The following is a 57,671-nucleotide window of genomic DNA, read 5'->3' as shown; positions in this document are numbered from 1 at the left end:
TACACCTACGAGGGCAACTGGCTGCACGCGGCGAGCGACACCGAGCGCGAGCATCTGGAGGCGGCCTCGATCGGGCTGCTGGCCCGGCTGCACGACCAAGTCCCGCCGAAGGCCGCCGAGTTCCTCGCGCTCCCGGGCGAGGGTGACGCCCTGCGCCGCCATGTCACCGCCCAACGCGCCTACTACGACTGGGTGGTCGACGGACGCGCCCGCTCACCGCTCATCGAGGCCGCGTTCGACCGCCTGGAGGAGCTCTGGCCGGGCGATCCGGGCACACCGGTGCTCAACTGGGGCGACGCACGCATCGGGAACGTCGTCTACGACGGCTTCGAGCCCGCCGCCGTCCTCGACTGGGAGATGGCCGCCCTGGCCCCGCGCGAGGTCGACCTCGGCTGGACGGTCTATCTGCACCGCTTCTTCCAGGACCTCACGGTCGCCTTCGGCCAGCGCGGTCTGCCGGACTTCCTGCGCCGCGACCGCATCGAGGCCCGCTACGCCGAACTCACCGGCCACACACCGCGCGACATGGACTTCCACACGCTGTACGCCGCGCTGCGGCACGCGATCGTGATGCTGCGGGTCGCCTACCGGCAGGTGCACTTCGGGGAGGCAGCCGTTCCGGCGGATCCGGACACACTGATCCTGCACCACGGCAGCCTGCGGGCCATGGTGCAGGGCAGCTACTGGAGTTGAGCGAGACGGTTCAGGCGGCCTGACGGCGCATCGCCGGCACCCGCATCGGGCGCGAGCCCGGGCCGCCGACGTGCGAGAACGGCTGCGTCCGCCAGTCGAGGCCCTGAGGGAGCGTCAACAGGAGGGCGGTGTCCTGCTCCTGGGGCTCGGCCGACTCGTCCGCCGAGCGGGCCTCGGCGGCCCTGCGGCCGGTGCCGGCGCAGACCGTCAGGCCGAACGGGTTCCACGGCGAGGCGCACAGCGCGTGCTCCGGCAGGACCTGCTCGTCCGCCAGCAGGGCGATGGGCTGCGCGCAGTCCGGGCAGATCACCCGGTACATCTCGAAGGTGTCGTACGCGTCGAGTTCGTCCTCGAACGCGTCGGGTTCGACGCCCTCCGGCTCGGGCTCGACGACGGCCTGGAGCCGCTTGGGTGCGGTACGACCAGGGCGCTTAAGACTCTGCATGGGTTCTCCCCCTCGGGCTGGGCCGTTCGGGCACTGCGGCCTCGACCACAGCAAGCACTTCCCGCCCCGTCTCGGCGGTAATCACGAGAGCATCACGGAGACGTCTCGGCGGCTGTGTCCTTCGTCACATGCCGCCCGCAGGTGCCCGCGGCGGACGATTTGTCCCCCGGACGGCTCACAGGCAGCTCTCGGGCACATCACAAAGCGGGTATGACCTGGACTGCTCAGGTATCCGAGGAGATCAGGCGCACTGTAGGTTCTTGCGTCATGGAGGAGCTGGACCGTCAGATCGTGCAGCTGCTCGTCAAGGACGGGCGGATGAGCTACACAGACCTGGGCAAGGCCACAGGCCTGTCCACGTCGGCCGTGCACCAGCGGGTGCGGCGGCTCGAACAGCGTGGCGTCATCCGCGGCTATGCCGCGGTGGTCGACCCCGAGGCCGTCGGGCTGCCCATGACCGCGTTCATCTCGGTCAAACCCTTCGACCCCAGCGCCCCCGACGACATCTCGGACCGTCTGGCCGGGGTGCCCGAGATCGAGGCCTGCCACAGCGTCGCGGGCGACGAGAACTACATCCTCAAGGTGCGCGTGGCCACACCGCACGAGCTGGAGGAGCTGCTGGCGCGGCTGCGCACGCTGGCGGGCGTCTCGACACGTACGACGGTGGTGCTCTCCACGCCGTACGAGGCCCGGCCGCCCCGGATCTGACCGGCCCGTGGGCAGGACGGCCGGGCGAAGGCCGACCTGCGTACCGGGCGGCCCCGGTGACGCGCGAGACTGTTCCCCATGAGTGAGCGCAGCCCCGAGCCGAAGACCGTCCTGCTCCGCCGCGGAGAAGTCCACAGCCCCGCCGACCCCTTCGCGACCGCGATGGTCGTGGAACGCGGGCAGGTCGCCTGGGTCGGTTCCGAGGCCGCCGCGGACGCCTTCGCGGACGGTGTCGACGAGGTGGTCGACCTGGACGGCGCCCTCGTCACCCCGGCCTTCACCGACGCCCATGTGCACACCACCTCCACCGGCCTCGCGCTCACCGGCCTCGACCTGTCCGACGCGCCCTCCCTGGAGGCCGCCCTCAATTCGGTACGGGACTTCGCGGCGGCCCGCCCGCAGGACAAGGTGCTGCTCGGGCACGGCTGGGACGCCGCCCGCTGGCCCGGCGGCCGGCCCCCGACGCGCGCGGAACTCGACGCGGCCACGGGCGGTCGTCCCCTCTATCTGTCCCGTATCGACGTCCACTCGGCGGTGGTCACCACGGCCCTGCTCGACCTGACCCGCGGTGTCACGGCAGCGGACGGCCCGCTGACCGCCGACGCCCACCACGCCGTACGTGCCGCCGCGTTCGCAGCCGTGACGCCGGCCCAGCGCACCGAGGCCCAGCGCACCGCGCTCGCGCACGCCGCTTCCCTGGGGATCGGCTCGGTTCACGAGTGCGCGGGACCGGAGATCTCCTCCGAGGAGGACTTCACCGGTCTGCTCCGGCTCGCGGCCGAGGAGCCGGGACCGCGAGTGATCGGCTACTGGGCGGAACGCGCCGAAGAAGGGGTGGAGAAGGCGCGTGAGCTTGGCGCGCTGGGCGCCGCCGGTGACCTCTTCGTCGACGGCGCCCTCGGCTCGCACACCGCCTGTCTGCACACGCCGTACACCGACGCCGACCACACGGGCACCGCCTACCTGGATGCCACCGCGGTGGCCGCCCACGTCGTGGCCTGCACCGAGGCGGGCCTGCAGGCGGGCTTCCACGCGATCGGCGACGCGGCCGTGACCACGGTCGTGGACGGTGTGCGCGCCGCCGCCGAGAAGGTCGGCCTGGCCCGCGTCCGCGCCGCCCGGCACCGCGTTGAACACGCCGAGATGCTCACCCCCGAGACGATCGCGGCCTTCGCCGAGCTGGGCCTGACCGCCTCCGTGCAGCCCGCCTTCGACGCCCTGTGGGGCGGCGAGGACGGCATGTACGCCCAGCGCCTGGGCGCCGACCGGACCCGCACCCTGAACCCGTTCGCGGCCCTGCTCAGGGCGGGCGTCCCGCTCGCGTTCGGCTCCGACAGCCCCGTCACCCCGCTCGACCCGTGGGGCACCGTGCGAGCCGCCGCCTTTCACCGCACGCCCGAGCACCGCGTCTCCGTGCGGGCCGCGTTCACGGCCCACACCCGCGGCGGCTGGCGGGCGATCGGCCGCGACGACGCGGGCGTCCTGGTGCCCGGCGCACCCGCGGACTACGCCGTGTGGCGCACCGACGAGCTGGTGGTCCAGGCCCCCGACGACCGGGTCGCCCGCTGGTCCACCGACCCCCGCTCCGGCACCCCGGGCCTGCCCGACCTGAGCCCCGGCCGCGACCTGCCGGTCTGTCTGCGCACCGTGGTCGGCGGGCGGACGGTGTTCGTAGGGCCGGGCGAGTGATCTCCCGGGGTGGCGCGGCGCCGATCGACGCCCCCGGCGGCGTCGCACGACCTGCGTATCCTCCGCCCTGACCAGGGCATTGATGCAGAATGCGCAGGTCAAACGGCTGTTGACAGCCGATGGCAGGGGGCCGGTAGGTTCGGCCGAGTCCACCACCGGACGCCCGACCGGGGAAATTCCGCGCACTCGTCGCAGCGCCGCTGGGTCAGGGACGGTGTGCCGCACCGGGGCACCGCCACTGGGAGCCAGGCTCAGCGCCCGCGCCGCGACGGGAGGAGAGTTCCGGCCGGTCGGGGAGGTGTGACCCGGGTGGGGCCCGGGCTCAGTAGACAACGGCTTTCGGTCGACCCGCAGCCAGCGGGCCCCGGGTCGGCCCGAAGGGCGCCGGGCCCCCATCCGTAGCTCCGCGAACCTGCCCAAAAGCGCCCTCTTACCCCGCTCTTGTGGAATCGACACCACTATACGAACGCCCTGTCGCGTCATCGCAGGCCGTGACCACTATGGTGGACGTCTGCGTACGGACACGAAGGGGCAGCAGTGAACGACGGCGACGGGACCCTCGCGGCAAAGGCCCAGGGGAGGCAGTTCGGCCCGCTCGGCACGGCCTTGGTGATCATTCCGACCTACAACGAGGCCGAGAACATCAAGTCCATCGTCGGCCGGGTGCGGAAGGCGGTCCCCGAGGCTCATGTCCTCGTGGCCGACGACAACAGCCCCGACGGCACCGGCAAGCTCGCCGACGAACTGGCCGCCGAGGACGACCACGTCCAGGTGATGCACCGCAAGGGCAAGGAAGGCCTCGGCGCCGCCTACCTCGCGGGCTTCCGCTGGGGCCTGGACAACGGCTACGGGGTCCTGGTCGAGATGGACGCCGACGGCTCCCACCAGCCCGAGGAACTGCCCCGGCTGCTCACCGCGCTCAAGAGCGCCGACCTGGTCCTGGGCTCCCGCTGGGTGGCCGGCGGCCGAGTGGTGAACTGGCCCAAGAGCCGCGAGTTCATCTCCCGCGGCGGCAGCCTCTACTCCCGCCTCGCCCTCGCCCTGCCGCTGCGCGACATCACCGGCGGCTACCGCGCCTTCCGCCGCGAAACCCTCGAGGGCCTCGGCCTCGACGAGGTCGCCTCCCAGGGCTACTGCTTCCAGGTCGACCTGGCCCGCCGCGCGGTCAAGGCCGGCTACCACGTCGTCGAGGTGCCCATCACCTTCGTGGAGCGCGAACTGGGCGACTCCAAGATGAGCCGCGACATCCTCGTCGAGGCTCTGTGGCGGGTCACGGCGTGGGGCGTGGGTGAGCGGGTCGCCAAGGTCACGGGCCGCGGCAAGAAGGCCTGACCGGCGTCCGTGCGCACAGGGCCCGCGTACGGTCTCACAGGCACGGTTGATCATTCGCTTATGCCGCACTGAGGCGGGCCCAGGCACACTGGATGCATGACGACAGGTGCTCCGACCCCCACGTATCCCGTCCGGCCCCGGCGCTCCAGGCTGCGGACCTTTCTGCCGCTCGGCGTCGCGGCCTGGCTGGTGCTGGAGATCTGGCTGCTGACCGTGGTCGCGGGCGCCTCGAGCGGGTTCACCGTGTTCCTGCTGCTGCTCGCGGGCTTCGTCTTCGGAGCGGCAGTGATCAAGAAGGCGGGCCGGCGCGCCTTCCAGAATCTCAATGAGGCGCTGCAGCGCGGCGGCACCCCGCAGAGCGGCGGCGGCAACGGCCTGCTGATGCTCGGCGGTCTGCTTCTGATGATCCCCGGCCTGGTCTCGGACGCCGTGGGTCTGCTTCTGCTGATCCCCCCGGTACAGAAGGCCCTGAGCCGCTATACCGAGCGCACCCTCGACCGCAAGCTGCGCGAGGCCGGTCCCGGCAGCTTCGGTGACGCCTTCCAGCAGGCCCGCATCCACCGCCCCGACGGCAAGGTCGTCCAGGGCGAGGTCATCAGGGACGAGCCGGGTGGCGACGCCCCGCAGGGTCCGCGCCCGCCGCTGACCCGCTGAGAGCGCGGCAGGACACACGACTGCGGGCGTCCACGTGACACCACGTGGACGCCCGCAGTCGCTTGCGTGCGTAGTCGGTCCGCCCGACCCCGGCAGGAACTAGGCCGACTTGCGGCTGTCCCGCGGGTGAACCGCGATGTTCATCGCGCCCGAACGGAGAACGGCCAGACGCTCCTCGAGGACCTCTTCGAGTTCCTCGCGGGTGCGCCGCTCCATCAGCATGTCCCAATGCGTACGCGCGGGCTTGGCCTTCTTTTCCTCAGGGCCGTCGCCGTCAACGAGGAGTGCCTGGGCCCCGCAGACCTTGCACTCCCACTCCGGCGGGATCTCCGCCTCGACCGAGAAGGGCATCTCGAACCGGTGCCCCTTCTCACATGCGTACTCCACGGCCTGGCGCGGGGCCAGGTCGATGCCGCGGTCCGTCTCGTAGCTGGTCACCACGAGGCGCGTGCCGCGAAGAGCTCGCTCACTCATGAATCGTGCCTCCCGGGCTTGTCGCCCACAGGACAGGTGTCGCTGTCGTCGTCATCCGGTCAACGTCCGGTCGGCGGTAAAGATTCCCGTTCCGTGTCCCGTTCCGGGTCATGCGTCGCCGTCGTAGCCGCCCCTTGTTGTACCCACCAGCGCCCGGTTTGTCACATCTGCTAGCAGATGTCACCCAGCGTTTCGGCATCTTTGACGCGCAGTAACGGTACGCCTGGCAGGCCAAACGCGTACACTACAGCCCTTTCGCCGTGAGTGCTAAATCCTTTCGGGGACAGGATTGCCCGCATCCAGGATCGCCTGCCGCACCGGAACCCTTGCGAGCAGGGCAAATCCGAGGACGAAGAAGGCCACGAGCGAGATGATCGCGTCCCGATAACTTCCGGTGAGCTGGTAGGTGATCCCGAACAGAAGGGGGCCGAGCCAGCTCATGCCCCGGTCGCTCATCTCGTACGCCGAGAAGTACTCGGCCTCCTTGCCTGGCGGCACCAGATGCGAGAACAGGGAGCGGGACAGGGCCTGGCTGCCGCCCAGCACGAGCCCGATCCCGGCCGCCAGCACGAAGAACCACACCGGCGCCCCGGCCGGCAGGAAGTATCCCGCCGCCAAGGTCACCGTCCACGCCACCAGTGAGCCGAGGATGGTGCGCTTGGCCCCGTACGTCCGGGCGAGCCTGCCCATCCCCAGCGCGCCCGCCACCGCCAGCACCTGCACCATCAGCACGGCCGTGATGAGGGTGGACTGGCTCAGGCCCAGTTCCTGGGAGCCGTACACCGACGCCTGGGAGATCACCGTCTGGATGCCGTCGTTGTAGATGAGGTAGGCGAGCAGGAAGCCCAGGGTGAGCGGTTTGCCGCGCATGTCCCGCACGGTGGACGCCAACTGCCGCCAGCCGTGCGCCGCGGGCGCCGAGGACGTCGTACGGCGGTCGCGCAGCCGCTTCAGCGGTACGAGGGTGAAGGCACCCCACCACAGGCCCGCGGAGGCCAGGCAGATACGGACCGCCGTCGACTCGGAGACGCCGAAGGAGTGGTGCCCGGTGAACAGCACCAGGTTCACGATCAGCATCGAGGAGCCGGCCGCGTAGCCGAAGGCCCAGCCGCGAGAGGAGACCCGGTCGCGGTCCTCGGGCGGGGCGATCTGCGGCAGGTAGGAGTTGTAGACGACCATCGAGACGGCCACGGACGAGTTGGCGACGATCAGCAGCAGGCCGCCCAGCAGATAGCGGTCCCCGGACAGGAAGAAAAGGCCCGTGGTGGCCGTCGCCCCCACGTAGGCGCAGGCGGCGAGCAGCGGCTTCTTCCGTCCCGTGCGGTCGGCGGCCGAGCCCACCAGCGGCATCACGAGGATCGACACGATCACGGACGCGGAGACGCAGTACGCGAAGAACGACCCGGCGCGCACCGGGATGCCCAGCGGGTGCACGAACCCGTCCGCGTCGGCCGCCGACTTGGCGACCGCCGTCAGATAGGGGCCCAGGAACACCGTGAGGACGCTCGTCGAATAGACGGAGCAGGCCCAGTCGTAGAAGTACCAGCCGCGCTGCTCGCGCTGCCGGTCGATGACGTCCGTCCGCACGGTGTCGGCGCTCACCCGTGCCCTCGCTTCCCCGCTGAAGTGCCGTGCGAAGGAACGGGCGAGCGACCGCCGGGGCGCTCAGACCCAGGCGCCGCGTTCTTCCATGACCTTGCGCAACGTGTCGATGTGATCGGTCATGATGCCATCGACTCCCAGGTCCAGGAGCCGGTGCATGCGATCGGCCTCGTTGATGGTCCACACGTGCACCTGCAGCCCACGCGCGTGGGCGGCGCGGACGAAGCGGTGGTCGACGACCTGGATGCCGGACTGCGACTCGGGCACCTGCGCGGCGACCGCGGAGGCGCGCAGTGCGGCCGGGACGCCCCAGGAGCGCAGTCGCAGGTTGAGCACGCCACGCGTGCCGTACGACGTCGCCAGCCGCGGGCCGGCCAGCCGCTGGGCACGCACCACGCGCGCCTCGGAGAACGAGCCGACGCAGATCCGGTCCCAGGCGCGCGTGCGTTCGATCAGGTCAAGGAAGGGGTGCAGCGAGGACTCCGCCTTCAGGTCGACGTTCCAGCGCACCTCGGGGAAGGTCTCCAGCAGCTCCTCGAAGAGCGGCACCGGCTCCTTGCCCGCCACGCGCGCGTGGCGCACGTCCTTCCACGGCAGGTCGGCTATGCGCCCGGCGCCGTCCGTCATCCGGTCCAGGGTCGAGTCGTGGAAGGCGACCAGCTTGCCGTCCGCCGTGGTGTGGACATCGGTCTCGAGGTAGCGGTAGCCCGCCTCCACCGCCCGCCGGAACTGCAGCACGGTGTTCTCCAGGCCGTCCGCGGCCCCGCCCCGGTGGGCGAAGGGGATCGGGCCGGGATGGTCGAGATAGGGGTGGCGTATCCGCGTGGTCACCGTCGAAGTATGGCCCTGTGGGGTTGCCCTTCGGCAACGACCGTGCTGCCGCCGGATGCCGACGGGACGTCGAACACCCGCAGGAAGAGCTGGGCGAGCGGGCCGATCGACACCGCGTAGAGGACCGTGCCGATGCCGACGGTGCCGCCGAGGGCGAAGCCGGTGACGACGACCGCCACCTCGATCGCCGTCCGCATCAGGCGGATCGAACGGCCGGTACGCCGATGCAGGCCGGTCATCAGCCCGTCCCGCGGGCCCGGCCCGAAGCGGGCGGAGATGTAGAGGCCGGTGGCCATGCCGTTGAGCAGAATGCCGGCCGACAGAAGGGGGATCCGTACGGCCAGGGAGCGCACGTCGGGGACGAGCGCGAGGGTGCCGTCCATGGCGATGCCGACCACGAAGACATTGGAGACCGTGCCGAGGCCCGGGCGCTGGCGCAGCGGGATCCACAGCAGCAGCACCGCCGCGCCCACCACGATCGACACGACACCGATGGTCAGGCCGGTGAGCTCGGCCAGGCCTTGATGGAGCACGTTCCAGGGCTCGAGGCCCAGTCCCGCCTCCACGAGGAGTGCCGAACTCACGCCGTACAGCGCGAGACCGACGTAGAGCTGGATCAACCGTCGCCCGAGACGGTTCTTCGTGGACAAGAGGTGCCCCCCTGTGGTCGCAGTGGCCTGGTTCGTGACACCCTGTGGCTTGGGTGGAAACTGCATCCATGGCCAATCCGGGGAAGGTGGACTGATTTCCATGGCGACGTGGACTTCGGCGATGGGGGCGGCGCAGCTCGCCCGGCTGCTCAACTCCCAGCAGGACCGCCCGGCCGGGCCCGGCACCCGCCGCCCGCCCGCCTACCGGGCCCTGGCCGACGGCATCCGGCTGCTTGTCCTGGAGGGCCGCGTTCCGGTGGCCGCCCGGCTGCCCGCCGAGCGCGAGCTGGCCCTGGCCCTGTCCGTCAGCCGTACGACGGTCGCGGCGGCCTACGAGGCGCTGCGCACCGAGGGGTTCCTGGAGTCCCGGCGCGGCGCGGGCAGCTGGACCGCCGTACCGGCCGGGAACCCGCTCCCCGCTCGCGGTCTTGAGCCGCTGCCGCCCGAGGCGCTCGGCTCGATGATCGACCTGGGCACCGCGGCGCTCCCGGCGCCCGAGCCATGGCTCACCCGCGCTGTCCAGGGCGCCCTGGAGGAACTGCCGCCGTACGCCCACACGCACGGCGACTACCCGGCGGGCCTGCCCGCGCTGCGTTCGATGATCGCCGACCGGTACACCGCGCGCGGGATCCCGACGATGCCCGAGCAGATCATGGTGACGACGGGAGCCATGGGGGCGATCGACGCGATCTGTCACCTCTTCGCGGGCCGGGGCGAGCGCGTCGCCGTAGAGTCGCCGTCGTACGCCAACATCCTCCAGCTGATGCGGGAGGCCGGGGCCCGGCTGGTGCCCGTGGCGATGGCCGAGGGCCTGGCCGGCTGGGACCTGGACCGCTGGCGGCAGGTGCTGCGCGACGCCGCACCCCGGATCGCGTACATCGTCGCCGACTTCCACAATCCGACCGGCGCGCTCGCCGACGACGACCAGCGGCGTCAGCTCGTGGAGGCGGCCAGGTCGGCGGGGACGGTGCTGATCGCCGACGAGACGATGAGCGAGCTGTGGCTGGACGAAGGTGTGGAGATGCCGCGGCCCGTGTGTGGCTTCGACCCGGCCGGGTCCACGGTGATCACGGTCGGATCGGCCAGCAAGGCCTTCTGGGCGGGGATGCGCATCGGCTGGGTGCGCGCGGCGCCGGATGTGATCCGCAGCCTGGTCGCCGCGCGTGCGTACGCCGATCTGGGCACCCCCGTGCTGGAGCAGCTCGCCGTGAACTGGCTGTTCAGCACGGGAGGTTGGGAAGAGGCCGTGCAAGTGCGGCGCAGCCAGGCCCGGGAGAACAGGGACGCGCTGGTCACCGCGGTGCGGCGGGAGCTGCCCGACTGGGAGTTCGAGGTGCCGAGGGGCGGACTGACGCTGTGGGTGCGGACCGGGGGGCTGTCGGGCTCCCGGCTCGCCGAGGTGGGTGAGCGGGTCGGGGTGCGGGTGCCGTCCGGGCCGCGCTTCGGGGTCGACGGGGCCTTCGAGGGGTATGTGCGGCTGCCGTTCACCGTGGGCGGTGCGCTGGCCGACGAGGCGGCGATGCGGCTGGCGGCGGCGGCCCGGTTGGTGGCGAGCGGGGCGTCGGGGGGCGGGGAGTCGCCGCGGACGTTCGTGGCGTAGCCGCGGCCTGAGGTGCCGCTCCAGGACCGCGACACCGGGCGGCGCGACCTACTGCGCCTCCGCCGCCATGACTTCCGCGGGCACCGGCTTCGCCTCGACCGGCTCCTCGTCGATGGGGACCGCCTCGATCGGCACGGCCTCGAACGACTTGGCCTCCACCGGCACGGCCTCGAACGGCTCGGCCTCGGCGGACTCCTGGTCGGCCGGCGTGGTCCGCGGCGGCAGCAGCGCCAGCACCGCCTTGCGGTGCGCGTCGCTCGCCGTGTCGTCGTACGGGTCCGGAGTCGACGGCACCTGCAGCCGGTGCACCGGGCCCGTGCCGAGACGGGCGTAGCCGCGGCCGGGCGGGACCTCGGCGGCCGGAGTGGTGGACGGAAGGGCGCCGAGGACTCCTGACAGCTGCTCCGCCGTGGCGGGGCCCAGTACGACACGCGCGCGCGTGTGCTGCCGTACGTCATCGCTCAGGGCTTCGGCGTGGTCGAACTGCTCGCCCACCACGACCGTCACGTTCACCGCCCGGCCGTGCCGGAGGGGGACCTGGAGCAGGGACTGCGGGTCCTCGCGGCCGTCCGCGGCGGCGAGATGGGTGAAGGCGCTCGGGCGGTCCAGGATGAGCCACAGGGGACGCTTGGTGTCCTCCGGCGGCGGCTGCCCGGCCTGACGGGCGCGGTTCGCGGCGATCAGACGGCGCTCCGTCTCAAGAGCGGCCCACTCGAGGCTCGTCAGCGCCCCGGTCAGCCCGCACTCGACGGCCAGAACACCGTCCCGGCCGGTCAGGCACGCGTACTCGCCGGTGCCGCCCTCGACGATCACGACGTCGCCGTGCTGGAGCGCCTGGACGGCGATGGAGCGCAGCAGGGTCGAGGTGCCGCTGCCCGGCTGGCCCATGATCAGCAGGTGCGGTTCGGTGGAGCGGATGCCGGTGCGCCAGACGACCGGCGGAACGTCGCGCTGGTTCTCCCCGTAGGTGAGGGGAAGGGTGCGCTGGACCAGGGTGGGGTCCGTCAGGCCGAGGACCGTCTCGCCGGGCGCCGTGACGAATCGCTGGGCGGGGATGTCGGTGGGCAGCGGGGGCAGCACCGTGACCGTCAGCTCGTTGCCCTCTTCCTCCCATGCGAAGTGGTACTCGCGGCCGCGCCCCGACTTGGCGTGCAGCAGCTGTTCGATCCGGGCGCGGGACTCGGCCTCGCCGTCGGTGAAGTACGCCGGGTAGCGGATCACGAGCCGGGTGAGACGGCCCGACTCGTCGAACTCGTACGCGGGGAAGGCCTTCTCCCACTCGCCGCCGTAGGCGTACAGCGGGGAGGGGTCCTCGGCGATCGAGAAGTAGGGGATCAGGGCCTCGTACAGCGACTTGAGGCGCTGCACCTGGGACTCGTCCGGCCCTTCGGGCGCCGCCGGTGCGCGGTCCCGGCCGTGCAGGGCTGCCGCCGTCATCAGGGCGATGACGGCGAGCAGGGGGCCGTACGGCACGAGTGCCACGACCAGGATCACGGAGGCCGCCAGGAACAGCAGCGGCCCACGCCGGTCCTTGGGGGTGTCGGCCCACTTGTGCCGCCCTGCCGCCGCCAGCCGGCGCAGACCGCGGGTGATCGTGATCAGCGGGTGGAGAACGTCGGTGGCGCTGTCGGCCGCCGTCCGGGCCAGCTCCCGGCTCCGGGCGAGCTGCATCCGGGCGATCTGCGCGTTGTCCTTGCTCAGGATGCGGGGGAGGGGGCGCCGGGCCACTGCGTTCTCCTGGTGGTGCGTGCGGGCGGGAGGGGCGGCGTCAGAACTTGATGCCGCCGAGGAGACTCGCGAGGCTCTCGCCGCCGGCCTTGATGCTCGGGGCGATCGCGGTGCTCGCGAGGTAGAAGCCGAACAGGGCCGAGACCAGCGCGTGCGAGGCCTTCAGACCGTCCTTGCGGAAGAAGAGGAAGACGATGATGCCGAGCAGGACCACGCCGGAGATGGACAGGATCATTTTTTTCTCCTGGTTCACGGGGACAGTCACCATGAGTACTTCCAGGATCACAGCATGTATCCATAGTATTAAAGGTGCAAATGGATGAATCTCGGTAGATTTCCCTCGAGTGGTCGAGTCAGGTCGGGCGGACCGGGCCGAACCCCCCGTGGCCTGCCTGGTCTGTGGTGATCTTTACCTCCGGCGCTCCGGGTCATGTACTGCGGAAGCCAGTACCCTTGCGATTCACCTGAACGGTTGTATTGAGAGGCGGTCCGGCCGATGACTGAAGCCCCCGACCCCGAGGTCGTGGAGCTGGCGACCAAGATCTTCGATCTGGCCCGGCAGGGGCAGACCGAGGCGCTCGTGGCGTACGTCGACGCGGGCGTTCCGGCCAACCTCACCAACGACCGCGGTGACTCGCTCGTGATGCTCGCCGCCTACCACGGACACGCGGACGCGGTACGCGCCCTGCTTGCCCGGGGTGCGGAGGGTGACCGGATCAACGACCGGGGCCAGACCCCGCTCGCCGGAGCCGTCTTCAAGGGCGAGACGGATGTCATCAAGGCCCTCCTGGAGGGCGGCGCCGATCCGGCCGCGGGCACCCCGTCGGCCGTCGACACGGCGCGGATGTTCGGCAAGACGGAACTGCTCGAGTTGTTCGGCGCACACTGATCCGAATGTTCTGACCAGCGAAAACACAGAAAACGGGGGAGGCGGTACAGGGCCGCCGAAATTTCGGTCGCGGCAGGTCGAAGTGCCGAGTCATCATGACGTCGTGATTCACGGACGCGATGGCCGGGCAGGTGTTGCCGCACCGCGCGGGCCGTGATGCGGTCCGCGAGGGCCACTGACGAGAGGCAGAGGAAGATGGTCTACAGCAAGCAAGAGACGGCGGGCGCCCCGACGTTGTGTCACGCGGCCAGGTAATGCGTGTTCCCCGGTTGCGTCGACGCTTGATGTGAGGCTGTTTCCCATGTTCGATCCGGTCATAGCGCCCAGCGGTACGCTGCTCGGCCTGCTCCAGCGGGGCCGCGGCGACGGCACACTGCATGCGCTCACCGCCCCGCGCGCCGAGGCGCTCGCGGCGCTGAACCACTGTGTGCTGCGCGACCCCCGCCACGACTGGCAGGTGGAGAACCGCTCCCTCTACTACGCCCGTCTCTACCTCGACCTGAACGGCGAGCTGGACGAGATCGAGGCGCACCTCTTCGACGTCGAGGACGCCTTCGACACCGAGGAGTCCCGCACGGGACTGGCCCTGGCCGTCCTCGGCCACCTCGCCTCCTACGGCAGGCGGGACGCGCTCGAACTGCTGCGCAGGTACGCCGCCTCCGGCTCCAACTGGGCCTGGGCCCTGGACGAACTGGCGCTGCGCGACGACGACGCCGGTCTGCGGGCCCTCGCGGCCCCCGTGCTGGCCCGCTTCGCCACCGACGCCGAGGGTGAGGCCGAACTGGCCGCCGTCGTGCGTGACGCCTTCGAGCCCCGGCCGTGGCGGCTGTGGGCGGAGGATCCGCGCGAATCGATCGCCACGCGTGTGCGTGCCGCTCAGGAGACCGGCTGCTTCGACCGCTGGCAACGCCAGATGCGACCATCCGGGCCCCGTCCGGGGTGGAGCGTGCAGGCCGTGTTCGAGTGGGCACAGCAGGGCGTCGAACGGGGCGCCGCGCTGCACGTCCCGGCCGCCCGCTGTCTCACCGCCGTAGCCGGCCCCGAGGACCGGGCGGAGATCGTGCAGGCCGCCAAGGACGGCACCGACGGAGCCCGCTGCACCGCGCTGCGCTATCTCGCCGACAGCAATGATCCCGACGCCCTCGATCTGATCGAGGGGGCCGTGCTCACCGGCTCACCGGCCGTCGTGGACGCCGCCGCCGACGCGTTCGAGCGGATGCGCAGCGTCGCCGCCGTGGACCGGGCCCGCGGCTGGGCCCACCGGCCCGACCCCCTCGGCGCCGCCGCCGGCCGCATGCTCGCCTGCCGCGGGGGAGCCGGGGACAAGGACCTCGTCCTCGGGGCGTTGCGCGAAGCCGTACGGGGCGAGGGGCCGGACGCCCCCACGCTGTGGACCCTCGTGGACGGCACCGGCCGGCTCGGCATCGCCTGCGCCGCCCCCGTACTGCGCCATATCTATCGCGAAACCGCCTCCTCCCACCTCCGCGGCCGGGCCGCCCGCGCCCTGGCCGCCACCGACCCCTCCTTCCCGGCGGGCTTCGCCGTCGAGTGCCTCTGGGACTGCGAGGAGACCACCCGCGAGATCGCCGCCCGGCATGCCGAGACCGGCGACGCACGGGTCGTCGAACGGCTCCGCCGGCTCGCCGCCGACCCGGCCGAGGAAGCCGAAGTGCAGACCGCCGTACGAAGTCGGATCGCACCCGAAGGACCCGCTGTCTGAGCCGGCCACACACGGGCTCCCCGCGCCGCGGCAGGGCCACTGGATGAACGGCGGGTGACCCGCGGGTCAGGCGGTCATGGACACGGCCTGACCTGCTCGGGTGTGCACAGGAACGCTCACGGGACGTTCATCGTTCGCAAAGATCCACGTTGACGCGACCACGTCCAGCCCGGCGACAACACCCCTATGCGTGTCGTCATAGTGACCGAATCCTTTCCCCCCGACGTGAACGGCGTGGCCCACTGCGCGCTCCAGACCGCCCGGCACCTCGTAGATCGCGGTCACCTTCCGCTCGTCGTCGCCCCGGCCAGCACCGCTCTCGCCGTCCGGGCCGGGACCGGGCCCGACGCCCAGGCGCCGTGCCCCGTCGTCCGTGTCCCCTCCCTCCCGCTCCCGGGCTATCCCCAGGTCCGTGTCGCCCTGCCCAGCCGCCGCCTGGCAGCGGCCGTCATGGCACACCGGGCCGACATCGTCCACCTGGCCAGCCCCTTCGTCCTCGGTGTCCGCGGCATGGCGGTCGCCGCCCGGCTCGGCGTCCCGGCCGTGGCCGTGTACCAGACGGATCTGGCCGGATACGCCCGTACCTACATGGGCGCCGGCGAGGCCGCGGCCTGGCGGCGCATCCGCTCCGTCCACTCCGCCGCCGACCTCACCCTCGCCCCCTCCAGCGCCTCGATGCACGACCTGGAGACCCATGACGTGCCCCGGGTCAAGCTCTGGCAGCGCGGCGTGGACACCGTCCGTTTCCGCCCGCACCTGCGCGACGAGGCCCTGCGCCGGGAACTCGCCCCGAACGGCGAACTGATCGTCGGCTACGTCGGCCGGCTCGCCCCCGAGAAGCACATCGAGCTCCTGGCCGGCGTCTGCGGCCTCGACGGGGTGAAGGTCGTGGTCGTCGGCGACGGTCCGAGCCAGCCGAGCCTCGCCGAGGCGCTGCCGGGCGCGGTCTTCCTCGGCCGCCGCACCGGCGACGAACTCGCCCGGATCTACGCCTCGCTGGACGTCTTCGCGCACACCGGCCCCTTCGAGACCTTCTGCCAGACCGTGCAGGAGGCCATGGCGAGCGGCGTCCCCGTCGTCGCTCCCGCCGCCGGCGGCCCCCTCGACCTGGTCGCCCACGGGCGCACCGGGCTGCTGGTGCCGCCCCATGACGCGGACGCCGTACGGGACGCCGTGCAGTCCCTGGCCGCGGACCCGGAGCGGCGGATCACCTTCGGCGCCACGGCGCGCGCCACCGTCGAGGGACGCACCTGGGCGGCCGTGGGCGATCAGCTGATCGGGCACTACACCGACGTGCTCGCCGCACGGCAGAAGACGGCGGTGGCGGCATGACCTCACTGCGGATCGTGCGACTCGCCAACTTCGTCGCCCCCTCCTCCGGGGGCCTGCGCACCGCCCTGCGGGAACTCGGCAGGGGCTTCAAGGCCGCAGGACACGAGCCCGTGCTCATCGTCCCCGGCGAACGCCTCGACGACCGCGACACCGAGCAGGGACGCGTCATCACCCTGCCCGGGCCGCTGCTGCCCGGCACGGGCGGATACCGCGTGCTCACCGACAAGCGGCGGGTGGCCCGCCTCCTGGAGGAGCTGGCCCCCGACCGGCTGGAGGTCTCCGACCGTACGACCCTGCGCTGGACCGGCAAGTGGGCGCGGCGGGCCCGCATACCCGCCGTGATGGTCTCCCACGAGACCGCCGACGGCGTCCTGCGTACCTGGGGGCTGCCGGAGGGCGCCGCCCGCCGCGCCGCCGACGCCCTCAACGTGCGTACGGCGCACACGTACGCGCGCGTGGTGTGCACCACCGAGTTCGCCGAGCGGGAGTTCGTGCGGATCGGCGCCCGCAATGTCGTACGGGCCCCGCTCGGCGTCGACCTGGTCGAGCGGCATCCCGCGCTGTGCGATCCGGGGCTGCGGGCACGCTACGCGCGCGTGGCCGATTCGCTGCTCGTGACGTGCACCCGGCTGTCCGTGGAGAAGCGCCCCGGCACGGCGCTGGACGCCCTCGAGGCGCTGCTGCGGCGGGGCAGGCGTGCGGTGCTGGTGGTCGCCGGCGACGGGCCGCTGCGGCCGCGGCTCGAACAGCGGGCGCGGGAGCGCGGGCTGCCGGTCACCTTCCTCGGGCATGTCTCCGACCGCGGCGCGCTCGGCGCCCTCCAGGCCTCCGCCGACGTCTGCCTGGCACCCGGGCCCGCCGAGACCTTCGGGCTGGCCGCGCTGGAGGCGATGGCCTGCGGCACGCCTGTGGTGGTGAGCACGTCGTCCGCGCTGCCCGAGGTGATCGGGTCCGCCGGAGCTGTCGCGGCGGACCACGGGGAGGCCTTCGCGGACGCCGTCGAGATGCTGCTCGGGCTTCCCGAGCGGGAGCGGCGCGAGACCGCACGCGCGCGTGCGGAGTGCTTCGGATGGAACACGGCGGTGGACGCGTTTCTCGCCGCGCACGACGCGCCGCTACCGGTGCGTCGTGCGGTGCCCGGGGGCGTGGCATGAGACCGGTGCGTTTCGTCGCCCTCGGGGACTCGCTCACCGAGGGCGTGGGCGATCCCGTCGCCGACGGGTGGCGCGGCTGGGCCGCACTGCTCGCCGGCGGGCTCGCCGAGGAGCCCGTGGAGTTCACCAACCTCGCCGTCAGCGGCGCCCAGACCCGGGAGGTACTGGAGCAGCAGACGCCGGCCGGGCTCGCCCTGCAGCCGGACGTGGTGTCCGTGGTCATCGGCGTCAACGACACCCTGCGCTGCACCTTCGACATCCACGCCGTGGCCGAACGGCTGGACAAGGTGTACGCCGCCTTCACCGAGCAGGGCGCGACCCTGCTCACGGCCTGTCTGCCCGACCCCGGCTCGATGCTCGGCCTGCCCGGCTCCCTGGCCCGTCCGCTGGCCCGGCGGCAACGGGCGGTCAACCGGGTCGTCCACGCCCTCTCCGACCGCTACGGCGCCGTCCATCTGCACGCGGCCGAGGAAGCCTGGATCACCGACCGCGCGATGTGGAGCGCGGACCGGCTGCATCCGGGCGAGCGCGGGCACCGGCAGCTGGCTGTGCGCTTCCACTCGCTGCTGGCGGAAGCGGGCCGTGCGGTGGGTCCGGCGCCCTCGCCGGAGCGGGAGTTCCCCGTGCCCACGCGGTCGGCGAGCCTGTTGTGGCTGGCCACGGCGGGTACGGCGTGGGTGGCACGGCGGTGCACCGATCTGCTGCCGCAGCTGCTGGGCCTGGCGGCGGACGAGATGCGGCACCGGGTGCGGGGGACCAGTGCGCGACTGGATCTGCGGGCCGCTGCGGCGGTTTCGGCAGCTTTGGCCGCGGTCTCTGTCGGGGAGCAGCCGGATGCGGCCTAGCTCCGCAGGGTGGGCAGTGAGACGTCGGTGGGTGGTGCGGTCGGGGGGGGGCTGGTGCGGGTCCCTTGCGGCTGGCCGCGCGCACGCGGCGGAGCCGCACATCGATACAGCCCCATGCCCCTAACGACCTTGGCGTGTACGCATCGCCACGAAGCGGACCGGTGTTCCCGGCGCCGCCTGCGCTGCCGCCGGGAGGTCCTGTGGGTGGACGACCGCGATCACCGGGTAGCCGCCGGTGGTCGGATGGTCGGCCAGGAAGACGACCGGTCTGCCGTCCGGCGGGACCTGGACCGCGCCCAGCACCATTCCCTCGCTGGGCAGTTCGCCCGGTAGCGCCCGTTCCAGCGCCGGGCCTTCCGTGCGCAGGCCGATGCGGTTGCTCGCAGCGGACACGCGGTAGGGGCGGGAGGTGAACGTACGCAAGGCCTCCGGTGTGAACCAGTCGTCGCGCGGTCCCAGCGTCACCCGTAGGACGAGTTCGGCCGCAGGAGCGGGCTGCGGAGCGAAGTCCACGCGCGCGTAGACGCTTTTCGGCGTCCCGAGGGGGAGCACCATGCCGTCCGTGAGAGGTGCGGGGCCGAGGCCGGACAGCAGGTCGGTCGAGCGGCTGCCGAGTACCGGTTCGACGGTGATGCCGCCCGAGACGGCCACATAGCTGCGTACTCCGGAGACGACGGTGCCGACCTCCAGGAGCGCACCCGCGGGCACGCACACCGGAGCTCCCCAGGCGACCGGCCGGCCGTCCATCGTGACCGGGCAGGGGGCGCCGCCGACCGCGACCGTGACCGCCGAACGCGGCCGCAGGGCACACCCGTTGACCGTGGTCTCCAGGACGGCAGCCCCAGGCGGGTTGCCGACCAGCCGGTTGACGAGCGCCGCCGCGCGGGCGTCGAGGACACCGGAGCGGGGCACGCCGAGGTGGGCGTGGCCCGGGCGTCCCCGGTCCTGCACGGTGGTGAGCGCTCCGGCTCGTGCGACGACGAGTGCGCGGTCCGTCACGGGCACCCCATCGGGACGAAGCGCACGCGCGTGCCGGGCGACAGCAGCGCGGCCGGCACGCGCGTGTGGTCCCACAGCACGGTGTCGGTGCGCCCGATCAATTGCCAGCCGCCCGGCGACGAGCGCGGGTACACGCCCGTGTACGGGCCCGCCAGCGCCACCGAACCGGCCGGGACGGCCGTGCGCGGGGTGGCCCGGCGGGGGATGTCGTAGCGCGGCGGCAGGCCGGTGAGGTAGCCGAAGCCCGGGGCGAATCCGCAGAAGGCGACGCTGAACTCGGTGGCCGCGTGGATACGGGCCACTTCCCGCTCGTCGACACCCCAGTGGGCGGCGACGTCGGCCAGGTCGGGACCGTCGTAGCGCACCGGGATGTCGACGACCGCCTGCTCGCGAGGGGGAGCGGGGGGCACCTTGGAGGCGGTCAGTTCCGAAGCCAGACGGACCGGGTCGTCGAGGCCGTCGAGCAGGACCGTGCGGGCCGCGGGGACTATCTCGCGCACCGTGAGCAGGCCTTCCGAACGGCGCCGCAGCAACTCCGCGTGCAGGGCCTGTGCCTCGTCCCCGGAGGCCACCTCGACGAGCAGGGCGCTGTCCCCGACGGGCAGCGCCCTCATGCGAAGGCCTCCACCCGGATCCCCGACTCCTGCAGGCGTTTCCGGACGCGCCGGGCCAGTTCGACGGCGCCCGGCGTGTCCCCGTGCAGGCACAGGGAACGCGCGCGTACGTCGACGAGCGCGCCGGAGTGCGAGGTGACCGTGCCGAAGCGCGCCAGGCCCACCGAGCGCTCCACCACGGCCTCAGGGTCGGTGACCACGGCGCCTTCGTGGCCGCGCGGCACGAGCGTTCCCTCCGGGGTGTACGCACGGTCCGCGAAGGCCTCCGTGACGGCCGGCAGACCCGCCTCGGCGGCGAGCTCCAGCAGGCGCGAGCCGGGCAGTCCGAGGACGGGCAGCGAGGCGTCGGCGAGCCGTACACCGTCCACGACCGCACCGGCCTGCTCCTCGTCGTGCACGACGCGGTTGTAGAGCGCGCCGTGCGGCTTGACGTACGACACGCGCGTGCCGGCCGCGCGCGCGAAGACCTCCAGGGCGCCGATCTGGTAGGCCACCTCGGCCGTGAGCTCCGCGGGCGGCACGTCCATCGCGCGCCGCCCGAACCCCGCCAGATCCCGGTAGGAGACCTGGGCGCCGATCCGGACGCCGCGCTCGGCCGCCAGGTCGCACACCCGCCGCATGGTGGCCGCGTCCCCGGCGTGGAAGCCGCAGGCCACGTTGGCGCTCGTGACGACGGACAGCAGTTGCTCGTCGTCGGTCAGCTGCCAGCGGCCGAAGCCCTCGCCGAGGTCGGCGTTCAGATCGATCGAGGTCATGGGTCCTTCGTGTTTCTCTCAGGCCACGCGGTACTGCTCGTCGCGGGTGTCGGTCAGGAACATCTGGCCGGGAGCATGGGTGATGGCGAAGGGCGGGAGCGAGGCCATCACGGCCGCCTGTGGGGTCACTCCGCAGGCCCAGAACACCGGGATGTCGTCCGGTTCGAGGTCCACCGGGTCGCCGAAGTCGGGGCGGCCGAGGTCGTCGATGCCCAGCGCCGAAGGGGTGCCGCAGTGCACGGGGCTGCCGTGCACCGCCGGGAGCAGACCGCTCTCCCGGATCGCCGCCGCCAGGTGCTGTGGCGGCACCGGCCGCATGGAGACCACCATCGGGCCGTGCAGCCGCCCCGCCGGACGGCACTGACGGCTCGTCACATACATCGGGACGTTGCGGCCCTGCTCGACGTGGCGGATCGGCACGCCCGCCTCGGTCAGCGCCCACTCGAAAGTGAAGCTGCAGCCGATCAGGAACGACACCAGGTCCTCGCGCCAGTGCGCGCGGACGTCCGTCGGCTCGTCCACCAGCACACCGTCCTGCCACACCCGGTAGCGCGGCAGATCGGTGCGCAGGTCCGCGCCGTCCGCCAGGATCGTCGTGGCGGAGCCGGCGTCCGTGACGTCGAGCACCGGACAGGGCTTGGGGTTGCGCTGGCAGAACAGCAGCATGTCGTACGCCCAGTCGGCGGGCACCGAGATCAGGTTGACCTGGGTGTGTCCGGCCGCCACCCCGGCGGTGGGTCCGCTGAGGCCCTCCCGGAAACGGGCCCGGGCGGTTCTGGGGCTCCACGCGTGCGCGTGCTCGTCGACCACGGTCAGCGGACGGTCTTCCGTGCGGTTCACGCGAGCTCCTTCCCACGGGTCTCCGGCAGCCCCAGCAGCGCCAGCGCCGCGAGGCCGTAGCCGATCGCACCGAACACCAGCGCGCCGCCCACACCCCAGCTGTCGGCCAGGAAGCCGACGGTCGTGGGGAAGACGGCGCCCACGGCGCGCCCGGTGTTGTACGTGAAGCCCTGTCCCGTGCCCCGCACCGCCGTCGGGTACAGCTCGCTCAGGTAGGACCCGAAGCCGCTGAAGATCGCCGACATGCAGAACCCGAGCGGGAAACCGAGCACCAGGAGCAGGGTGTTGGCGCCGTGCGGGATGTTCGCGTACGCCAGGATGCACACGGCCGACAGCAGGGCGAACAGCCAGATGTTGCGCCTGCGGCCCAGCCGGTCGGTGAGGTAGCCGCCGGTCAGATAGCCCAGGAAGGCGCCGGAGATCAGGAACGTCAGGTAGCCGCCGGTGCCGACGACCGACAGGCCGCGGTCGGTCTTCAGATACGTCGGTACCCAGGTGGCGAGCGTGTAGTAGCCGCCCTGGACGCCGGTGGACAGGAGTCCGGCGAAGACGGTCGTGCGCAGCAGGCCGGGCTTGAAGATCGCGGTGAACGAGCCCTTCTGTGTGCTCTGTTCGCGTACGGCCGCAGCCTCCGGGGCGTCGTGCACCCGGCGGCGCATCCAGACCACCAGCAGTGCGGGCAGCGCGCCGGTCCAGAACATGATGCGCCAGGCCAGATCGTCGCCGGCGAAGGAGAAGACCAGGGTGTACGCGATCGCGGCCAGTGCCCAGCCCACGGCCCACGAGCTCTGCACGGCGCCGAGGGTGCGGCCCCGGTGCCTGGCGCTCGCGTACTCGGCGACGAGGATCGCGCCGACCGCCCACTCACCGCCGAAACCGAGGCCCTGCAGAGCGCGGAAGACCAGCAGCGTCTCGTAGTTGGGTGCGAAGCCGCAGGCCACCGTGAAGACCGCGTAGGTGATCACCGTGATCATCAGTGCCCTGACCCGGCCGACCCGGTCCGCCACCACGCCCGCCACGGCGCCGCCCACCGCGGAGACCACGAGGGTGACCGTCGTGAACAGGCCCGTCTGCCCGCTGTCCAGGCCGAAGTACGCGGCCAGCGCGACCATGCTCAGGGGCAGCGTGAAGTAGTCGTAGGAGTCCAGGGCATAGCCGCCGAACGCGCCCGCGAAGGCGCGGCGGCCCCGCGGACCGAGGGCGCGCAGCCAGCCCAACGTGCCGTCGTCGAGGGCGTTTTGGTCGGTTCCGGGCTGTTCGGTCAGGGCCTGGGCCGGTGGGGTCGTACTCATGGGCACCTCGCAGTGGGAGGACGAAGGGTGCTTCAGGAATGAGCCGTGCCGTGCAGGAGGAGCGGTCGGCGCCCGGGGCTGAGGTGGCGCCGTGCGTAGCAAGGTAGAGGATCGTTGAACGATCCTTCAATACCCACGTTGTTTCGTTCTTGTATCTGCGGTTGAATTCCGGGCATGGCAGAGCAGCTGACAGGACTGGCCGACGACCGGGCTCTCCTGGGGCGCACCAGCACCGCCGAGCGCGTCTCGGACATCCTCAGGGGCCGCATCGCCGAGGGGTTCTTCCCGCCCGGCACCCGGCTGTCGGAGGACAGCATCGGGGGCGCGCTCGGAGTCTCCCGCAACACACTGCGGGAGGCGTTCCGGCTGCTCACCCACGAACGTCTGCTCGTCCACGAGCTGAACCGGGGCGTCTTCGTCAGGGTCCTGACCGTCGAGGACGTCGAGGACATCTACCGCACCCGGCGCCTCGTCGAGTGCGCCGTCGTCCGTGGGCTCGGCGAGCCGCCGTACGACCTGGACGCGCTCGCCGAGGTCGTCGAGCAGGGGCAGCGGGCGGCGCGCGAAGGTGACTGGAAAGGTGTGGGTACCGCCAACATCCACTTCCACCGGGAGCTGGTGGCCCTCGCCGGCAGCGCCCGAACCGACGAGCTGATGCGCAGTGTCTTCGCCGAACTGCGCCTGGCCTTCCACATCGTGGACGACCCCAAAGCCCTGCACGAGCCGTACCTGGCCCGCAACCGGCAGATTCTGCAGGCACTGCAGGCGGGGGACCGGCCGGCGGCCGAGAAGCTGCTGGAGGTCTACCTCGACGACTCGCTCGAGCGGGTGGTGGAGGTGTACCGGCGGCGGGTCGGGGAGGACGGTTAGCGGGACGCAGGAGTGCCGGGTCCACTGGCGTGGCGACCGTGCCGCCTGGTGGCATCTGAGTCGTTTGGGTCGATGTCAGACCGAGGACCTAGTCTGTGCACCGTGACTTCGCCTGCATCGACGGACAGTGTTCCGCCCCAGCTCAGCGCGGGGCCGCGCCCCGCACCGGGTCCGGCCGCCGACGAGGGGCTGGCGCGGCGCCTGCGCGCGCTCGCCTGCACCGCGCCGCTGCACGACCTCGACGCACGCAAGGCCAACCTGGCGGGCGAGTACTCGGTGTACGGCATGGCGGAGGTGGCGCTGGCCGCCATCGACCTGGTCACCCTGAACATGGACTTCGACACGGGCGCCGACCACGACCAGATAGTCGCCCGGCTCATCCCGCGCATCGCCGCCCAGGCCCCGCAGCGGCCCGTCGCCGAGCACGAGCGCGTGGCCCGCTGGGTCCTGGAGAACCTGATCAACGTCGGCAGCGTCGACCGCGGCTTCCGCGCCGTCTACGGCACGTTCACGAGCGACGGCAGCTATGTCCGCCGTGACTACGACTTCAAGCTGATCGAGGAGGTGCCGGGCCCCGGCGGCACCGTCTACCTCCGCACCACGGACGAGGCGGTCAACGTCCTGGTCGGCGCCCTGGACACGGACGTCACCAGTGCGCAGATCGCCGCCGAGGTCAAACTCGAGGTCCTGATCAACCGGGGCCGCCTCGCCGACGCCCAGCTCGCCGCCGAACAGGCCCGCTACCGGACGGTGCAGTACTCGGAAACCCTGCGCAGAGCCCTGGAAGCGACCCGGCGCAACGTCCGGGCGGTGGACTGGCTCAACTCCGTGCCCGACATGATCGCCGAGGCACTGGACCACGTCGCCGACCGCTACCGGCACGAGAACGCGATCCTCACCAACATCCGCAAGGCCCGCGACGAGACCGAGGACCCCGAGCACAAGCGGCGCGCGGCCGAGCTCGTCGACATCGTCAAGGACTGCATCCGCAGGCACACCCAGCTGCAGTCGCGCCTCCTGGAGGCCGGGCCGCTGTTCCGAGCCGAGCAGGACCGGCAGGCGTTCGCGACCCCCATGACCTCGTCCGGGATCGACCTCTACGGGCACCTCGTCGCCCCCGTGCTGCCCTTGCCGCTGGAACAGGCGGTCCGCGTCACGGACGCCTTCTTCGCCCGGGGCACCGGGCTGCGTACGCCGGTGTCCGTGCGGGTCGGCGACCTCGTGGACATACTGCTGACGCCGCCGGTGGAGCGGGAGCACCTGGGCGCGGAGATGCCCGAGCCGGATCTGATCGCGACGCCGGACGACAGCCGGTTCAGCGAGGAGCAGCTGGCCGCGGCGACGGAACTGCTGGACCTGCCCGCCGATGCGCCGCGCCGGTTGTCGGGGTTGTTGGCCGAGGCCCGCAGACAGGACCCCGATCTTCCGTATCTGGTGGCCCTGTTGGCGGTGCACGCGGCCAGCCCGGCGGTCGGCACCGCATACCGCCAGGGCGAGGAGAAGCTGCTGTTCGCCGTGGACGACGGGACGGAGCTGGACGATCCGGAGTTCGGCGGCGCCGATCTCATCGTCGGCACGGCCCTGCTGGACGCGGCGGGCATGGCGGCGGACCGGACGGAAGCAGCATGAGTGAACAGGAACGCGACAAGGAGCCCGAGCAGTGAGTGAGCACGTCGAGTGGAGTGAGACGGAGGCTCCGGCCCCGTCGGCGACCGCCGCCGTCACGCCCGCCGACGCCGCCGACGCGGCGCGGCTCGTCGCGTTCGGGCTGCAGCCCAAGCTGCAGCCCGCGCGGGACCAGGAGTACGCCGAGCTGCTGCGCCGCTACCGCGAGGACCCCCCGTTCGCCCGGCTCGCGGACGCCGTGGCTGCCGGGCTCGGCCTTGTGGTGCTGGAGGTTTCCCCGCGCGCAGGGATGGCCGTGACGGCCGCCGAGGACTCGGTGTTCGCCGTCCGCATGGGCGACTACGCGCGTCGTACGTCCGCCGACGGCGGCGACCGCTTCCTGCACGGACTGGCCCATCTCGCCCTCGCCGCCATGGCGTTCCCGCGCCCCGAGGACCTCGCCGACGACGGATACATCGGGCGCGTGACGGTCAACGGTGTCGACGCGTTCGTACGGCAGGCCTGCCGCCGTCTGGAGGAGCGTGCCGAGGCACACGGCGACAACACCGACCCGGCCACCGACGCGCCCGGCCTGGAGGCCGCGTGGCGGATCTGGGCCAGACGCAGCGCCGCCGGCGCCACCAAGGACGCGCGCAGGCTCGCCGGTTCGACCACCGGCATCGTCGGCAAGGCGGCCGCGTTCCTCACCGACTCCGGATTCCTGCAGCGCACCGGCGACGACAACGGCGGCACGTACCGCACGACGTCCCGCTACCAGCTCCAGGTGCGCGACATGGCGGGCAGCGCCGCGATGGCCGAGCTGCTGGAACTGGGCGTGGTCCCGGTGACCGACGGCACCCCGACGCTGCTGCCGCCCGAGAACACCGACGGCCTGGAACTGGCGGCCGACGCCGGGCTGCCGTTCCACACGCCGTCGCACTCCTGAACTTCCCCGACCTGCCGAAGACTTACGAGAGTCCGCCATGTACGAGCTGTCCCGGGTCCGCCTCTACTCCATCGGTCCAGCCGGTGCGCGCTACGCCGACACCGTGCTCGACCTGCGGGGCGTGGGCGAGCCCGTGCCCGACCCCGCGCCCACCCAGGCGGAGTTCTTCGAGGAGGAGCCCGTCGGCCCGCCGCGCCGCCCCGCGCCCGCCGGCGTGCTCTTCCTGGAGAACGGCGGCGGCAAGTCGGTCCTGCTGAAGCTGATCTTCTCGGTGATGCTGCCGGGCCACCGCAACACCCTCGGCGGCGCCAGCTCCGGCGTGCTGCGCAAGTTCCTGCTCGCCGACGACTGCGGGCACGTCGCCCTGGAGTGGCAGCACACGCTGACCGGCGAATGCGTCGTCGTCGGCAAGGTCAGCGAGTGGCGCGGACGGCAAGTCTCCAACGACCCGCGGAAGTTCGCCGAGGCCTGGTACTCCTTCCGGCCCGGACCCGGGCTGTCCCTGGACAACCTGCCCGTCGCCGAGGCCACCGCCGTACGGCCGCCCGCCGAGGGCCAGTCGGGCGCGCAGGGCCGCCGGCGCACCATGAAGGGCTTCCGGGACGCCCTCACCGAGGCGGGCAAGGCGTATCCGCATCTGGAGGTGCACTGGGAGGAGATCCACGACCGGTGGATCGAACACCTCGGTGACCTCGGCCTCGACCCCGAACTCTTCCGCTACCAGCGGGAGATGAACGCCGACGAGGGCGAGGCAGCCGGTCTCTTCGCGGTCAAGAAGGACTCCGACTTCACCGACCTGCTGCTGCGCGCCGTGACCGACACCCGGGACACCGACGGCCTCGCCGATCTGGTCAGCGGCTTCGGCAACAAGCTGGGCCGCCGGGCCGAGCTGATCGCCGAACGGGACTTCACCGCCGGGTCGGTGGATCTGCTCGGCCGGATCGTCGAGGCCGCCGAGGCCCGGGCACGCGCGCGGGACATCCACGCCGGCGCCGAGCGCCGCACCCGCACGCTGGCGCGCCGGCTGTCGGCGCGAGGCGTGCAGGAACGGATCCGGGCCGCCGACCTCGCCCAGCGGGTCACCGCCGCCGCGTACGCGGTCACGCACTCCGAGGCGGCCCGCGAGCGCAGCGCACTCATCGCCGCCGAACTCGCCTACCGGAACGCCTCCTTGGCGCTCGCCGCCGCCGAGAAGTCCGCCGCCGTGCAGAAACGCGAACTGGCCGACGCGCGCACCCTGCACTCCGCCTGGCAGGCCGCCGAGGCGGTGCTGCGCCACCGCGCCGCCGCCGACCGAGTCGCGCGCGTGGCCGCCGCCATCCAGGAGGCCGAGCGGGACGCGGCGCCCGCGCTCGCCGCCCGGGCCAAGGCCGCCGTGGATCTCGTACGGGCCCTGCACGCGGCCGCGGAGAGCGCCGAGAGCCTCGCCAACGAGGAGGAGGAGCGGTCCGCCGCGCTGCAGGAGGTCAGCCAGGCCGCCTACCGGGACTCGACCGCCGCCGCCACCGAGGCGCAGCGGGCCCGCAGTGAGATCGGGCATCTGCGCCAGCGCCTCACCGAGGTCGAGCAGGAGACCGCCGAGGCGGTCCGTGCGGGATGGCTCGACGACAGCGCACCCGACGCCGACCCGGCCCGCGCCGCCCTCGCGGCCAGCGACGCCGAGAAGACCGCGGTCGCCGCCTGGGACACCGCACGCGAGGCCTCGCACAGGGCGACGGAACACGCGCGCGAGGCGGCTTCCGCCGAGTCCCGCGCCGAACTGACCGCGGCCCGCGCGGCGGACGCGGCGATGGCGACCCGGCGGTCGTACGAGGCCGAGCGCCGTATCGCACAGGCGCTGGCGGCCGAGGAGCGACTGGCGGAGCTGCTGAACCTGTCCGGCAAGGACGCCCGGCCGTCGGCCCCGGAAGCACGCCCGTCGGTTCCGCACCCCCGCCACGAAACGGACAGCGACGAAGCCGCCCTCACCCCCGAGGAGCTCGACCGCTTCGCCGACGAACTGCGCGAGCTGCTCGACGACTCCGTGTCCTTTGCCGAGCGGCAGCTCTTCGAGCTGCGGACCGCCGCGGCCGACGACGCCCGGATCCTCGGCGCACTCGGTGACGGCGGGCTGCTGCCACCCGGGCCGGACGTGCTGGCCACCGTGGAGTTCCTGGGCGAGCACGGCATCCCGGCCCTGCCCGGCTGGCGCTATCTCGCCCAGGCCGTTGACCCTGCCGACCACGCGCGCGTGCTGGCGGCACGGCCGGAGCTGGTCGACGGCGTGATCATCACCGATCCCGACACCCACGCCCGCGCCCGCGAGTCCCTCAGCGAGGCGGCGCTGCTGCCGCGGTCCGCCGTGGCCGTCGGTACGGCCGCCGCCCTGCTCGCCCCCACCCCGGCCGCCGACTCGGGCGACGGCAACGTCTTCCTCGTACCGCCGAACCCCGCCATGCACGACGAACATGCCGCGGACGAAGAGCGGCAGGCGCTGCGCGCGCGGGCGACCGAGCGGGACGAGGAGATCAGGACGCTCGCCGCCCGCCTCGGCAAGGACCGCGAGCTGGCGGCGCGCCTCGCCTCCTGGCGCACCGGCTGCCCGGCGGGCCGGCTCGTCGAGCTGGCCCGGGCCGCGCACGACGCGCGGGTGTTCGCCGAGGAGGCCGAGGCCGAGCTGACCGAGGCGCGTTCGGCGCGCGCCGAGGCCGACGAGGCCGCCGCCGAGGCCGCGCAGCTGCGGGACGAACGGCAGGAGGCGGCGCAGAAGGCCCGGCGCGCGGCCGACGCGCTCGCCGGGCTTGCCTTCCGGCTGCGCGAGCGGGCCGGCTGGCAGGTCAAACTGCGCGAACTGGCCGACGACGGTGTCGAGGCGGAGGCCCGCGCCCAGGCCTGCCTGGAGCGTGCCCGCGCCGCCGACGAGGACCGCCGCGGCGCCCAGCGCGCCGCCGACGACGCCCGCCGCACCGCACGGGCACTGCGCGCCGAACGCGCGGAGATCGCGGGCGCCCCCGACGACGTACCGGAGGACGACCAAGCGGCCCCGAAGTCGTCGCTGCCCGCACTCCGCGAGGCCTACCGCACTGCCTCCCAGGTCTACGAGAAGGTCGGCGTCGGTGCCGATCTGCGCGCCGAACAGGCCCGCGCGGAGAGCGACGAGGGTGCGGCTCGCGCAGAGCTGGACCGCCTCAGCAACAAGGTCCGCACCCGCGCCGAGCAGCTGCTGCAGTCACCGGACGGCTCCGACGGGCCGTCCCGGCAGGCGGCCGCAGCCCGGGCCGAGGAGCTGGTGCAGCTCCTGGAGACCCGGATGTCGACCGCCAGCGAGCAGCTCGGACGGCTGCGCGGCGAGGCCGAGCGGCACGCGCCCGAGGACGGCGAGGCGCACACCGAGCTGCCCGAGGAGCTGGAGCCGCGCGACGCCGAGCACGCACAGGCGCTCCTGCGCACCGCGACCGCCGAACTCGCCACCCGTACCGAGGCGTTGAGCCAGGCCCGCGAGGCCCACGCCGAGCTCCTCGACGCCCACCGCGCCGCCGAGGACGCGGCCGGTGGCTTCGACGAGATCGCCGCGATGCTCCGCGACCTGCTGCGCGAGCATGCCCTGGACGAGGAGCAGGAGGAGCCCGAGCCGTACCCCGGCAGCCTGGAGGAGGCCCGGCAGTCCGCCGCGGAGGCCCGCCGCTCCCTGCGCGGCTGCGCCGCCGACCTGTCGGCCGCCGAAGCCGCCGTACGCGAGGCGAGCGATGTGCTCGTGCGGCACGCCAACTCCACCCGCTACGAGCAGGTCTGCACCCCGGCGCGGCAGCAGATCCGTGAACTGCCCGCCTCCGCGCTGCCCGAGCACGCCCAGAAGTGGGCGGACGCGTTCGCGCCCCGACTGCGCGTCCTGACCGACGAGTTGGCGCAGCTGGAGCGGAACCGGGACTCGATCGTGGACCGGCTGCGCGGGCTCGTGGAGTCGGCGCTGGCGACACTGCGGTCCGCCCAGCGGCTGTCGCGGCTGCCGGAGGGGCTGGGGGAGTGGTCCGGGCAGGAGTTCCTGCGCATCCGCTTCGAGGAGCCGGATCAGGCCACGCTCACCGAGCGGCTGGGCGAGGTCATCGACGAGGCCACCCGGGCGGCCGTGAAGAAGAACTCCGACCTGCGACGCGACGGCATGTCCCTGCTGCTGCGGGGCGTGGGCGCGGCACTCCAGCCCAAGGGCGTCGCCGTCGAGATCCTCAAGCCGGACGCCGTGCTGCGCGCCGAGCGGGTGCCCGTGGGACAGATGGGCGATGTGTTCTCCGGCGGTCAGCTGCTCACCGCGGCCATCGCCCTGTACTGCACGATGGCCGCGCTGCGCTCCAACGACCGGGGCCGCGACAAGCACCGCCACGCAGGCACGCTGTTTCTGGACAACCCCATCGGCCGTGCCAACGCGACCTATCTGCTGGAGCTGCAGCGAGCCGTGTCGGACGCGCTGGGTGTCCAACTCCTCTACACCACCGGCCTGTTCGACACGACGGCGCTCGCGGAGTTCCCGCTGGTGATCCGGCTGCGCAACGATGCCGACCTGCGCGCAGGCCTGAAGTACATCAGCGTGGAGGAACACCTCCGCCCCGGGCTGCCGCAGCAGCCCCAGGCGGAGGAGGCGGTGCACAGCGAGATCACCGCGACCCGGATGTTCAAACGCCCCGCACCCGCAAACCCCTAGGGGCGGGCGACCGCACCGCCACTCGGCTCGCTCAGGGGTGCGACAACCGTCCTGCTCCACCCCGCCGCTGTATGCGCTGCTGGGCCCGCTCCGCAGCCCGTGTCTGCCGGCGTGCCCTGCGACGCTCGCGCCGCAGGGCACGGGCGGTGCTGCTCGGGACCGACACCACGCCGTTGCGCTGGTTCCACACCTGGCGGGTCACCCAGACGTCGAGCGCAGCCCACGTTGCCGCCACGGTGCTCGCCACGCTGCTGAGGACCATGGGGAAGGCCAGCCATGATCCGGCCAGAGTGCACAGGAACGCGACCATCGCCTGGATCAGCGTCACGGCGATGATCAGCACCGCCCGCACCGCGGCCGTACGCACCGGGTCGGGCATACGGCGCCGCCGCGCGGGCTCCTCGATCCACAAGGGCCGGTAGTGCGGCTGCTCTTCAGCCGTGGCGCGCCCCGCGGGCTCCGGACCGCCTCTGCGCGCCGGAATGTCGTGATCCAGTGCCTCGGGGCTCCGCTGCACCGTCAGGTGCTCCGCATCGCCCGCCGTGGGCGCCTCGTACCGCTCCGCCGTGCCCATCAACGTGTCACTCCCCACCGCCAGCAGTCCCCCCGTCCGTGTCGAACACACGGCTCCCCAGTGGCTGCCCGGCTTGCGCTGTTTTACGCCGCCCGGTTGCGGGATGCGGCTCGTGTGGCCGATTCCGCCCCCATTTCCCGAAGAGAAGGACGAACGACGCGCTCCGAAGATTCCCGGGAAACGAAAAATTCTGGCCAACTGACCGCCCACACCGACCGGATCCGCACGGGCGGTCCCCGCGCGAACTCGGGCGGCAATCTCCCGCAATGCCCGGACAACTCCCCATCTCCTCGAGCCAGTGCGGAAGTTCAGCCTCCGGACGGGTCTTCGAGTTAACTGTGCGTCGGTAGTAGGCTCGCGCCGTTTGTTGACGCACATGTGTACCCCCGGCCGGAGGGGGTCGAGCTGGGGGAGGCCATGCGCTTTCGCGGGAAGTCGATCCGCCGGAAGATCGTGGCGCTGCTTCTCGTGCCGCTGGTGTCCCTCACCGCGATCTGGGGCTTCGCCACGGTACTCACGGGACGGGCGGTCACTCAGCTGTTCGAGGTGTCCACGGCCGTCAAGGACATGGGCTATCCCGTCGAGGACACCGTCCGCGCCCTGCAGCAGGAACGCCGGCAGACCCTCGTCTACCTCGCCGACCCGCGGGCTTCCGACGCGCTGGCCGCGCTCCGCACCACCCGCCGCGCCTCCGACGAGGCCATCGCCAAGGTCCGCAAGAACGCAAACGACCCCGACGTCCGCGACGGACTGAACGCGGGCGACGACGAACGCCTCACCGCCGTCCTGGACGCCTTCAACGGCGTCGACTCCCTGCGCAGCAGCGCCGAGCAGGGCACGGTGACCCGGGCCGAGGCCCTCCACCTGTACAACCGCCTGGTGGACCCCTGCTACGCCTTCCTGGCCGCGCTCGACGCGGTCGACAACGTGGAGATCGACGGGCAGGCCCGCGCGCTGGTCAACATCTCCCGCGCCCGCGAGCTCCTCTCCCGTGAGGACGCCCTGCTCGGCTCCTCCCTGGTCGTCGGCACGCTCACCCGCGAGGAGGTCCGCGAGGTCTCCGACCTGGTCGCGCAGCGCACCCAGTTGTACGACATCAGCCTGCCGGTGCTGCCGTCGGCCGAGCGTGCACGCTACGACCGTTTCTGGAAGAACGCCGCCACCGCCCCACTGCGCTCTGCCGAGCGGTCCGTCATCAACTCCGGCGCCGGTACGTCCCGTTCGGTCACCGCCAAGAGCTGGGACGCCGACGCGGACAGCGTCCTGACCGCACTCGCCACCCTCGACGACCAGGCCGGTGACCGCCTGCAGGACCGGGTGCGACCGGTCGCGATGGACGTCATCGTCAAGGCGGCCGTCGCCGGAGTCCTGGGCCTGGTTGCCGTGGTCCTCTCGCTCGTCGTCTCGGCGCGCATCGGCCGCACTCTCATCCGCGACCTGCGTCAACTGCGCCTGGAGGCCCACGAGGCGTCCGGTGTGCGGCTGCCGAGCGTCATGCGGCGCCTGTCCGCGGGCGAACAGGTCGACGTGGAGACCGAGGTCCCGCGCCTGGAGTACGACAAGAACGAGATCGGCGAGGTCGGCCAGGCACTCAACACCCTGCAGCGTGCCGCCGTCGAGGCCGCCGTCAAACAGGCCGAACTGCGCGCCGGGGTCTCCGAGGTGTTCGTCAACCTCGCCCGCCGCAGCCAGGTCCTGCTGCACAAGCAGCTCACCCTGCTGGACACCATGGAACGCCGGACCGAGGACACCGACGAACTCGCCGACCTGTTCCGCCTCGACCATCTGACCACCCGTATGCGACGGCACGCCGAGGGTCTCGTGATCCTCTCCGGCGCCGCCCCCTCCCGGCAGTGGCGCAAGCCCGTGCAGCTCATGGACGTCGTCCGGGCCGCCGTCGCCGAGGTCGAGGACTACGAACGCATCGAGGTCCGCCGCCTGCCGCGGATCGCCGTCACCGGCCCGGCCGTCGCCGACCTCACCCATCTCGTGGCGGAACTCCTGGAGAACGCCACGGTGTTCTCTCCACCGCACACGGCCGTCCAGGTCCTGGGCGAGCGGGTCGCCAACGGCTTCACCCTGGAGATCCACGACCGCGGCCTCGGCATGGCGGCCGACGCCCTGCTGGACGCCAACCTCCGGCTCGCCGAGACACCGGAGTTCGAACTGTCCGACACCGACCGGCTCGGACTGTTCGTGGTCAGCCGGCTCGCCCAGCGGCAGAACGTCCGAGTCTCCCTGCAGCCGTCCCCGTACGGCGGCACCACCGCGGTGCTGTTCGTCCCCGACGCGCTGCTGACGGACGACGTCCCGGACACCAACGGCATCGGCTTCCGTCTCGACCGGCCCCACCGCGCGAAGGAGGCCGAGCTGGAGGAGCGGCCGGGCAGCGCGCTCTCCCGGACACCGGCGCAGCTTCCCGGTCTGCCCGCCGGGCTCCTGGACGGCCCGGTCGAACTGGAGGCACCGGTCGACCTGGACGCCATCGAGGACTTCCCCGGCGCGCTCGACGACGAGGACAGCGAACGCGGCGGGCTCTTCCGCCCGCGCCGCTCCATCGCGCTCGCACAGGACGAGACCACCGGCGGCTCGCTCCATGGCGAGCCCGAGCTCCGCGAATCGGCCCGCGGCGAGACCGCCGACGACATGGGCGCGCCCGTCCCGCTGCCCCGCCGCCGCACGCCCAAGCTGGTCAGCTCGCACGGACGCCCGGTCACCGAGCAGCAGCCGTGGCGCGAGGACCCTGCCGACGAGCCGCCGACGGGTTCCGGACGTGCCGAACCGGAAGCCCCCGCATCATTGCCGTCCCGCCGCCGGGCCGAACAGCCGCCGACCGGGCGGGGCCCGGGCCGGTCCGACGAGGAGTCCGTGCCCCCGCTGCCGACCCGCCGCCGCGGTGCCTCGCCGCTGCGCCCGGGCACCGGCGGGCCCGACCGGTCTGCCGAGCGCCCCGCATCCGCGGTACCCGAGCCGGGGGGCCGAGGCGGGGGCCCGCAGCCCCCTGCCCTCCCCGTGCGCAGCCGCCCCACCGCGATCACACCGGGCGGCGAGGACACCGCCGGTCCGCACCCCGGCACCGCACCGCAGGAGCCAGGCCCCGGCGCCGGCCCTCTGCCCCGGCGGGTACGGCAGGCCCATCTGGCTCCCCAGCTCAAGCAGAGCGTCCAGCGGCGCACGGAGGACGGCCCGGAGCTCGTCGAGCGGGACGCCGACGAGGTACGCAGCCGTATGGCCTCGCTCCAGCGCGGCTGGCAGCGCGGCCGTGACGAGAACGCCGCGGGCGACGACGCCCACAGCGGCACAGCACCACAACGAACGACAAAGGGGGACGGTCGATGACCGCACCGAAGGCGAGCGGCCACACCGACACCGGCAGTGCCGGGGAGCTCAACTGGCTCCTCGACGACCTGGTGGACCGGGTGGCGAGCATCCGCAAAGCCCTCGTGCTCTCCGGCGACGGCCTGCCGACGGGTGTGTCCAAGGACCTGACCCGGGAGGACAGCGAGCACCTCGCCGCCGTCGCCTCCGGATTCCACAGCCTGGCCAAGGGCGTGGGCCGGCACTTCGAGGCCGGCAACGTCCGGCAGACCGTCGTCGAGCTGGACGACGCCTTTCTCTTCGTGACGGCCGCCGGCGACGGCAGCTGCCTGGCCGTCCTCTCGGACGCCGACTCGGACGTCGGCCAGGTCGCCTATGAGATGACGCTCCTCGTCAAGAGGGTCGGTGTGCATCTGGGGGCCGCTCCGCGCACCGATCTGCCCGCAGGCGGGTAGTGGGATGTCATGAGCGCTGACGGTCAGGGAAGAAGCCACTGGTTCGACGACGAAGCCGGTCCGGTCGTCCGTCCGTACGCGATGACGCGCGGCCGTACCACCAGTGCGGGCCAGCACCGACTCGACCTGATCGCGGTGGTCGTCACGGAGCCTCATGCGGACGATCCGGATGCCGACGCGACGCTGTCCCCGGAGCACGTGGACATCGTCGACATGTGCCGTGACACCCCCCAGTCGGTCGCCGAGCTCGCCGCCGGACTCGATCTGCCGATCGGAGTGGTGCGCGTCCTCGTCGGTGACCTCGTCGCCGGGGAATTCGTCCATGTGACGCGGCCGGTGCCCCCTGCCGAACTGCCCGACGAGAGTATTCTGCGCGACGTGATCAACGGCCTCCGGGCACTGTGAGAGGCGCGGGAGCGGGGTACTGACGTGACAGGCTGGCAGTTCTGGGTCGACCGCGGCGGCACGTTCACCGACATCGTCGCGCGGTGCCCGGACGGCCGTCTGCTGACGCACAAGCTGCTGTCGGAGAACCCGGCGCGGTACTCCGACGCGGCGGTCGCGGGCGTACGCCACCTGCTGAACGGCTCCCAGGACCGCATCGAGGCCGTCCGGATGGGGACGACGGTCGCCACCAACGCGCTGCTGGAACGCAAGGGCGAACGCACCCTGCTCGTCGTCACCCGGGGCTTCCGTGACGCGCTGCGCATCGCCTACCAGAACCGGCCGCACATCTTCGCCCGCCGCATCGACCTCCCCGAGCTGCTCCACGAGCGGGTCGTGGAGGTCGACGAGCGGATCGCCGCGGACGGCACCGTCCTGCGCGCCCCCGACCTGGATGCCCTCCTCGGCCCCCTCCAGGAGGCGTACGACGACGGCATCCGCGCCGTGGCCGTCGTCTGCATGCACAGTCATCTGCACCCCGCCCACGAGCAGGCCGTGGGGGAGCTGGCCGCACGCGTCGGATTTCCGCAGATCTCGCTGTCCAGCGAGGTCAGCCCGCTGATGAAGCTCGTGCCGCGCGGGGACACCGCGGTCGTCGACGCCTACCTGTCGCCCGTACTGCGCCGCTACGTCCAGCACGTCGCCGACGAACTCCACGGCGTACGGCTGATGTTCATGCAGTCCAACGGCGGGCTCGCCGAAGCCGGGCAGTTCCGCGGCAAGGACGCCATCCTCTCCGGACCGGCCGGAGGCATCGTCGGCATGGCCCGGATGTCGCAGCTGGCCGGGTTCGAACGCGTCATCGGCTTCGACATGGGCGGCACCTCCACCGATGTCTCGCATTACGCGGGCGAGTACGAGCGCGTCTTCACGACACAGATCGCCGGCGTCCGGCTGCGCGCGCCGATGCTGGACATCCACACCGTCGCGGCCGGTGGCGGCTCGATCCTCCACTTCGACGGCTCCCGCTACCGCGTAGGGCCGGACTCGGCGGGCGCGGACCCGGGACCCGCCTGCTACCGCGGCGGCGGCCCGCTGACCGTCACCGATGCCAACGTCATGCTGGGGCGGATCCAACCCGCCCACTTTCCCAGGGTGTTCGGGCCGGACGGCGACCAGCCCCTCGACGCGGCCCTCGTCCGCGACCGCTTCACCGCCCTCGCCCGCGAGATCCGCACCAGGACCGGGGACGACCGCACCCCCGAGCAGGTCGCCGAGGGCTACCTGCAGATCGCCGTCGCCAACATCGCCAACGCCGTCAAACGGATCTCCGTCCAGAAGGGCCACGACGTCACCCGCTACGCCCTCACCACCTTCGGCGGTGCGGGCGGCCAGCACGCGTGCAAGGTCGCCGACTCGCTCGGCATCCGCACCGTCCTCGTACCACCCATGGCGGGTGTTCTGTCCGCACTCGGCATCGGCCTCGCCGACACCACCGCCATGCGAGAACAGTCCGTCGAGGCACCCCTGGAGCCGGCGTCCATGCCCGCCGTGCTCAAAACGGCCGACGACCTGGAAGGAGCGGCCCGCGCGGAACTCCTCGCCGAGGACGTCCCCGAGGACCGCATGCAGGTCACCCGCCGCGCACAGCTGCGCTACGACGGCACCGACACCATCCTCACCGTCGAGCTGACGGAGCCCGACACGATGCGTCACACCTTCGAAGAGCGTCATCGCGCCACGTACTCCTTCACGCTCGACCGCCCGATCGTCGTCGAAGCCCTCTCCGTCGAAGCCACCGGCATCACAGAACCCCCCGATCTCTCCGCCCTAGCCCCGTACGAAGGCCGCACCGCCGCCCCGGACACCGTGCGCCTGCACACCGGCGGCGCCTGGCGCGACGTCCCCCTGCACCGCCGCGAGGGCCTCCCTCCCGGCGACATCGTCACCGGCCCCGCGATCATCACCGAGGCCAGTGCGACGACCGTCGTGGACGACGGCTGGCAGGCCGTGGCACGAGACGACGGGCATCTGGTCATGGAACGTGTGGTGATTACGGAGAGTTCCGATCTCGGCACAGAAGCCGATCCGGTTCTCCTCGAGGTCTTCAACAACCTCTTCATGTCGATCGCCGAACAGATGGGTGCCCGGCTGGAGTCCACCGCCCAGTCCGTCAACATCAAGGAGCGGCTCGACTTCTCCTGCGCCCTCTTCGACCCGGACGGAAACCTGGTGGCCAACGCGCCGCACATCCCCGTCCACCTGGGCTCCATGGGCACCAGCGTCAAGGAGGTCATCCGGCGCCGTGGCACCTCGATGCGGCCGGGCGACACCTACGCCGTCAACGACCCGTACCACGGCGGCACCCACCTGCCGGACGTCACGGTGATCACCCCGGTCTTCAGCACGCAGGGTGACCGCATCCTCTTCTACGTCGCCTCCCGCGGCCACCACGCCGAGATCGGCGGCATCGCCCCGGGCTCCATGCCGGCCAACAGCCGCACCATCGACGAGGAAGGCATCCTCTTCGACAACTGGCTCCTCGCCGAGAACGGCCGCTTCCGCGAGGCGGAGACCCTCGACCTGCTCACCGGGGCGCCCTACCCCTCCCGCAACCCCAGGACCAACCTCGCCGACCTGCGCGCCCAGATCGCCGCCAACCAGAAGGGCGTCGACGAAGTCGCCCGTATGATCGACAACTTCGGCCTCGACGTCGTGCAGGCCTATATGAAGCACGTCCAGGACAACGCCGAGGAAGCCGTACGACGGGTCGTCGACGCCCTGGACGACGGCGAGTACGCCTACGAGACCGACTCGGGGGCCGTCATCCGCGTACGCGTGCGGGTGGACCGCGAAAACCGCCGGGCGACCGTGGACTTCACCGGTACCTCCCCCCAGCTGGCGAGCAACTTCAACGCCCCGTTCGCCGTGGTCAACGCGGCCGTCCTGTACGTGTTCCGCACCCTCGTCGCCGACGATATCCCGCTCAACGACGGTTGTCTGCGCCCCCTCGACATCGTCGTCCCGCCCGGCTCCATGCTCGCGCCCGAGCCTCCGGCCGCAGTGGTCGCGGGCAACGTCGAGACCTCCCAGGCCATCACCGGCGCCCTCTACGCCGCCCTCGGCGTCCAGGCCGAAGGCTCCGGGACCATGAACAACGTCACCTTCGGGAACGAGCGGTACCAGTACTACGAGACCGTGGCCTCCGGCTCCGGCGCGGGCGACGGCTTCCCTGGCGCCCCCGTCGTGCAGACCCACATGACCAACTCGCGGCTCACCGACCCCGAGGTCCTGGAGTGGCGGCTGCCCGTGCAGCTCGACGAGTTCGCCGTCCGGCGCGGCAGCGGCGGCCCCGGCCGGTGGCGGGGCGGGGACGGCGCGGTGCGCCGCATCCGCTTCCACGAGCCCATGACGGTCTCCACGCTCTCCCAGCACCGCAGGGTCCCGCCCTACGGCATGGCGGGCGGCAGGCCCGGTGCGCTGGGCGCGAACCGGGTGGAGCACGCGGACGGCACGGTCACCCCGCTCGCCGGAAGCGACTCCGCGGACGTCGGCCCAGGCGACGTACTCGTCATCGAAACCCCAGGCGGCGGAGGCTACGGACCGCCGTCGTCCCACCCCCAGCAAGCAGGAGAAGAGATCGATGATCTTCGGGCGTTCTGAGCGCGGGAAACCTCCGGTCGAGCCCGTCACGCTCAAGATCCTGGTGGCCGGCGGTTTCGGCGTGGGCAAGACCACCCTCGTCGGCGCGGTCAGCGAGATCAGGCCGCTGCGCACCGAGGAGCTGCTCACCGAGGCCGGACGGCCCGTCGACGACACGAGCGGCGTGGAGGGCAAGCACACCACCACGGTGGCCATGGACTTCGGCCGTATCACCCTCCGTGAGGACCTGGTGCTGTACCTGTTCGGCACGCCCGGGCAGGAACGGTTCTGGTTCATGTGGGACGAGCTCTCCGAGGGGGCCCTCGGAGCCGTCGTGCTCGCCGACACCCGCCGCCTGGAGGACTGCTTCGCCGCGGTCGACTACTTCGAGCGGCGCTCCATACCCTTCCTCGTCGGCGTCAACTGCTTCGAGGGCTCGGCCCGGTACCCGGCCGACGACGTCCGCCAGGCCCTCGACCTGGACGAGGACGTACCGCTCGTGCTGTGCGACGCCCGTGACCGCGAGTCCGTCAAGGAGGTCCTCATCGGCGTGGTCCAGCACGCCATGGCGTACGCGGCCGACCGCCGCCAGACCGTCACCACCTGAACCATGTGCGCGGCCCGTACCCCCGCCGACCGGGGTACGGGCCGCAGCCGAAGGGCTCACGCACGCGCGCGTGGGCCTAGTTCTCGCCGTCCTCCTCCCAGGCGAAGCTCTTCTCCACGGCCTTCCGCCAGTTGTGGTACTGGCGGTCCCGTACGGATGCCTCCATGGCGGGAGTCCACTCGACGTCCTTCTGCCAGTGGGACTTCAGCTCGTCGAGGTCGTTCCACACCCCGGTGGCGAGCCCGGCAGCGTACGCGGCGCCGAGACAGGTGGTCTCGGAGACCTTCGGGCGGACCACCGGAACGTCGAGCACGTCCGCCTGGTGCTGCATGAGCAGGTTGTTCTTGGTCATGCCGCCGTCCACCTTCAGGGTGGTGATGTGCACCCCGGAGTCCTGGTACATGGCGTCCACGACCTCGCGCGTCTGCCAGCTCGTCGCTTCGAGCACGGCCCGGGCGAGGTGCGCCTTGGTGACGTAGCGCGTCAGGCCGGTGATGACCCCGCGCGCGTCGGAGCGCCAGTACGGCGCGAACAGGCCGGAGAAGGCCGGCACGATGTAGGCGCCGCCGTTGTCCTCGACACTCGCCGCCAGGGGCTCGATCTCGTCGGCGGTACGGATGATGCCCAGCTGGTCGCGGAACCATTGCACGAGGGCACCCGTTATGGCTATCGACCCCTCCAGACAGTAGACCGGTGCCTCGCTGCCGATCTTGTAGCCCATGGTCGTCAGCAGCCCGCTCTTCGACGCCACCGGCCGGTTGCCGGTGTTCAGCAGCAGGAAGCTGCCCGTGCCGTAGGTGTTCTTCGCGGTGCCCACGTCATAGCAGGCCTGCCCGAACACGGCCGCCTGCTGGTCGCCGAGGGCCGACGCGACCGGCACCCCGGCCAGCTGTCCCACGGCGGTGCCGTACACCTCGGCCGAGGACCTGATCTCGGGGAGGACGGCTTCGGGAATGTTCATCGCGGAGAGGATGGACGGGTCCCACTGGAGCGTTTCCAGGTTCATCAGCATGGTGCGCCCGGCATTGGTGACGTCCGTGACGTGCTGTCCGCCGTCGGTGCCGCCCGTCAGGTTCCAGATGAGCCAGGAGTCGATGGTGCCGAAGGCGATCTCGCCGTTCTCGGCTCGGGCCCTGAGCCCGGGCACGTTGTCCAGCAGCCAGGCGGCCTTCGGACCCGAGAAGTAGGTGGCCAGCGGCAGTCCGGTCTGCTCGCGGAAGCGGTCCTGGCCGTCCGAGCCGCCGAGCTGGTTGGTCAGCGCCGCGGTGCGGGTGTCCTGCCACACGATGGCGTTGTGCACGGGTTTGCCCGTCGCGCGGTCCCACAGGACCGTGGTCTCGCGCTGGTTGGTGATGCCGAGTGCGCTGAGCTGGTCGGCGCGCAGCCCGGCTTTGGCGATCGCTCCGGCGACCACCGCCTGCACCTTGGACCAGATCTCCGTGGCGTCGTGCTCCACCCAGCCGGGCTTCGGGAAGATCTGGCGGTGTTCGCGCTGGTCGACAGCGACGATCGCGCCGTCCTGGTTGAACACGATGCAGCGGCTGGACGTGGTGCCCTGGTCGATAGCGGCGACGAACTTGTCCGTCATGACGTCCCCTTCGTCGTTCCTTCAGAAGGCTGCTTTGGATCAGAGGGCTGCTGGGAGGACGAGCCCGGAAAGCACCCCGCCGATCAGCGGTCCGACCACCGGGTTCCACATGCCGCGGCCTTCGCCGTGGGTGTCTGCGTTGCTCATGGCGGCTCCTAGGCCCTGTCCCGGGGTGATCGACCCCGGTTCTCGGTGCAGGGTGCGTTTCCCGTGGCGACTTCAGCCGAAGACAGGGGAGCTCCCGCGCCCCGCCCGGCGTCCGTGACGAGCGTGCCGTCGCAGCCGAATCGCCCGTGGGGGCACGGACCTGTCTTCAGGCGGGGCCCGCGCGGCGCGTGCCTGGATACACCGTGTATGTACGGCGATGTCGACTGACACCGGAAGTGTTCACCGGCGCCCACAGAGCGTCAAGGTCGCCGACACCAACGGTGACAGCCGCCGTTGTGTCCGAGCGAAGGGAATTGCGGTCGGTCGGTTACGACGATCAGCCTAGGCCGGGTTCCGCCACCGCGCACCCGGCCTGGGCGGGGGCGGTCCCCGAGCCGCGCCGGATCTCGTGTCCCGGCAAGCCCGCCCGGCCCAGCACCCAGCTCGCCCCGTGCAGCGATTTCGCGGCCTTCTTCAGCGGGGCGAGACACGCCGCGGCCTGCCGGTGGTCCGTCACACTGCCCGGCGGACACACGACCGTGGCCAGGGACAACGTGACGGGACGCCCACCCGCCGACCACGGCGCGTCCAGCACCGAGAGGGCCAGCGGATCCAGCCACTCCGGTTCGGCGAGCACCAGGAAGTCGTCCCCACCGATGTGGCCGACGCGAGTGCTCCCGGACGCCGCCTGTTGTAGCGCCCGCCCCACCGAGCGGATCAGCTCGTCCCCTGCCGCAAACCCGGCCCCGTCGTTGACCTGCTTGAAGTGGTCCACATCCAGCCAGCTCAGCGCGAACGGCCGGCCGTCCGCGATGCGGCGGTCCACCTCGCCGGTGATCGCGTCCGAGCCGGGCAGCCGGGTGAGCGGATTGAGCCCGGCCGCCTCCTCGACCCGGCTCTCGGCCAGTGCCCGCACGAGGTCCGCCAGCCGTACGACACCCACGCACCGCCCGGTCCGGTCCACCACCGCCACATCGTCCGAGGTACGGCCACGGTCGCCGACGGCCACCACGTCCAAGACCTCCCAGGCGGTGGCGTCCACACCCACCATCCGCGGCGCGTCCCCCAGCTTGGCGGCAGGCCGGTCGGCGTACAGCGCATGTCCGTAGCGCCCCGACATCGACAGCAGGAAGCGTGAGCGGTGCACCGAACGGACGGGCCTTCCGTGCGCGTCCACGAGCAGCACGCCCGACACCTCGGGAGCCCCGGTCAGCAGTGCCCGTACCTGACCGGCCGACGCGGTGGCGGGCAGCAGCGCAGCGGGCCGTACGAATTCCAGCACCGAAGGCCCCGACCTCGGGAGGGCCACGGCGCCGGGGGAGCGGGGCGGAACGTATACGTCCGCCGCGGGCAGCCGGGCCGGCGGTGCGAACAGCTCGCCCTGCGCCAGCTGAGCCCCGGCCGAGACCGCTGCCGCGCACTGCAGTTCCGTCTCGACCCCCTCGACGGACAGGAGCGCTCCCAACTGCTCGCACAGCGTCCGCATCGCCTTGACCGCCGCCGGCCGCGCCAGCAGCGACGCATCCAGTTTCACCAGGTCGGGCCCCATGTCGATGAGCAGCCGCAGGGGTAGGTCCCCGTCCCCGACGCCGTCCGCACTGATCCGGAAGCCCTGCGCCCGCAGCGCGCTGACCGCCTCCAGCAGCGCCTGCTGCGGGACATGCGTGTACGGCGGCCCGATGTCGATCGTCACCTCCCACGGCAGCCGTCCCGCCTCCCGCACGGCGGTGTGCAGCGGGGTGAGGCCGCCGAGGTCGGCCAGGGTGCCCGCGAACACATTGACGTGCAGCGGCAGCAGCGTCTCCTTGTGAGCGGCCGCACGGACGGCCAACACCGCCAGCCGGCCGTCGAGTTCGGGGTCTCGACGGGCCTCGGCCAGGATGTCGCCGGTCTCCGGGCGGGCGAGTATCTCCAGCCCTGCGACCCCTCCGGTGGTCAGGTTGACCACGGGCTGGAAGGCGAAGCGGAGAGTATCCGTCCAGGAGTGCACGGGAGCATGATGGCTCCGCCGGCACACGCCCAGGCCCAGTTCATGAGACGTTCACGCAGCATTCCTGGTCGGTCACGCAGCGTACGAGAAAGGGCTTGCTCGGCCGCCTACCGCAGCGCGACGACCGCCGACCCGTGTCCGAACAGTCCCTGGTTCGCCGTGATGCCCACTCGCGCCCCCGCGACCTGCCGCTCACCGGCCTGCTGCCTCAACTGCCAGGTCAACTCGCACACTTGGGCAATCGCCTGAGCGGGAACCGCCTCTCCGAAGGAGGCCAGCCCGCCACTCACGTTCACCGGTATGCGCCCGCCCAGGGCCGTCGCCCCCTCCCGCAGCAGCTTGGCGCCCTCTCCCTGCCCGCACAGCCCCAGATCCTCGTACCACTGCAGCTCCAGGGCGGTGGACAGGTCGTACACCTCCGCGAGGGACAGGTCCTCGGGGCCGAGGCCCGCCTCCTCGTAGGCCGCCCGCGCGATCGACGAGCGGAACGTCTCGGCGGCAGGCTCCACCGCCACCGCGGAGTCCGTCGCGATGTCCGGCAGATCCAGGACCGTGTTGGGGTAGCGCGGCGTCACCGTGGACACGGCCCGGATCCGTACCGGTCGCCTCGCTCCGTGCCGATGTGCGAATTCCATGCTCGACAGCACCAGAGCCGCGCCTCCGTCCGACGTCGCGCAGATGTCGAGCAGCCGCAGCGGATCGGCGACCACCGCCGAGGCGGCGACCTCCTCGGCGGTGACCCGCTTGCGGTAGCGCGCGTTGGGATTGAGCGCCCCCAGGGCCGAGTTCTTCACCTTGACCTGGGCGAAGTCCTCCACGGTGTCGCCGTGCACGGCCATGCGGCGGCGCGCGTACAGCCCGAAGTACGTCGGATTCGTCGCCCCCAGCACCCGGAAGCGCAGCCAGTCCGGATCCTCGGGCCGGTCGCCTCCCGCCGGCCGGAAGAACCCCTTGGGTGCCGCGTCGGCGCCCACGACGAGGACCACGTCCGCGAGACCCGAAAGGATCTGCGCCCGGGCGGTGCTGACGGCCTGCGCCCCGGACGCGCACGCCGCGTACACACTCGTCACTCTGGCCCCCTGCCAGCCGAGGGCCTTCGCGAAGGTCGCACCGGCCACATAGCCCGGATAGCCGCCCCGCACGGTGTCGGCGCCGACGACCGAGCCGATGTCCCGCCACCGCAGCCCCGCGTCGGCCAGCGCCGCACGGGCCGCCGCGGTCCCGTACTCGACGAAGCTGCGCCCCCATTTGCCCCACGGGTGCATGCCCGCGCCGAGCACCGCCACCTCACCTGTCATGCCCTCACCCCCGTCGGCCGCCAGTGCCAGGTCGTCCAGACCGTCTCCGTGTCCTCATGGAGCACGCCCGGGACGACCTCCACCTCCATGCCCACCGTCAGATCGGCGACGGTGACCCCAGGAGCCGCCTGCCCCAGTACCACGATCCGCTCGAACTCCAGCTCCACAGCGATCAACGCGTACGGCTCCCACGGAAGTTCCGGATTGGTCACATAGGGTGACGGTGGCCGATATCGGCTGTCGGTGTACGACCAGATGCGCCCGCGTCGGGACAGCGGCACCTCCTCAAGAGCGCCGCCCGCGCATCCGGGATTCCGGCAGTGGGTGTCCTCGCGGGGGAAGAACACCGAACCGCACGATGCGCAGCGGGTGCCGAGGAGCCTGAAGCCGTCCCCGTCGCCGCTGAACCATCCGTCGACCACGGGCATGCGTGTACGAGACAAAGCCCCTCCCTGACGTATGATCTGACGGAACGTCAGAAGTGTGTCACGGGCATCCGGAATTGGGCAGGGCAGGGGACATGACACGTCTCTCCCGTGCAGTGCGCGGTCTGATCACCGCACTCGCCGCCGTGCTGGCCGTGACCGCCGCCTCCGCACCCACCCGGGCCGCGACGGAGCCCAAGGCGCCGAAGGACTTCGTGGCGCTGAGAACCGTGGACCCGACGATCATCCAGGAGATGCGCTACTTCACCCCGCACAACTTCGTCGGCGAGCGCATCGACGGCTACCAGCAGCCGATCTGCCTCCTCACCCGGCCGGCCGCCGAAGCACTCCACAAGGCCCAGCTGAGGCTGCTGCGCAAGGGCTACACCCTCAAGGTCTACGACTGCTACCGGCCGCAGCGCGCCGTGAACCACTTCGTGCGCTGGGCCGAGGACCTCGACGACCAGGCGATGAAGGGCGAGTTCTATCCGAACGTCGACAAGACCCGTCTGTTCGAGGACGGTTACATCGCCAAGAAATCCGGCCACAGCCGCGGCTCGACCATGGACCTCACCATCGTGAAACTCCCCGCCAAGCCGACCCGGCCGTACCACCCGGGACAGCCCCTGGTGCCCTGCTACGCCCCCAAGGACGAGCGCTTCCCCGACAACTCCGTCGACATGGGCACCGGCTTCGACTGCTTCGACACCCTCGCCCACACCCTCGACCCGCGCATCCAGGGCGAACAGCGCGCCAACAGGCTGCTCCTCAAGGCCACCCTGGAAGGGCTCGGATTCGTGAACCTCGCCGAGGAGTGGTGGCACTACACGTACAAACCCGAGCCGTACCCGGACACCTACTTCGACTTCCCCGTCTCCTGGAAGTCGCTCACCAGCGGCAACTGAGCCGCCCCCCTAAGACGCCCATCATCTGATCGGATACATTCCGCTTCGTGTCCGAAACTCATGCCTCCACCCCCAACTCCGCGCCCGACTCCCACTGTTCGAGCTGCGGAGCGCCCTACGGAGAGGGCGTCTCCGGTTGGCCCCGCACCTGTCCGGCCTGCCATGCGGTGGCCTACCGCAACCCGCTGCCGGTGGCCATCGCGCTCCAGCCCGTGTACGACACGAAGGGCACCGCCCTGGTCGTCATCACCCGGACCGTCGCCCCCGCGCGCGGAGGCATCGCGTTGCCCGGTGGTTACATCGACGACCGCGAGGACTGGCGGCAGGCCGTCGTCCGCGAGCTCAAGGAAGAGACCGGCATCGACGCGGCGGGCCGCGATGTGCGGCTCGTCGACGCCATGAGCTCACCCGACGGGCACCTGCTGCTGTTCGGACTCCTTCCGGAGCGGCCGGCCGAAGGCCTCCCGCAGTCCACCGCCACCGACGAGACGGAGGGCTGGCATCTCCTGCGCAGGCCGGAGGAGCTCGCCTTCCCCCTGCACACGCTCGCCGTACGGGCTTGGTTCGAGGGCCGGTACGTCTGAGTCAGCCCTCCTTCAGGCCTCGCACACGCACCGGGTAGGACGGCTCGCTCGTGCCGCCCTCGCCGTGCCGCTCGACGATGAGCCGCCGTCTCGTCCAACGCGCGACATAGCGCTCCAGTTCCGGCTCGTCCCATCCGTCACCCGCGTCCTGCACCACCAGCCCGCCCCCGCTCCGCCCCCGGGCGGGGGCCCAGACCTCCAGTTCCAGCCCGCCGTCGTCCCCTCGCACGGGGACGACGGCACCGGCGCGCGCGAGCACCGGAATCCGCGACAGGGGGGCGTCGAGGAGCACCTGTCCCGGCCCCTCGTACATCTGCTCCGTCGCCGTGTCGTACCAGCGCCCCCGGGGCAGCTGCACCGCCCGCCGGTCCGCGCCCGGGTCAAGCACCGGCGCCACCAGCAGACAGTCGCCCAGCAGGAACGCGTCCTCGCAGTCACGCAGCGCGCGGTCCTCGGGCGCCGTCCACCACAGCGGCCGTACATAGGGCGCTCCGGTGCGCCGGGCCAGATGCGCGAGCGTCATGAAGTACGGCAGCAGCCGACGGCGTTCGACGAGCGCCACGCGCGCGTGCTCCAGAACTTCGGCACCGAACTCCCAGGGCTCCCGGCGCCCCGCCCGCAGACTCGCGTGCGTGCGGAACAAAGGCAGGTACGCGCCCAGCTGGAGCCAGCGCAGATACAGCTCCGGCGACGGGCTCCCGTCGAAGCCGCCCACGTCCGGCCCCGAATACGGCACTCCGCACAGCCCCAGCCCCATGACCAGCGACAGCGAGGCACGCAGCCCGGGCCAGCCCGTGGCCACGTCACCCGACCACGTTCCCCCGTAGCGCTGCAGGCCGGCCCAACCGGAGCGCGAGAAAATGAACGGCCGTTCCTCGGGAGCCAGTTCGCGCAGCCCCTCGTAGGCAGCCCTGGCCATGCACAGCGCATAGACGTTGTGCGCCTCCCTATGGTCTCCGCCCCGTCCTTCCAGCGAGTGCCTGGCCGAACGCGGCAGCGTCGACTCCCCGAAGGCGGCGAACGAAGTGGGCTCGTTCATGTCGTGCCAGAAACCCGAGAACCCCTGGGCGAGCCGCTCCTCGTACAGACCGCCCCACCACTCACGCACGCGCGCGTGCGTGAAATCCGGGAAGACCACCTCTCCGGGCCACACGACCCCGCGTACGAGCCGTCCCGAAGCGTCCCGCACAAAGGCGTCCACGGCGACCCCGCTGTCGTACACCACGTTGTCCTCTGCGGCCTTGACCGCGGGGTCGACGATCGACACCAGCCGGATCCCGTCCCGGCGCAGCTCCTCGGCCAGCACCGGCAGCTTCGGAAAGTTCTCCTGGTCGACCGTGAACACCTGGTGCTCGTCGTAGTGGTCGATGTCCAGATGGACGGCGTCGAGGGGCAGCCCGCGCTCCTGGTAGCCGGAGACGATCCGCCGGACCTCCTGCTCACTGCCGAAGCCCCAGCGCGCGTGGTGATGCCCCAGCGCCCACGCCGGCGGCAGCGCAGGCGCGCCCGTCAGGGACGCCCAGGTGAGCAGCACGCGCGCGGGGGTGCCCACGACCACCCAGCAGCGCAGCGGGCCGCCGTCCATCCGCAGCTCGCACGTCCCCGCCCGGTCGTGTCCGGAACCGGCCCCCTCCTCGCCCTCGCGCAACGTCACCGTGCCGTCCCACGAGGTGTCGTGGAACACCAGATGCGTCGCCGCGTCGGCCACCACCAGCTGCACCGGCATCGTGAGGTACAGCGGATCCTCAGCGGGACCGAACGCGCGCCCCGGATCCGTGTTCCACAGGCGGTACGTTCCTTCGCGCAGCCGTGGCCCCGACGCCCGCCCACCGAGCCCGAAGAACCGCGCGTCCGCGGCCACCTCCGAGCGTTGCATCCAGCGTGCGGTACCGCCCCCGACCGGCTCCCACCACCGGGGCGGCAGATCACGGCGCAGGGGCACACCTCCGGGCGTGAGCACCTCGATCGCGCCCTGCCGCGAGACGACGACCGTCACCCGCTCGGCCACGACCCGCCAGCCGCCGTCCTTGTCCGGCTCCAGGACCGCCCGGGGATCCGGCTCCGGACAGGGGCCCGGCAGCGCGTACGACGGCTCGGGAGAGGCCCCGTCCCATCCCCAGAAGACCGCCCCGTTCACCGCGACGAAGATGCGCAGCTCGGACCGGCCGAACCGGACGATGCCACCACCCGGACCGGGCTCCACCTCCTGCACGGGCCCGGGCACCCGGGCACGCTCGGCGCCCCGCGACGGCAGTGCTGCGGCGTCGGCACGCCTCCTGCGCCACGCCGCCCTCACGGTACGCAACCCCTGGGCCGACCTCACCGAACCGACCACCCTTATCGAACGCACCAGGTCACGACCGTCCATGCTGCTCACCCTGCCATTGACCGCCCCACGCGCGTGTGTCGTTCAACTGCCGTTCACCTGTGCCGGGACCACATCTTCACTACGCCGACTATGTGGGGCGCGCCCTGGTGTAGAAGTCGATCACATGGCATCGTCCGTGTCAGCCGCGTCGCGCGCGCACCCCAGCTCGTGCGCGACCGACGTATACGCCGCGCACAGCCCGGGAGCCGCCCCATGTCGACCGTGAACCCCCAGCCGCTCTGGCAGCCAGATCCGGAACGCATCGCCCAGGCGCAGGTCACGAAGTTCCAGGCCTGGGCGGCCACACAGCACGGCGCTCCCGCCGAGGGCGGCTACGCGGCACTGCACCGCTGGTCCGTAAACGAACTGGACACGTTCTGGAAAGCCGTCACCCAGTGGTTCGACGTACGGTTTTCGACACCCTACGCGCGCGTACTCGGCGACCGCTCGATGCCGGGCGCCCAGTGGTTCCCCGGGGCGACTCTCAACTACGCCGAGCACGCCCTGCGCGCGGCCGCCACCCGCGCGGACGAACCGGCCCTCCTGCACGTCGACGAGACACATGAGCCGCGCCCGGTGACCTGGTCCGAGCTGCGCCGCCAGGTCGGCTCCCTGGCGGCCGAACTGCGCGCCCTCGGCGTGCGCCCCGGGGACCGCGTCAGTGGCTACCTCCCGAACATCCCGCAGGCCGTCGTCGCCCTCCTCGCCACCGCCGCCGTGGGCGGCGTCTGGACCTCCTGCGCCCCCGACTTCGGCGCCCGCAGCGTCTTGGACCGCTTCCAGCAGGTTGAACCGGTCGTCTTGTTCGCCGTCGACGGCTACCGCTACGGCGGCAAGGAGCACGACCGCCGCGACATCGTCGCCGAGCTGCGCCACGAACTTCCCACGCTGCGTGCCGTCGTCCACATCCCGCTTCTCGGGACCGAGCCCCCCGCAGGCGCCTTGGACTGGTCCGCCCTGACCGGCGCGGACGTGGCGCCGGTCTTCGAGCAGGTGCCCTTCGACCACCCCCTCTGGGTGCTCTACTCCTCGGGCACGACCGGCCTGCCCAAGGCGATCGTCCAGTCCCAGGGGGGCATCCTGATCGAGCACCTCAAACAGCTCGGCCTGCACTGCGACCTGGGCCCGGAGGACCGCTTCTTCTGGTACACCTCGACCGGCTGGATGATGTGGAACTTCCTCGTCTCCGGCCTCCTCACCGGCACGACGATCGTGCTCTACGACGGCAGCCCCGGCTTCCCGGACACGGGCGCCCAATGGCGCATCGCCGAACGGACCGGAGCCACGCTCTACGGCACCTCGGCGGCGTACGTCATGGCCTGCCGCAAGGCCGGCGTCCACCCGGCCCGCGACTTCGACCTCTCCAAGGTGCAGTGCGTCGCCACCACCGGATCCCCACTGCCGCCCGACGGGTTCCGCTGGCTGCACGACGAGGTGCGCGACGATCTGTGGATCGCATCCGTCAGCGGCGGCACGGACGTGTGCTCCTGCTTCGCAGGAGCGGTACCGACCCTCCCGGTGTACATCGGAGAGCTCCAGGCGCCCGGCCTCGGCACCGACCTGCAGTCCTGGGACCCGACCGGCAAGCCCGTGACCGACGAGGTCGGCGAACTCGTCGTCACCAACCCCATGCCGTCGATGCCGATCCACTTCTGGAACGACCCCGACGGCAGCCGCTACCACGACAGCTACTTCGACACCTACCCCGGTGTATGGCGCCACGGCGACTGGATCACCGTCACCTCCCGCGGCTCGGTCGTCATCCACGGCCGCTCCGACTCGACGCTCAACCGCCAGGGCGTGCGCATGGGCTCGGCCGACATCTACGAAGCCGTCGAGCGCATCCCCGAGATCAGGGAATCCCTCGTCATCGGCATCGAACAGCCCGACGGCGGCTACTGGATGCCCCTCTTCGTGCACCTCGTCCCCGGCGCCACCCTGGACGATGCCCTGCTGGCCCGCATCAAGCAGACCATCCGCGAACAGCTCTCACCGCGCCACGTCCCCGACGAGATCATCGAGGTCCCCGGCATTCCGCACACCCTCACCGGAAAGCGCATCGAGGTCCCCGTCAAGCGCCTGCTCCAGGGCACCCCGCTGGAAAAGGCCGTCAACCCGGGCTCCATCGACAACCTGGATCTGTTGCACTTCTACGAGGACCTCGCCCGCAAACGCGCCTGACGAGGGCGGCTCAACCGCCGTAGGTGGCCTCGGACTCGCCGAGCACGGCAGCGAAGTCCGAGGCCAGCCGCGCCGCGTCGGCCGGCTCCAGCTCGGCCACGGAGATCCGCACCCCCGGGGGTGACGAGGACCGGAACCGGGCCCCGGCGGCGACCCACCAGCCGTACGAGCGCAGTCCGTTCACCACGGCCGACTCGTCCTGCACGGGCACCCAGAGGTTCATCCCGCTCGCCCCGGACGCCGGAATGCCACGATCCTCCAGCTCTCGCAGGAGTGCGCCGCGGCGCTCTTCGTACGTCTCCTGGGCACGCGCCACCAACGCGCGCGTGGCGGCGTCGGTCAGCAACCCGTGCACGGTCTCCTGGAGGAGATGACTGACCCAGCCGGAGGTCAGCAGCAGTCGCCCGTCGTGGCGGGCCAGGGTGGTCGCGTCACACGCGGCTGCCGCCCACCGCAGATCGGTCCCGAGGAACTTGCTCACCGTGCGCACATGCACCCAGCGCGTCAATCCGCGTGCGGTCAGCGAGCGCAGGGGCGCGGCGGCGACGGCGGACGCGTGGTCGTTCTCGACGACCAGTACGTCCGGCTCGTCCTGGAGCATGTCCGCGAGCGCGTCCCGGCGTGCCGCGGAGAAGCAGCCGCCGTACGGATTCTGCGCCCGAGGGCTGCACACGACAGCCCGCACACCGGCCCGCAGTGCCACCCGCAGCGCCTCGGGCCGCATACCCTCGTCGTCCACGGCCACCGGCATGATGCGCAGCCCCAGCGCGGTGATCAGGTCCAGCAGATGGTGATACCCCGGGTCCTCCATCGCCACGGCGTCGCCGGGCCGCAACTCCACGGACAACAGCCGCCCGATCAGATCCAACGCCCCATGCGCGAAGGTCACATGCTCCACGGGCACCCCATCGGCCCCCATCCAGTCACGCGCGGCGTCCTCCAGCCGCGCCAGCCTCGGCGTCGAACGGTGCGACCGAGCGCCGGGGGACAGCCGTGACGGCGGTACGAGAGCGGGCAGCAGCGTGGGATCAGGGTGCCCGCCCGACAGGTCCCGCAGCCCCTGTGGGACCTTGGGCGGCCGCCGTGACGCCACCGCGGGAGCCGGCGCCACCACGGTCCCGCCCCGCCCTCGCGTGACGACGATGCCTCGCCCGCGCAGCTCCTTGTAGGCGGTGGCGACGGTGCCGGGACTGACCCCGAGGTCGTCCGCGAGCCGTCGCACGGGAGGCAGTGCGGCCTCGGGCCGCAACGATCCCTCCGCCACGGCCCGTTCGACGGACGCCGCAATTCCCTTGGCCGTCGTACCAGAGATCCCATATTGTGTTGCCACGTTGGAAATTATGTACCAGTACATAACTGAAGGCAAGGGGGAGCAGTGCATCCGATGCGCCGCGCAGCCGCATGGTCGAGCCGCATACCCGGAGGGCGCGACGGACGCAGAATGCTCGCCATCGCCCTCGTCGACCGCATCGGCAGCGGCTTGTGGGCCTCCGTGTCCGTCCTGTACTTCACCTACGTCTCGGGTCTGTCCGTCACCCAGGTCGGCACACTCGCCGCAACTGCCGGAGCCATCGGCATCGCCGGAGCGCCCCTCGGGGGCCGCATCGCCGACCGATTCCCGCTCACCCGCGTTCTGCTCACCGTCCAACTCCTGCGGGCACTGGCCTCCCTGGCGCTCCTGACGACGAACGACTACGCCCTGCTCCTCGCCTTTTCCGCGATCGGCAGCCTCGGAGACCGTGCGGCAAGCGTCCTCACCAGGCTCTATGCCACCCGCGTAGCGGGACCCGAGCGCGTCCGCTACCAGGCTGTCCACCGCACCGTCGCCAACGCGGGCTGGGCGCTGGGCGGCCTCGCCGCCGCGGCCGCCCTGGCCCTCGGCACCATCACCGCCTACCAGTGGCTCCTCGCCGGCGACGCCCTCTCCTTCCTCGCCTCCGCCCTCCTCACCCTGCGCTGCGGTGAGCCTCACTCCGCCTCCCGCATCGTCGCCACATCGAAAACCCCGGCACCCGCGACGAAGCCGGCCGGCACCAATCCCTGGCGCGACCGCACCTACCTCGCCTACGTCGCCACCGAAAGCGTTCTCTTCCTCGACGACGCCGTCTTCAAAGTGGGCCTGCCCCTGTGGATCGCCCACACGGGCAACGCACCGCACGGCCTCGCGCCACTGCTGCTGGTCCTCAACAACGTGATGGTGGTGGCCCTCCAGATACCCCTGGCCCGCTTCGGGACCACCACCGCGGCCGCCCGCGCGCTTCTCCTACCGCTGTCAGCCGTCTTCGCTCTCGGCGGCATGGCCATGGCGCTCTCGGCCACCCGGGGAACCGTCACCGCGACCCTGCTCCTCACGGCTTCGGCCGTCGCTTTCACCCTGGCCGAGATGCTCCACGCCACCATCTCCTGGGAACTCTCCGTCGCCCTCGCCCCCGGCACCGCGCAGGGCGCCTACCTCGGCGTGCACGGCCTGGCCCAGTCCGCTCAACGCAGCGTCGGGCCACTGGCCGTCACCGCGGCCATCACCACCGGCCCGGCCGGCTGGCTGGCCTTCGGCGCCATCATCGGTCTGACCAGCCTGATTCAGCACCGCCTGGTCCGCGATCGCTTCGCTCGGACGCCATTGTCAGTGCCGACGGTTACTGTGAGTGAGCATTGATCGACCGTGCACAGGGGGAAACATGGCGCACACCGACGACCAGACCATGCGACGCGACCTGCGCCGCGAAATCGCAGGCACCATCGGCCTGCTGACCGACGAGCACGACTTCCGCGCCATGCGGCGCTACCGCAGTTTCACTTTCGACAACCACACGAGCTACCTCCAACAGGTCGAGGCGCTTCTCAAGACACGCGCCTCCCAAGGCAGCCACACCACGGTGGCCCTCTTCGACCCGCAGGAGTACGCAGAATTCTGCGCGGACGCAGGCCTCGACCCCGACGTCCAGTCCAGCCGTACACGCTTCACCGCTGAACTGGCCACCACAGGACCGGCGCTTCCCTACGAGGGCCAGCCCTTGGCCGACCTGGTCCCGGTCCTGGTCGACGAAGCCGTCCGACAGGCCACCTGGGAGTACGCGTCCACGCTCCTCGCCCGCCTCGGCGCCTGCGCCTCCTGCGGTGAGGACATCGGCCGCGCCGCCTTCACACGCGCCTCCCATCTTCTCGTCCGCATCCTCGAGACAGCAGGGGCAGGAAACCGCCACCTCGTCTGCAGTGTCACGGCAACACCCGAAACACTCGTCTCCGTCCTCCACGCAGACGAGGACGACCAGGGCGCCATCCAACTCGACGAGGCCGAAGCCCTCGAATTCACCACGGTCCTGGCTCTCGGCATCGCCACCCAGAGCCCGGGCGGACTCGTCATTCGCACCAGCGCCCCGGGTACCACCGACCGCGTCTACGGCTGGCGTCTGCGCGGAGAAGGCCTCGAACCCCTCACGGCCGGCGAGGTGTTCGACGCCTACTGCACCGACATCGAGTCCGGAGACATCATCTCCCCGGAATCGGACGTCGACTACTGCGTACCACCGGACCTCGGAGAGGAAGGACAGAAACCGGGGCACCGCCACTGAAAGCAAAAGGGGCGTTCCACCCGCGGGTGGAACGCCCCTCAAGACAGCCCGTGCAACAACAGCCGACGGCCGCCCCGGCTACTCGCCGGACAGCACCGCCTGTGCCGCGTTGCGCGCATCCTCTGCGCTCTCCGCGGCCCGGGCCGCCCCGGCCGCACGCTCGCACTGGGCCAGCGTGTACTTGCCGAGAGTGGCCCGCACATAGGGAATCGAAGCCGCACCCATGGAGAGGGAGGTGACACCAAGACCGGTCAGCACACACGCGAGCAGCGGGTCGGACGCCGCCTCACCACAGACACCACAGCTCTTGCCCTCGGCCCTCGCGGCCTCCGCGGACAGCGCCACCAGGTCGAGGAGCGCGGGCTGCCACGGATCCTGCAGACGGGAGACCGCACCCACCTGACGGTCGGCCGCGAACGTGTACTGCGCGAGGTCGTTGGTGCCCAGCGACAGGAACTCGACCTCCTGCAGAATCGACCGAGCCCGCAGTGCGGCCGAAGGAATCTCGACCATGGCGCCGAACTTCGCCTGCAGTCCCGCATCACGGCACGCGTCCGCGAATGCCTTGGCGTCCGCACGGTCCGCGACCATCGGGGCCATGACCTCGAGATATACCGGCAGCCCTTCCGCGGCCTTCGCGAGTGCCGTCAGCTGGGTGCGCAGAACCTCGGGATGGTCGAGAAGCGTCCGAAGACCACGTACGCCCAGCGCCGGATTGGGCTCGTCGGCCGGCGTGAGGAACTCCAGCGGCTTGTCCGCGCCGGCGTCGAGCACCCGGACAACCACACGGCCCTCGGGGAACGCCTCGAGCACCTGCCGGTAGGCATCGACCTGCTTCGCCTCCGACGGGGCGTTCTTGCTGTCGTCCAGGAAGAGGAACTCGGTGCGGAACAGACCCACACCCTCGGCCCCGGCCTCGACTGCGGCCGGCACATCCGCGGGCCCGCCGACGTTGGCCAGCAGCGGCACCTTGTGCCCGTCGGAGGTGGCGCCCGGGCCGGTAGAGGCGGCGAGCGCCGCCTTGCGCTCGGCGGCCGCGGCCTCCAACTGCGCCTTCTTCTCCTCGCTGGGGTTCACGAAGATCTCACCGGTGCTGCCGTCGACAGCGATCACCGTGCCCTCGGCCAGCTCACTGGCACCCGGCAGCGCCACCACGGCCGGAACGCCGAGCGCCCGCGCAAGGATCGCGCTGTGGCTGGTCGGCCCGCCCTCCTCGGTGACGAAACCGAGGACGAGGGCGGGGTCGAGCAGCGCCGTGTCGGCAGGTGCAAGGTCACGTGCAATAAGAACGTACGGCTCGTCGCTGTCCGGAACACCCGGCATCGGCACCCCGAGCAGCCGGGCGACGATACGATTCCGCACGTCATCCAGATCGGCCACACGACCCGCCAGGTACTCGCCGGCACCGGCCAGCAGGGCCCGGTACGCGGCGAAAGCGTCGTACACGGCACGCTCGGCCGTGCTCCCGACAGCGATACGCCGTTCGACGTCGGCCATCAGCTCGGGGTCCTGCGCCATCATGGCCTGCGCCTCGAGCACCGCCTGGGCCTCACCCCCGGCCAGATTGCCGCGCGCCATCAGATCGGCCGCCACAGCATCCACGGCCTGGCGGGCGCGTCCCTGTTCACGCTCGGCGTCCTCCGCCGGAATCTGCTTGGCAGGCGGCTCCAGCACCGCTGTTCCCATGTGCCGAACCTCGCCGATCGCCACACCGTGACTCACACCGACGCCTCGCAGCGTTGTCTCCATCTCACCGTCTCCGATAGTGCGGCGGGTCCCGCCGCCGCTGTGGTTGTCCTGCTCGCCGTCATAGGACGGCACTGACGTCACTTCCAGACGAAGAGACTGTCGCCCGCCTTCACGTCACCATCGTCACGAAGATCGGAGAGAGCCTCGGCGGTGGCCTCGAGCGCCACGATGGGGCACACCGCCGACTTGCCGGCGGCTTCCACGGCAGCCGGGTTCCAGCGCACGACGCCCTGTCCCCGAGTGACGGTGTCGCCCTTGTTCACGAGCAGCTCGAAGCCGTCACCGTTGAGCTGCACGGTGTCGATACCCAGGTGCGTGAGGACACCGTGCCCGTGCTCGTCGACGACGACGAAGGCGTGCGGATGGAGAGAGACGATGACTCCGGCCACGGGAGCAACGGCCTCCGACGGCTCGCGCACGGGATCGATGGCCGTGCCCGGGCCCACCATGGCCCCGGAGAAGACTGGATCCGGCACTGCTGCCAGGCCGATGGCGCGTCCTGCAATCGGGGACGTCACGGTGGTCATGGGAAGCCTCCCAGAGGTGGAGATCCATAGGTGCCGTCACTGCTTGTGCCGGACGGCGCACTGTGGAGCAGGGTATGTCAGATGAACTGCCGGTTCCGCATGGAAGATACCCGATAGTGGTCTAGACCACCAGCTCCATCGATTTGCACCCGCTTCCCGGCCGCGTGTACAGTCGTACTCCTGCTTGAGGCCGAGCGGCGCGACTGAGCGTCCTGGCTTCAGCGGCACCCACACTTGTCAGATCCTATCTCGGGGTCACTTTCTGCATGCCTGCAGGGAGGTGGTCAGGGAGACGGAAAAACACTGATAGAGTTTGGAACACCGAAGGGAAGCGCCCGGAGGAAAGCCCGAGAGGGTGAGTACAAAGGAAGCGTCCGTTCCTTGAGAACTCAACAGCGTGCCAAAAATCAACGCC

General features: G+C 71.6%; 46 protein-coding genes (1 of these 46 running past the window's edge). 25 read left to right on the top strand and 21 right to left on the bottom strand.

Going from position 1 to position 57,671, the window contains the following annotated elements:
- Positions 1-693, top strand: partial view of a phosphotransferase family protein gene (locus ACIBW9_RS35985; protein WP_398961255.1) — the 3' portion only. The gene continues 405 nt to the left of window position 1, outside the view; 693 of the gene's 1,098 nt are visible here — the last part of the coding sequence; the start codon falls outside the window, past its left edge; it ends in the stop codon at positions 691-693.
- Between the two features lie 10 nt (positions 694-703).
- Here the strand turns inward: ACIBW9_RS35985 and ACIBW9_RS35980 are convergent, their stop codons facing one another.
- Positions 704-1,138, bottom strand: coding sequence for a hypothetical protein (locus tag ACIBW9_RS35980; RefSeq protein WP_398961254.1), 435 nt, complete (start codon positions 1,136-1,138; stop codon positions 704-706).
- Between the two features lie 267 nt (positions 1,139-1,405).
- Between ACIBW9_RS35980 and ACIBW9_RS35975 the strand changes: the two genes are divergently transcribed.
- The 4 genes from ACIBW9_RS35975 (at position 1,406) to fxsA (ending at position 5,521) form a co-directional block, all read left to right on the top strand.
- Positions 1,406-1,846, top strand: coding sequence for an Lrp/AsnC family transcriptional regulator (locus tag ACIBW9_RS35975; protein ID WP_030946711.1), 441 nt, complete (start codon positions 1,406-1,408; stop codon positions 1,844-1,846).
- A gap of 78 nt (positions 1,847-1,924) precedes the next feature.
- The gene (locus ACIBW9_RS35970) at positions 1,925-3,535 is read left to right on the top strand and encodes an amidohydrolase (protein WP_398961252.1); all 1,611 of its coding nucleotides are present in this window, start codon (positions 1,925-1,927) and stop codon (positions 3,533-3,535) included.
- Between the two features lie 537 nt (positions 3,536-4,072).
- A complete protein-coding gene (locus ACIBW9_RS35965; protein ID WP_398961250.1) occupies positions 4,073-4,867 on the top strand; it encodes a polyprenol monophosphomannose synthase in 795 nt (264 codons plus the stop codon).
- 96 nt (positions 4,868-4,963) lie between these two features.
- Positions 4,964-5,521 (top strand): FxsA family membrane protein, encoded by a 558-nt coding sequence (fxsA, locus tag ACIBW9_RS35960; protein ID WP_398961248.1) that lies wholly within the window; start codon positions 4,964-4,966, stop codon positions 5,519-5,521.
- A 99-nt stretch (positions 5,522-5,620) separates the two neighbouring features.
- Here fxsA and ACIBW9_RS35955 read toward each other — a convergent pair whose 3' ends face one another.
- The 4 genes from ACIBW9_RS35955 to ACIBW9_RS35940 form a co-directional block, all read right to left on the bottom strand.
- Entirely contained in the window at positions 5,621-5,995 is a 375-nt protein-coding gene (locus ACIBW9_RS35955; RefSeq protein ID WP_003977404.1) for an RNA polymerase-binding protein RbpA, read from the bottom strand.
- 267 nt (positions 5,996-6,262) lie between these two features.
- Positions 6,263-7,597, bottom strand: coding sequence for an MFS transporter (locus ACIBW9_RS35950; RefSeq protein WP_398961246.1), 1,335 nt, complete (start codon positions 7,595-7,597; stop codon positions 6,263-6,265).
- A gap of 63 nt (positions 7,598-7,660) precedes the next feature.
- Positions 7,661-8,428, bottom strand: a complete 768-nt coding sequence (locus ACIBW9_RS35945; protein WP_398961245.1) for a glycerophosphodiester phosphodiesterase — start codon at positions 8,426-8,428, stop codon at positions 7,661-7,663.
- Positions 8,425-9,078 (bottom strand): YitT family protein, encoded by a 654-nt coding sequence (locus ACIBW9_RS35940; protein ID WP_398961244.1) that lies wholly within the window; start codon positions 9,076-9,078, stop codon positions 8,425-8,427. The genes ACIBW9_RS35945 and ACIBW9_RS35940 overlap by 4 nt, the downstream gene beginning before the upstream one ends.
- 100 nt (positions 9,079-9,178) lie before the next feature.
- Between ACIBW9_RS35940 and ACIBW9_RS35935 the strand changes: the two genes are divergently transcribed.
- Positions 9,179-10,678 (top strand): PLP-dependent aminotransferase family protein, encoded by a 1,500-nt coding sequence (locus ACIBW9_RS35935; RefSeq protein ID WP_398961242.1) that lies wholly within the window; start codon positions 9,179-9,181, stop codon positions 10,676-10,678.
- A gap of 48 nt (positions 10,679-10,726) precedes the next feature.
- Here ACIBW9_RS35935 and ACIBW9_RS35930 read toward each other — a convergent pair whose 3' ends face one another.
- Both ACIBW9_RS35930 and ACIBW9_RS35925 read right to left on the bottom strand, forming a co-directional pair.
- Entirely contained in the window at positions 10,727-12,406 is a 1,680-nt protein-coding gene (locus ACIBW9_RS35930) for an ATP-binding protein (RefSeq protein ID WP_398961240.1), read from the bottom strand.
- A gap of 40 nt (positions 12,407-12,446) precedes the next feature.
- Positions 12,447-12,641: a hypothetical protein gene (locus tag ACIBW9_RS35925; protein WP_016434155.1), complete on the bottom strand. Its 195-nt coding sequence runs from the start codon at positions 12,639-12,641 to the stop codon at positions 12,447-12,449.
- Between the two features lie 261 nt (positions 12,642-12,902).
- On the opposite strand from ACIBW9_RS35925, the gene ACIBW9_RS35920 reads away from it, so the two are divergent.
- The 5 genes from ACIBW9_RS35920 to ACIBW9_RS35900 all read left to right on the top strand — a co-directional run bounded on the left by ACIBW9_RS35920 (position 12,903) and on the right by ACIBW9_RS35900 (position 18,346).
- Entirely contained in the window at positions 12,903-13,295 is a 393-nt protein-coding gene (locus ACIBW9_RS35920) for an ankyrin repeat domain-containing protein (protein WP_123963814.1), read from the top strand.
- A gap of 301 nt (positions 13,296-13,596) precedes the next feature.
- Entirely contained in the window at positions 13,597-15,015 is a 1,419-nt protein-coding gene (locus ACIBW9_RS35915) for a HEAT repeat domain-containing protein (RefSeq protein WP_398961238.1), read from the top strand.
- Positions 15,016-15,201: 186 nt separating this feature from the next.
- On the top strand, positions 15,202-16,347 hold the full coding sequence (locus tag ACIBW9_RS35910; protein ID WP_398961236.1) for a glycosyltransferase family 4 protein: 1,146 nt from the start codon (positions 15,202-15,204) through the stop codon (positions 16,345-16,347).
- Positions 16,344-17,501, top strand: coding sequence for a glycosyltransferase (locus tag ACIBW9_RS35905; protein ID WP_398961235.1), 1,158 nt, complete (start codon positions 16,344-16,346; stop codon positions 17,499-17,501). Before ACIBW9_RS35910 ends, ACIBW9_RS35905 begins: the two co-directional genes overlap by 4 nt.
- Positions 17,498-18,346 carry an SGNH/GDSL hydrolase family protein gene (locus ACIBW9_RS35900; RefSeq protein ID WP_398961234.1) on the top strand — a complete coding sequence of 283 codons (849 nt, stop codon included), beginning with the start codon at positions 17,498-17,500 and terminating at the stop codon, positions 18,344-18,346. Before ACIBW9_RS35905 ends, ACIBW9_RS35900 begins: the two co-directional genes overlap by 4 nt.
- A 120-nt stretch (positions 18,347-18,466) precedes the next feature.
- On the opposite strand, the gene ACIBW9_RS35895 is transcribed toward ACIBW9_RS35900, so the two are convergent.
- The 5 genes from ACIBW9_RS35895 to ACIBW9_RS35875 are packed head-to-tail and all read right to left on the bottom strand — an operon-like array spanning position 18,467 to position 22,846.
- Positions 18,467-19,345, bottom strand: a complete 879-nt coding sequence (locus ACIBW9_RS35895; protein WP_398961232.1) for a biotin-dependent carboxyltransferase family protein — start codon at positions 19,343-19,345, stop codon at positions 18,467-18,469.
- A complete protein-coding gene (locus tag ACIBW9_RS35890; protein ID WP_398961230.1) occupies positions 19,342-19,959 on the bottom strand; it encodes an allophanate hydrolase subunit 1 in 618 nt (205 codons plus the stop codon). The genes ACIBW9_RS35895 and ACIBW9_RS35890 overlap by 4 nt, the downstream gene beginning before the upstream one ends.
- Positions 19,956-20,714, bottom strand: coding sequence for a LamB/YcsF family protein (locus tag ACIBW9_RS35885; RefSeq protein ID WP_398961228.1), 759 nt, complete (start codon positions 20,712-20,714; stop codon positions 19,956-19,958). Before ACIBW9_RS35885 ends, ACIBW9_RS35890 begins: the two co-directional genes overlap by 4 nt.
- An 18-nt stretch (positions 20,715-20,732) precedes the next feature.
- Positions 20,733-21,554 (bottom strand): putative hydro-lyase, encoded by an 822-nt coding sequence (locus ACIBW9_RS35880; protein WP_398961226.1) that lies wholly within the window; start codon positions 21,552-21,554, stop codon positions 20,733-20,735.
- Complete coding sequence (locus tag ACIBW9_RS35875; RefSeq protein ID WP_398961224.1) at positions 21,551-22,846, bottom strand: MFS transporter; 1,296 nt, start codon at positions 22,844-22,846, stop codon at positions 21,551-21,553. The genes ACIBW9_RS35880 and ACIBW9_RS35875 overlap by 4 nt, the downstream gene beginning before the upstream one ends.
- Before the next feature lie 174 nt (positions 22,847-23,020).
- Here ACIBW9_RS35875 and ACIBW9_RS35870 point away from each other — a divergent pair, with 174 nt between their 5' ends.
- The 4 genes from ACIBW9_RS35870 to ACIBW9_RS35855 all read left to right on the top strand — a co-directional run bounded on the left by ACIBW9_RS35870 (position 23,021) and on the right by ACIBW9_RS35855 (position 30,942).
- Complete coding sequence (locus ACIBW9_RS35870; protein WP_398961222.1) at positions 23,021-23,716, top strand: GntR family transcriptional regulator; 696 nt, start codon at positions 23,021-23,023, stop codon at positions 23,714-23,716.
- A 102-nt stretch (positions 23,717-23,818) separates the two neighbouring features.
- Positions 23,819-25,345 carry a hypothetical protein gene (locus tag ACIBW9_RS35865; protein ID WP_398961221.1) on the top strand — a complete coding sequence of 509 codons (1,527 nt, stop codon included), beginning with the start codon at positions 23,819-23,821 and terminating at the stop codon, positions 25,343-25,345.
- A gap of 31 nt (positions 25,346-25,376) precedes the next feature.
- Positions 25,377-26,267 carry a hypothetical protein gene (locus ACIBW9_RS35860; RefSeq protein ID WP_398961219.1) on the top strand — a complete coding sequence of 297 codons (891 nt, stop codon included), beginning with the start codon at positions 25,377-25,379 and terminating at the stop codon, positions 26,265-26,267.
- Between the two features lie 37 nt (positions 26,268-26,304).
- A complete protein-coding gene (locus ACIBW9_RS35855; protein WP_398961217.1) occupies positions 26,305-30,942 on the top strand; it encodes a hypothetical protein in 4,638 nt (1,545 codons plus the stop codon).
- A 31-nt stretch (positions 30,943-30,973) separates the two neighbouring features.
- Here the strand turns inward: ACIBW9_RS35855 and ACIBW9_RS35850 are convergent, their stop codons facing one another.
- Complete coding sequence (locus ACIBW9_RS35850) at positions 30,974-31,516, bottom strand: hypothetical protein (RefSeq protein WP_398961215.1); 543 nt, start codon at positions 31,514-31,516, stop codon at positions 30,974-30,976.
- Positions 31,517-31,933: 417 nt separating this feature from the next.
- Between ACIBW9_RS35850 and ACIBW9_RS35845 the strand changes: the two genes are divergently transcribed.
- Genes ACIBW9_RS35845 through ACIBW9_RS35825 form a run of 5 tightly spaced genes read left to right on the top strand, consistent with a single transcriptional unit; the run spans position 31,934 to position 39,922 of the window.
- Entirely contained in the window at positions 31,934-34,855 is a 2,922-nt protein-coding gene (locus ACIBW9_RS35845) for a nitrate- and nitrite sensing domain-containing protein (RefSeq protein WP_398961213.1), read from the top strand.
- The gene (locus ACIBW9_RS35840; RefSeq protein ID WP_398961212.1) at positions 34,852-35,289 is read left to right on the top strand and encodes a roadblock/LC7 domain-containing protein; all 438 of its coding nucleotides are present in this window, start codon (positions 34,852-34,854) and stop codon (positions 35,287-35,289) included. The genes ACIBW9_RS35845 and ACIBW9_RS35840 overlap by 4 nt, the downstream gene beginning before the upstream one ends.
- Positions 35,290-35,298: 9 nt before the next feature.
- Positions 35,299-35,694 carry a DUF742 domain-containing protein gene (locus ACIBW9_RS35835; RefSeq protein WP_398961210.1) on the top strand — a complete coding sequence of 132 codons (396 nt, stop codon included), beginning with the start codon at positions 35,299-35,301 and terminating at the stop codon, positions 35,692-35,694.
- A gap of 24 nt (positions 35,695-35,718) precedes the next feature.
- Positions 35,719-39,336 carry a hydantoinase B/oxoprolinase family protein gene (locus tag ACIBW9_RS35830; RefSeq protein WP_398961208.1) on the top strand — a complete coding sequence of 1,206 codons (3,618 nt, stop codon included), beginning with the start codon at positions 35,719-35,721 and terminating at the stop codon, positions 39,334-39,336.
- Complete coding sequence (locus ACIBW9_RS35825; RefSeq protein ID WP_123963798.1) at positions 39,317-39,922, top strand: ATP/GTP-binding protein; 606 nt, start codon at positions 39,317-39,319, stop codon at positions 39,920-39,922. Before ACIBW9_RS35830 ends, ACIBW9_RS35825 begins: the two co-directional genes overlap by 20 nt.
- A gap of 76 nt (positions 39,923-39,998) precedes the next feature.
- Here the strand turns inward: ACIBW9_RS35825 and glpK are convergent, their stop codons facing one another.
- The 4 genes from glpK to ACIBW9_RS35805 all read right to left on the bottom strand — a co-directional run bounded on the left by glpK (position 39,999) and on the right by ACIBW9_RS35805 (position 45,367).
- Positions 39,999-41,510, bottom strand: coding sequence for a glycerol kinase GlpK (glpK, locus tag ACIBW9_RS35820; RefSeq protein WP_398961206.1), 1,512 nt, complete (start codon positions 41,508-41,510; stop codon positions 39,999-40,001).
- Between the two features lie 484 nt (positions 41,511-41,994).
- The gene (locus ACIBW9_RS35815; protein ID WP_398961205.1) at positions 41,995-43,647 is read right to left on the bottom strand and encodes an EAL domain-containing protein; all 1,653 of its coding nucleotides are present in this window, start codon (positions 43,645-43,647) and stop codon (positions 41,995-41,997) included.
- Positions 43,648-43,754: 107 nt separating this feature from the next.
- Positions 43,755-44,945 (bottom strand): lipid-transfer protein, encoded by a 1,191-nt coding sequence (locus tag ACIBW9_RS35810; protein ID WP_398961203.1) that lies wholly within the window; start codon positions 44,943-44,945, stop codon positions 43,755-43,757.
- Positions 44,942-45,367 (bottom strand): Zn-ribbon domain-containing OB-fold protein, encoded by a 426-nt coding sequence (locus ACIBW9_RS35805; RefSeq protein ID WP_398961418.1) that lies wholly within the window; start codon positions 45,365-45,367, stop codon positions 44,942-44,944. The genes ACIBW9_RS35810 and ACIBW9_RS35805 overlap by 4 nt, the downstream gene beginning before the upstream one ends.
- A gap of 98 nt (positions 45,368-45,465) precedes the next feature.
- On the opposite strand from ACIBW9_RS35805, the gene ACIBW9_RS35800 reads away from it, so the two are divergent.
- A complete protein-coding gene (locus ACIBW9_RS35800) occupies positions 45,466-46,275 on the top strand; it encodes a M15 family metallopeptidase (RefSeq protein ID WP_398961201.1) in 810 nt (269 codons plus the stop codon).
- A gap of 47 nt (positions 46,276-46,322) precedes the next feature.
- Positions 46,323-46,859: an NUDIX domain-containing protein gene (locus ACIBW9_RS35795; RefSeq protein ID WP_344405891.1), complete on the top strand. Its 537-nt coding sequence runs from the start codon at positions 46,323-46,325 to the stop codon at positions 46,857-46,859.
- 1 nt (position 46,860) lies between these two features.
- Here ACIBW9_RS35795 and ACIBW9_RS35790 read toward each other — a convergent pair whose 3' ends face one another.
- On the bottom strand, positions 46,861-49,227 hold the full coding sequence (locus tag ACIBW9_RS35790; RefSeq protein WP_398961198.1) for a TIM-barrel domain-containing protein: 2,367 nt from the start codon (positions 49,225-49,227) through the stop codon (positions 46,861-46,863).
- A 213-nt stretch (positions 49,228-49,440) separates the two neighbouring features.
- On the opposite strand from ACIBW9_RS35790, the gene ACIBW9_RS35785 reads away from it, so the two are divergent.
- Positions 49,441-51,408, top strand: a complete 1,968-nt coding sequence (locus ACIBW9_RS35785; protein ID WP_398961196.1) for an acetoacetate--CoA ligase — start codon at positions 49,441-49,443, stop codon at positions 51,406-51,408.
- A gap of 10 nt (positions 51,409-51,418) precedes the next feature.
- Here ACIBW9_RS35785 and ACIBW9_RS35780 read toward each other — a convergent pair whose 3' ends face one another.
- Entirely contained in the window at positions 51,419-52,738 is a 1,320-nt protein-coding gene (locus ACIBW9_RS35780) for an aminotransferase class I/II-fold pyridoxal phosphate-dependent enzyme (RefSeq protein WP_398961195.1), read from the bottom strand.
- A gap of 111 nt (positions 52,739-52,849) precedes the next feature.
- Between ACIBW9_RS35780 and ACIBW9_RS35775 the strand changes: the two genes are divergently transcribed.
- Together ACIBW9_RS35775 and ACIBW9_RS35770 are read left to right on the top strand one after the other, a co-directional pair.
- Positions 52,850-54,064: an MFS transporter gene (locus ACIBW9_RS35775; protein WP_398961194.1), complete on the top strand. Its 1,215-nt coding sequence runs from the start codon at positions 52,850-52,852 to the stop codon at positions 54,062-54,064.
- A 22-nt stretch (positions 54,065-54,086) separates the two neighbouring features.
- Positions 54,087-54,980, top strand: coding sequence for a hypothetical protein (locus ACIBW9_RS35770; protein WP_398961192.1), 894 nt, complete (start codon positions 54,087-54,089; stop codon positions 54,978-54,980).
- Between the two features lie 78 nt (positions 54,981-55,058).
- Here ACIBW9_RS35770 and ptsP read toward each other — a convergent pair whose 3' ends face one another.
- Positions 55,059-56,729, bottom strand: coding sequence for a phosphoenolpyruvate--protein phosphotransferase (gene ptsP / locus ACIBW9_RS35765; protein WP_398961190.1), 1,671 nt, complete (start codon positions 56,727-56,729; stop codon positions 55,059-55,061).
- Positions 56,730-56,806: 77 nt separating this feature from the next.
- On the bottom strand, positions 56,807-57,256 hold the full coding sequence (locus tag ACIBW9_RS35760; RefSeq protein WP_115909440.1) for a PTS glucose transporter subunit IIA: 450 nt from the start codon (positions 57,254-57,256) through the stop codon (positions 56,807-56,809).
- Between the last annotated feature and the right edge of the window lie 415 nt (positions 57,257-57,671).

This window comes from Streptomyces sp. NPDC049541, assembly GCF_044465725.1.
Taxonomy (GTDB): Bacteria; Actinomycetota; Actinomycetes; order Streptomycetales; family Streptomycetaceae; genus Streptomyces.
The sequence above is the reverse complement of the archived record's forward strand: the minus strand, read 5'-3'. Positions and strand labels throughout refer to the sequence as shown.

Bases quoted from the DNA above. Each gene is read 5' to 3' on its own strand.
- ACIBW9_RS35775 (WP_398961194.1), top strand. From the start codon at position 52,850: ATGCTCGCCATCGCCCTCGTCGACCGCATCGGCAGCGGCTTGTGGGCC.
- ACIBW9_RS35785 (WP_398961196.1), top strand. From the start codon at position 49,441: ATGTCGACCGTGAACCCCCAGCCGCTCTGGCAGCCAGATCCGGAACGC.
- ACIBW9_RS35885 (WP_398961228.1), bottom strand. From the start codon at position 20,714: ATGACCTCGATCGATCTGAACGCCGACCTCGGCGAGGGCTTCGGCCGC.
- ACIBW9_RS35810 (WP_398961203.1), bottom strand. From the start codon at position 44,945: ATGACAGGTGAGGTGGCGGTGCTCGGCGCGGGCATGCACCCGTGGGGC.
- ACIBW9_RS35870 (WP_398961222.1), top strand. From the start codon at position 23,021: ATGGCAGAGCAGCTGACAGGACTGGCCGACGACCGGGCTCTCCTGGGG.
- ACIBW9_RS35875 (WP_398961224.1), bottom strand. From the start codon at position 22,846: ATGAGTACGACCCCACCGGCCCAGGCCCTGACCGAACAGCCCGGAACC.
- ACIBW9_RS35800 (WP_398961201.1), top strand. From the start codon at position 45,466: ATGACACGTCTCTCCCGTGCAGTGCGCGGTCTGATCACCGCACTCGCC.
- ACIBW9_RS35955 (WP_003977404.1), bottom strand. From the start codon at position 5,995: ATGAGTGAGCGAGCTCTTCGCGGCACGCGCCTCGTGGTGACCAGCTAC.
- ACIBW9_RS35920 (WP_123963814.1), top strand. From the start codon at position 12,903: ATGACTGAAGCCCCCGACCCCGAGGTCGTGGAGCTGGCGACCAAGATC.
- ACIBW9_RS35910 (WP_398961236.1), top strand. From the start codon at position 15,202: ATGCGTGTCGTCATAGTGACCGAATCCTTTCCCCCCGACGTGAACGGC.
- ACIBW9_RS35835 (WP_398961210.1), top strand. From the start codon at position 35,299: ATGAGCGCTGACGGTCAGGGAAGAAGCCACTGGTTCGACGACGAAGCC.
- ACIBW9_RS35980 (WP_398961254.1), bottom strand. From the start codon at position 1,138: ATGCAGAGTCTTAAGCGCCCTGGTCGTACCGCACCCAAGCGGCTCCAG.
- ACIBW9_RS35770 (WP_398961192.1), top strand. From the start codon at position 54,087: ATGGCGCACACCGACGACCAGACCATGCGACGCGACCTGCGCCGCGAA.
- ACIBW9_RS35925 (WP_016434155.1), bottom strand. From the start codon at position 12,641: ATGATCCTGTCCATCTCCGGCGTGGTCCTGCTCGGCATCATCGTCTTC.
- ACIBW9_RS35970 (WP_398961252.1), top strand. From the start codon at position 1,925: ATGAGTGAGCGCAGCCCCGAGCCGAAGACCGTCCTGCTCCGCCGCGGA.
- ACIBW9_RS35840 (WP_398961212.1), top strand. From the start codon at position 34,852: ATGACCGCACCGAAGGCGAGCGGCCACACCGACACCGGCAGTGCCGGG.
- ptsP (WP_398961190.1), bottom strand. From the start codon at position 56,729: ATGGAGACAACGCTGCGAGGCGTCGGTGTGAGTCACGGTGTGGCGATC.
- ACIBW9_RS35890 (WP_398961230.1), bottom strand. From the start codon at position 19,959: ATGAGGGCGCTGCCCGTCGGGGACAGCGCCCTGCTCGTCGAGGTGGCC.
- ACIBW9_RS35935 (WP_398961242.1), top strand. From the start codon at position 9,179: ATGGCGACGTGGACTTCGGCGATGGGGGCGGCGCAGCTCGCCCGGCTG.
- ACIBW9_RS35760 (WP_115909440.1), bottom strand. From the start codon at position 57,256: ATGACCACCGTGACGTCCCCGATTGCAGGACGCGCCATCGGCCTGGCA.
- ACIBW9_RS35825 (WP_123963798.1), top strand. From the start codon at position 39,317: ATGATCTTCGGGCGTTCTGAGCGCGGGAAACCTCCGGTCGAGCCCGTC.
- ACIBW9_RS35790 (WP_398961198.1), bottom strand. From the start codon at position 49,227: ATGGACGGTCGTGACCTGGTGCGTTCGATAAGGGTGGTCGGTTCGGTG.
- ACIBW9_RS35850 (WP_398961215.1), bottom strand. From the start codon at position 31,516: ATGGGCACGGCGGAGCGGTACGAGGCGCCCACGGCGGGCGATGCGGAG.
- ACIBW9_RS35845 (WP_398961213.1), top strand. From the start codon at position 31,934: ATGCGCTTTCGCGGGAAGTCGATCCGCCGGAAGATCGTGGCGCTGCTT.
- ACIBW9_RS35915 (WP_398961238.1), top strand. From the start codon at position 13,597: ATGTTCGATCCGGTCATAGCGCCCAGCGGTACGCTGCTCGGCCTGCTC.
- ACIBW9_RS35905 (WP_398961235.1), top strand. From the start codon at position 16,344: ATGACCTCACTGCGGATCGTGCGACTCGCCAACTTCGTCGCCCCCTCC.
- ACIBW9_RS35975 (WP_030946711.1), top strand. From the start codon at position 1,406: ATGGAGGAGCTGGACCGTCAGATCGTGCAGCTGCTCGTCAAGGACGGG.
- fxsA (WP_398961248.1), top strand. From the start codon at position 4,964: ATGACGACAGGTGCTCCGACCCCCACGTATCCCGTCCGGCCCCGGCGC.
- ACIBW9_RS35855 (WP_398961217.1), top strand. From the start codon at position 26,305: ATGTACGAGCTGTCCCGGGTCCGCCTCTACTCCATCGGTCCAGCCGGT.
- glpK (WP_398961206.1), bottom strand. From the start codon at position 41,510: ATGACGGACAAGTTCGTCGCCGCTATCGACCAGGGCACCACGTCCAGC.
- ACIBW9_RS35900 (WP_398961234.1), top strand. From the start codon at position 17,498: ATGAGACCGGTGCGTTTCGTCGCCCTCGGGGACTCGCTCACCGAGGGC.